The 57671-nt window shown below is 58.4% G+C and carries 43 protein-coding genes and 1 pseudogene (2 of these 44 only partly in view); 14 read left to right on the top strand and 30 right to left on the bottom strand.

The features are described from left to right. Positions 1-41: the final stretch of a hypothetical protein gene (locus tag ABD837_RS08410; RefSeq protein ID WP_345052832.1), read on the top strand. The gene continues 418 nt to the left of window position 1, outside the view; only the last 41 of its 459 coding nucleotides appear in the window; its start codon lies beyond the left edge, outside the window; the stop codon is at positions 39-41. Positions 42-118: 77 nt separating this feature from the next. Here the strand turns inward: ABD837_RS08410 and ABD837_RS08405 are convergent. Next, positions 119-400 (bottom strand): annotated as a pseudogene (locus ABD837_RS08405) (type VI secretion system ATPase TssH); the annotation flags it as partial. 430 nt (positions 401-830) lie between these two features. On the opposite strand from ABD837_RS08405, the gene ABD837_RS08400 reads away from it, so the two are divergent. Then, positions 831-1244 carry a hypothetical protein gene (locus ABD837_RS08400; protein ID WP_345052830.1) on the top strand — a complete coding sequence of 138 codons (414 nt, stop codon included), beginning with the start codon at positions 831-833 and terminating at the stop codon, positions 1242-1244. Between the two features lie 76 nt (positions 1245-1320). Here the strand turns inward: ABD837_RS08400 and clpB are convergent, their stop codons facing one another. The 12 genes from clpB to ABD837_RS08340 all read right to left on the bottom strand — a co-directional run bounded on the left by clpB (position 1321) and on the right by ABD837_RS08340 (position 14408). Next, positions 1321-3930 (bottom strand): ATP-dependent chaperone ClpB, encoded by a 2610-nt coding sequence (gene clpB, locus ABD837_RS08395; protein WP_345052827.1) that lies wholly within the window; start codon positions 3928-3930, stop codon positions 1321-1323. Positions 3931-4102: 172 nt separating this feature from the next. Then, positions 4103-5512 (bottom strand): hypothetical protein, encoded by a 1410-nt coding sequence (locus ABD837_RS08390; protein ID WP_345052825.1) that lies wholly within the window; start codon positions 5510-5512, stop codon positions 4103-4105. Positions 5513-5770: 258 nt separating this feature from the next. Beyond that, positions 5771-6034 (bottom strand): Txe/YoeB family addiction module toxin, encoded by a 264-nt coding sequence (locus ABD837_RS08385; protein WP_345052822.1) that lies wholly within the window; start codon positions 6032-6034, stop codon positions 5771-5773. Next, entirely contained in the window at positions 6031-6252 is a 222-nt protein-coding gene (locus ABD837_RS08380; RefSeq protein ID WP_345052819.1) for a type II toxin-antitoxin system Phd/YefM family antitoxin, read from the bottom strand. Before ABD837_RS08380 ends, ABD837_RS08385 begins: the two co-directional genes overlap by 4 nt. A 177-nt stretch (positions 6253-6429) precedes the next feature. Beyond that, a complete protein-coding gene (locus ABD837_RS08375; RefSeq protein ID WP_345052817.1) occupies positions 6430-6873 on the bottom strand; it encodes a PIN domain-containing protein in 444 nt (147 codons plus the stop codon). After that, a complete protein-coding gene (locus tag ABD837_RS08370; protein ID WP_345052814.1) occupies positions 6870-7151 on the bottom strand; it encodes a hypothetical protein in 282 nt (93 codons plus the stop codon). Before ABD837_RS08370 ends, ABD837_RS08375 begins: the two co-directional genes overlap by 4 nt. Before the next feature lie 119 nt (positions 7152-7270). Next, complete coding sequence (locus ABD837_RS08365) at positions 7271-8218, bottom strand: alpha/beta fold hydrolase (RefSeq protein ID WP_345052812.1); 948 nt, start codon at positions 8216-8218, stop codon at positions 7271-7273. Between the two features lie 454 nt (positions 8219-8672). Next, the gene (locus tag ABD837_RS08360; protein ID WP_345052810.1) at positions 8673-9392 is read right to left on the bottom strand and encodes a DoxX family protein; all 720 of its coding nucleotides are present in this window, start codon (positions 9390-9392) and stop codon (positions 8673-8675) included. A gap of 253 nt (positions 9393-9645) precedes the next feature. Further along, the gene (locus tag ABD837_RS08355) at positions 9646-10098 is read right to left on the bottom strand and encodes a hypothetical protein (protein ID WP_345052807.1); all 453 of its coding nucleotides are present in this window, start codon (positions 10096-10098) and stop codon (positions 9646-9648) included. A 287-nt stretch (positions 10099-10385) separates the two neighbouring features. Beyond that, positions 10386-11315, bottom strand: coding sequence for an isoaspartyl peptidase/L-asparaginase family protein (locus ABD837_RS08350; protein ID WP_345052805.1), 930 nt, complete (start codon positions 11313-11315; stop codon positions 10386-10388). A gap of 204 nt (positions 11316-11519) precedes the next feature. Continuing rightward, positions 11520-12680 (bottom strand): serine hydrolase domain-containing protein, encoded by a 1161-nt coding sequence (locus tag ABD837_RS08345; protein ID WP_345052803.1) that lies wholly within the window; start codon positions 12678-12680, stop codon positions 11520-11522. Between the two features lie 216 nt (positions 12681-12896). Next, positions 12897-14408, bottom strand: a complete 1512-nt coding sequence (locus ABD837_RS08340) for a TonB family protein (protein WP_345052800.1) — start codon at positions 14406-14408, stop codon at positions 12897-12899. Between the two features lie 117 nt (positions 14409-14525). On the opposite strand from ABD837_RS08340, the gene ABD837_RS08335 reads away from it, so the two are divergent. After that, a complete protein-coding gene (locus tag ABD837_RS08335; protein ID WP_345052798.1) occupies positions 14526-15596 on the top strand; it encodes a hypothetical protein in 1071 nt (356 codons plus the stop codon). Positions 15597-15899: 303 nt separating this feature from the next. Here ABD837_RS08335 and ABD837_RS08330 read toward each other — a convergent pair whose 3' ends face one another. From ABD837_RS08330 to ABD837_RS08285, 10 genes are all read right to left on the bottom strand, one after another. Then, positions 15900-16625, bottom strand: coding sequence for an NADPH-dependent F420 reductase (locus tag ABD837_RS08330; RefSeq protein WP_345052796.1), 726 nt, complete (start codon positions 16623-16625; stop codon positions 15900-15902). Positions 16626-16801: 176 nt separating this feature from the next. Further along, entirely contained in the window at positions 16802-17359 is a 558-nt protein-coding gene (locus ABD837_RS08325; RefSeq protein WP_345052794.1) for a hypothetical protein, read from the bottom strand. A gap of 130 nt (positions 17360-17489) precedes the next feature. Then, complete coding sequence (locus tag ABD837_RS08320) at positions 17490-18683, bottom strand: T9SS type A sorting domain-containing protein (RefSeq protein ID WP_345052791.1); 1194 nt, start codon at positions 18681-18683, stop codon at positions 17490-17492. A gap of 553 nt (positions 18684-19236) precedes the next feature. Continuing rightward, entirely contained in the window at positions 19237-20184 is a 948-nt protein-coding gene (locus tag ABD837_RS08315; protein WP_345052789.1) for an NmrA family NAD(P)-binding protein, read from the bottom strand. 240 nt (positions 20185-20424) lie between these two features. After that, complete coding sequence (locus tag ABD837_RS08310; RefSeq protein ID WP_345052863.1) at positions 20425-21762, bottom strand: PQQ-dependent sugar dehydrogenase; 1338 nt, start codon at positions 21760-21762, stop codon at positions 20425-20427. Positions 21763-21869: 107 nt separating this feature from the next. Then, entirely contained in the window at positions 21870-22274 is a 405-nt protein-coding gene (locus ABD837_RS08305) for an NUDIX hydrolase (protein ID WP_345052787.1), read from the bottom strand. 24 nt (positions 22275-22298) lie between these two features. After that, positions 22299-22601, bottom strand: coding sequence for a hypothetical protein (locus ABD837_RS08300; protein WP_345052783.1), 303 nt, complete (start codon positions 22599-22601; stop codon positions 22299-22301). A 153-nt stretch (positions 22602-22754) separates the two neighbouring features. Beyond that, complete coding sequence (locus tag ABD837_RS08295) at positions 22755-24182, bottom strand: hypothetical protein (RefSeq protein ID WP_345052780.1); 1428 nt, start codon at positions 24180-24182, stop codon at positions 22755-22757. 109 nt (positions 24183-24291) lie between these two features. Continuing rightward, on the bottom strand, positions 24292-25812 hold the full coding sequence (locus ABD837_RS08290) for a T9SS type A sorting domain-containing protein (RefSeq protein ID WP_345052778.1): 1521 nt from the start codon (positions 25810-25812) through the stop codon (positions 24292-24294). Between the two features lie 110 nt (positions 25813-25922). Next, on the bottom strand, positions 25923-26468 hold the full coding sequence (locus ABD837_RS08285) for a hypothetical protein (RefSeq protein WP_345052775.1): 546 nt from the start codon (positions 26466-26468) through the stop codon (positions 25923-25925). A gap of 313 nt (positions 26469-26781) precedes the next feature. Here ABD837_RS08285 and ABD837_RS08280 point away from each other — a divergent pair, with 313 nt between their 5' ends. Next, complete coding sequence (locus ABD837_RS08280) at positions 26782-27096, top strand: hypothetical protein (RefSeq protein WP_345052772.1); 315 nt, start codon at positions 26782-26784, stop codon at positions 27094-27096. A gap of 88 nt (positions 27097-27184) precedes the next feature. Here ABD837_RS08280 and ABD837_RS08275 read toward each other — a convergent pair whose 3' ends face one another. Continuing rightward, complete coding sequence (locus tag ABD837_RS08275; protein ID WP_345052769.1) at positions 27185-29650, bottom strand: prolyl oligopeptidase family serine peptidase; 2466 nt, start codon at positions 29648-29650, stop codon at positions 27185-27187. A 227-nt stretch (positions 29651-29877) separates the two neighbouring features. Between ABD837_RS08275 and ABD837_RS08270 the strand changes: the two genes are divergently transcribed. From ABD837_RS08270 to ABD837_RS08250, 5 genes are all read left to right on the top strand, one after another. Further along, positions 29878-31065: an extracellular catalytic domain type 1 short-chain-length polyhydroxyalkanoate depolymerase gene (locus ABD837_RS08270; RefSeq protein ID WP_345052766.1), complete on the top strand. Its 1188-nt coding sequence runs from the start codon at positions 29878-29880 to the stop codon at positions 31063-31065. Between the two features lie 63 nt (positions 31066-31128). Further along, complete coding sequence (locus tag ABD837_RS08265; protein ID WP_345052761.1) at positions 31129-31875, top strand: DUF72 domain-containing protein; 747 nt, start codon at positions 31129-31131, stop codon at positions 31873-31875. Positions 31876-31907: 32 nt separating this feature from the next. Then, a complete protein-coding gene (locus ABD837_RS08260) occupies positions 31908-32165 on the top strand; it encodes a DUF72 domain-containing protein (RefSeq protein WP_345052755.1) in 258 nt (85 codons plus the stop codon). Positions 32166-32175: 10 nt separating this feature from the next. Then, on the top strand, positions 32176-32535 hold the full coding sequence (locus tag ABD837_RS08255) for a winged helix-turn-helix domain-containing protein (protein ID WP_345052751.1): 360 nt from the start codon (positions 32176-32178) through the stop codon (positions 32533-32535). A 52-nt stretch (positions 32536-32587) separates the two neighbouring features. Continuing rightward, complete coding sequence (locus ABD837_RS08250; protein WP_345052745.1) at positions 32588-35230, top strand: TonB-dependent receptor; 2643 nt, start codon at positions 32588-32590, stop codon at positions 35228-35230. Positions 35231-35308: 78 nt separating this feature from the next. On the opposite strand, the gene ABD837_RS08245 is transcribed toward ABD837_RS08250, so the two are convergent. The 3 genes from ABD837_RS08245 to nuoK form a co-directional block, all read right to left on the bottom strand. Next, on the bottom strand, positions 35309-36856 hold the full coding sequence (locus ABD837_RS08245) for an OmpA family protein (RefSeq protein WP_345052739.1): 1548 nt from the start codon (positions 36854-36856) through the stop codon (positions 35309-35311). Between the two features lie 281 nt (positions 36857-37137). Continuing rightward, entirely contained in the window at positions 37138-39132 is a 1995-nt protein-coding gene (gene nuoL, locus ABD837_RS08240; RefSeq protein WP_345052736.1) for an NADH-quinone oxidoreductase subunit L, read from the bottom strand. Positions 39133-39240: 108 nt separating this feature from the next. Beyond that, positions 39241-39588, bottom strand: a complete 348-nt coding sequence (nuoK, locus tag ABD837_RS08235) for an NADH-quinone oxidoreductase subunit NuoK (protein ID WP_345052733.1) — start codon at positions 39586-39588, stop codon at positions 39241-39243. Positions 39589-39983: 395 nt separating this feature from the next. Here nuoK and ABD837_RS08230 point away from each other — a divergent pair, with 395 nt between their 5' ends. Beyond that, positions 39984-47942: a T9SS type A sorting domain-containing protein gene (locus tag ABD837_RS08230; RefSeq protein WP_345052731.1), complete on the top strand. Its 7959-nt coding sequence runs from the start codon at positions 39984-39986 to the stop codon at positions 47940-47942. Between the two features lie 1393 nt (positions 47943-49335). On the opposite strand, the gene ABD837_RS08225 is transcribed toward ABD837_RS08230, so the two are convergent. Continuing rightward, positions 49336-53229 (bottom strand): IPT/TIG domain-containing protein, encoded by a 3894-nt coding sequence (locus ABD837_RS08225; RefSeq protein ID WP_345052728.1) that lies wholly within the window; start codon positions 53227-53229, stop codon positions 49336-49338. A gap of 203 nt (positions 53230-53432) precedes the next feature. Between ABD837_RS08225 and ABD837_RS08220 the strand changes: the two genes are divergently transcribed. The 4 genes from ABD837_RS08220 to ABD837_RS08205 all read left to right on the top strand — a co-directional run bounded on the left by ABD837_RS08220 (position 53433) and on the right by ABD837_RS08205 (position 56118). Next, positions 53433-54035: an RNA polymerase sigma factor gene (locus ABD837_RS08220; protein ID WP_345052725.1), complete on the top strand. Its 603-nt coding sequence runs from the start codon at positions 53433-53435 to the stop codon at positions 54033-54035. A gap of 113 nt (positions 54036-54148) precedes the next feature. Continuing rightward, a complete protein-coding gene (locus tag ABD837_RS08215) occupies positions 54149-54523 on the top strand; it encodes a hypothetical protein (RefSeq protein ID WP_345052722.1) in 375 nt (124 codons plus the stop codon). A gap of 408 nt (positions 54524-54931) precedes the next feature. Then, the gene (locus tag ABD837_RS08210; RefSeq protein ID WP_345052719.1) at positions 54932-55333 is read left to right on the top strand and encodes a peptidase associated/transthyretin-like domain-containing protein; all 402 of its coding nucleotides are present in this window, start codon (positions 54932-54934) and stop codon (positions 55331-55333) included. A gap of 314 nt (positions 55334-55647) precedes the next feature. Beyond that, positions 55648-56118, top strand: a complete 471-nt coding sequence (locus ABD837_RS08205) for a carboxypeptidase regulatory-like domain-containing protein (RefSeq protein ID WP_345052716.1) — start codon at positions 55648-55650, stop codon at positions 56116-56118. A gap of 126 nt (positions 56119-56244) precedes the next feature. Here the strand turns inward: ABD837_RS08205 and ABD837_RS08200 are convergent, their stop codons facing one another. Together ABD837_RS08200 and ABD837_RS08195 are read right to left on the bottom strand one after the other, a co-directional pair. After that, positions 56245-56385, bottom strand: a complete 141-nt coding sequence (locus ABD837_RS08200; protein ID WP_345052714.1) for a hypothetical protein — start codon at positions 56383-56385, stop codon at positions 56245-56247. A gap of 497 nt (positions 56386-56882) precedes the next feature. Beyond that, on the bottom strand, positions 56883-57671 hold the 3' end of the coding sequence (locus tag ABD837_RS08195) for an ABC transporter permease/M1 family aminopeptidase (protein WP_345052712.1). The gene runs 2886 nt beyond the window's last position; only the last 789 of its 3675 coding nucleotides appear in the window; the start codon falls outside the window, past its right edge; it ends in the stop codon at positions 56883-56885.

Raw genomic sequence — 57671 nt, 5'->3', positions numbered from 1 at the left:
AACGAAGATTAGCAGGAAGGTTTTTCAATACGAACTATTGATTGAAGAAGAAAAATTAACGAAAAGCCCCACCAGCACAACACTGACGGGGCTTTTCCATTTAAACCAACCTTGCGAATTACACCGCCGGCATCTCCACGTTCTCGAACTTCACTGCACCGTCTTCCAGCACGGCCTCTACCACGGTATCCTTAGATACACGGCCGGAGAGAATATCTTTCGACAGCTCGTTCAAAATCACGCGCTGCAATACACGCTTGAGTGGCCGCGCGCCGAACTGCGGGTCGAACCCGGCTTCTTCCAGGAAGTCGAGTACCTCGTCGGTGGCTTTGAGACTGATACCGGCTTCGTGCAGGCGCTGCCGAATCTGGCGCAACTGGATATTAACGATGTGGCGGATTTATTTACTTGCCCCGCCTCGCCGCCGTGGCTACCGCGGCCAGGGCAACGGGCGTTTCTAATGATATCCAGCTAGCTTCTGAAACAAGTTTAGTACATAGCAATTTGGTCGTTTTGAAAAGTCCCGTTCCCCTTCCGATACCCCTACCCAACGCCAATGCTACGCTTCCTCTGCCTCCTGCTGTTTCTTTAGCTTCGTGTCTGCGGACAAACCGTCTCCACTGCTGCAGTCCCTACATCTCTCCCCGAAACTAATGCTACCAAGTACACCGCCGCTAAAACGGTTGCGTTGCTGCACAGCATGTCCCGCACCCGTCGCTACCGCGAGGGCATGGAGCGGGGCGCACGGCGGCGGGCAGCGCAGCTAGGCCGCACTACCTTAGCAATTTGTAGCTTGCAGAAACTGGTCCTTCCTTTTATTAAAACTTGAAATGCACAAACATCTACTCGTTTCAGCACTACTTTTTGGCACTTCTACTTCCGCTTTTGCGCAGGCTCAGAATACGCAGCCTTCTACTTCTACACCAATTGTAACAACTTCGCCTGCTGTTTCATCCGACACGGTACAAGCCATTCATCGGTTGTTTAAAAGCCGTCGCACAGGCGGCTATATTTTAACTGGAAGCTCCGTGATTTTCACGCGCATTGCTGTTGGAGCGGCTGGCACCGTACCAGCAGGTGTTTTTGTATTAATTATTGGTGGAACACCGGGCTTAATTGGTTTTGGAAAGATTGTGCGATTTAGTGTACGCAACGAAGCTAAAATTGTAAGTGATTTTGAAAAGAACAAGACATTACCAAATGCCATTCGCCGCAGACTTGACCGGAAGTATTTTAACAATTAAAGTCGCCAGTAGAATATAGAAAGCCCCGCCAGCACGACGCTGACGGGGCTTTCCCATTCTACAATTCGCCTAACAACTACACCGTCGGCATCTCCACGTTCTCGAACTTCACCGCACCGTCTTCCAGCACGGCTTCTACCACGGCGTCTTTCGAGACGCGGCCGGAGAGGATGTCTTTCGACAGCTCGTTCAGGATTACGCGCTGGAGCACGCGCTTCAGCGGGCGGGCACCGAACTGCGGGTCGAAACCGGCTTCGCCTAGGTAATCTAGGACTTCGGGGGTGGCTTCGAGCTGGATGCCGGCTTCGGCCAGGCGCTGTTGGATTTGCCGGAACTGGATGTCGACAATCTTGCGGATTTCCTTGCGCTTGAGGGGCTGGAACATCACGATTTCGTCGATGCGGTTCAGGAACTCGGGGCGCATGTGCTGCTTGAGGCGCTCCAGCACTTCGTCGCGGGTGCGGTCCACCACTTCCTCGTGGTTGTACTCGTTCAGCTCTTTGAAATTCTTCTGGATGATGTCGGCCCCGGTGTTTGAGGTCATGATGATGATGGTGTTCTTGAAGTTCGCCACCCGGCCTTTGTTGTCGGTGAGGCGGCCATCGTCGAGCACTTGCAGCAGGATGTTGAACACGTCGGGGTGGGCCTTTTCGATTTCATCGAGCAGCACCACCGAGTAGGGCTTGCGGCGCACGGCCTCCGTGAGCTGCCCGCCTTCGTCGTAGCCCACGTAGCCGGGAGGTGCCCCGATGAGGCGCGACACCGAGTGGCGCTCCTGAAACTCGCTCATGTCGATGCGCACCATCGCATTCTCGTCGTTGAACAAATACTCGGCTAGGGCCTTGGCCAGCTCGGTTTTGCCCACGCCGGTGGTGCCGAGGAAAATGAACGAGCCGATGGGCCGCTTGGGGTCCTGCAGGCCGGCGCGGGAGCGGCGCACGGCATCCGAAATGGCCGCGATGGCCTCGGCCTGGCCCGCCACGCGCTTGCCCAGCTCGGCTTCGAGCTGGAGCAGCTTCTCGCGGTCCGATTGCAGCATTTTGCTCACCGGGATGCCGGTCCACTTGGCCACCACTTCGGCAATGCTTTCGCTGGTCACCACTTCCTGGAGCATGGTGCCGCCGTCTTTGTTGGCCGCGGCCTCGTCCTGGAGGGCTTTCAGCTTGGCTTCGGCTTCCTGAATCTTGCCGTAGCGCAGCTCGGCCACGCGGGCGTAATCGCCCTGGCGCTCGGCCTGCTCGGCTTCCAGCTTGAATTGCTCGATGGCCTCCTTTTGGGTTTGAATGCCGGTGAGGACGGCTTTTTCGCTTTCCCAGCGGGCTTTGAGGGTGTCGCGCTTGTCGTTCAGCTCGGCCAGTTCCTTGCTGAGGACGGCTTCGCGGTCGCGGTTGTCTTCGCGGCGGATGGCTTCGCGCTCAATTTCGAGCTGCATGATGCGGCGCTGGATTTCATCGAGCTCCACGGGCATGGAATTCAGCTCGATGCGGAGCTTGGCGGCGGCTTCGTCCATGAGGTCGATGGCCTTGTCGGGCAAAAACCGGTCGGTGATGTAGCGCGCGCTGAGCTCCACGGCGGCAATCACGGCGTCGTCGGTGATGCGCACGCCGTGGTGCAGCTCGTACTTTTCCTTGATGCCGCGCAGGATGCTGATGGCGTCGTCCTGGGTGGGCTCGTCCACCATCACGGCCTGAAAACGGCGTTCCAGGGCCTTGTCCTTCTCGATGTACTTCTGGTATTCCTTGAGCGTGGTGGCCCCGATGGCGTGCAGCTCGCCGCGCGCCAGGGCGGGCTTGAGCAGGTTGGCGGCGTCCATGGCGCCTTCGCCCCCGCCGCCGGCCCCGATGAGGGTGTGCATCTCGTCGATGAAGAGCACAATCTGCCCATCCGAGTCGGTCACTTCCTTGATGACGGCCTTGAGGCGCTCCTCAAACTCGCCCTTGTACTTGGCCCCGGCCACGAGCAGGCCCATGTCGAGGCTCATGATGACTTTATCGCGCAGGTTTTCGGGCACGTCGCCGGCCACGATGCGCTGGGCCAGGCCCTCCACGATGGCGGTTTTGCCCACGCCGGGCTCGCCGAGCAGCACAGGGTTGTTTTTGGTGCGGCGCGAGAGGATTTGCAGCACGCGGCGGATTTCCTCGTCGCGGCCAATCACGGGGTCCATCTTGCCGCGCCGCACCTGCTCGTTGAGGTTCACGGCGTAGCGGTTCAGGCTCTGGTACTGGTCTTCGGCGCTCGGGCTGGTGACTTTGCGCCCGCCGCGCAGCTCCTGAATGGCGGCCTTCAAGTCCTTATCGTTGAAGCCCGTGTCTTTGAGCAGCGTGGCCACGGCATCGCGGCCGGAGAGGATGCCCAGCAACAGGTGCTCGATGGACACGAACTCGTCGCCCATGTCCTTCATGGCGGCGTTGGCGCGCTGCACGGCGGCGGCCGCGTCGTTGGCGAAGTAGGGCGAGCCGCCGCTCACCTTGGGGTAGGCGGCCACAATGGCATCGAGCCGCGGCATGAGAATGTTGCCATTGGCCCCCAGCTTGTTGGCCAGAAACGAGAAGACGCTCTCGTCGCTCTGGAAGATGCCCTTCAGCAAATGGCCCGTTTCGATGGCTTGCTGCTGGTTTCCGCCGGCAATTTCGGTGGCCTTCTGCACGGCCTCCTGCGCCTTGATGGTGAAGTTTTTAAAGTCCATTTCCGTTCGTCTCTAAGTGGGTGCTTCGGGTTAGGAAGTCGGTACCAAGGGACTAGCAAATGGGGTGCGAGAGGTGGAAAGCGGACTTTTTGGCGGCAAAATCAAAAATGACACTTTGGATTTTGCGTCAAAAAGTCAATAAAAAGCCAGGTGATGCCTTTCTTATAGGCTTTTATTTACCAGCACTTTTCCTGTTTGGTATTTTGTTTGGTGGTATCCTGCGGGCGCGCATTTTTGTTTCACCCTGTTCAAAATACATTCTTTTTAGAATTGAATATACTTCTTCCATTCTTGCTTGCTCCCTAGCTTGTTGAAGCTGAATAGGCTTATTATGCTTTTCATCTTCTGAGAATTGCATACTTGCATACGCCTTAAGAAACGGATTTGAAAAGAAATACATCCCAGAATTTTCATCGAACCTGATAATTTCTCCATAATCTACGGTAGTAAGGAGATTCAAGTATTGTATAACCTTTTTTCCATATAGATTTTTATTATTCTTGTAATTAAGAATATCATCTTTGCTCAACTCTTGCTTTGAAGAAATGCAGAAAGCAGAAAGAATTGGTTTTGTCTTGTCAAAATTACCATCTCTAGATTTCAACGCCCTATCTAGTGTCTCCTTAAATGAGTCAGAATTTTGCTTTAGATAATCTAAAATCGCACCACGCAAATCTTCAGGCTTAAAAACACGCTTCACCAATTGAGTATCTGTTACCCCATTACTGTAGCACATACTAAAGCATAAATGATGACAAATAGATGCTAAAGAACTTGAAAACTGAATTATGTCCTTATGAACTTTAGGTTCAAAATCTACATTGAGTAAATTTTCCCCTTTAATCATAATATCCTCAAGTTCGCCGTTGCTCATCAAAGGCACATGAATTTCAGCAATCCTGTTATTCAATTCGCTATCGTAGTTTACAATCTCACGTGCTGTCCCAACTGCTCCTATTGCTATTGTTTTAGAGCCAGGATATCGATTAGATACGTCAACAAATATTTTCAATATCTGTGACAATTTCTGCCTTTCAGCAATTGCTACTTTATGAAAATCCTCAATTATCCATGTAACCTCAGCAGCACCAAGAAACTCTGCTAATCTTTGAGGTGTCAATTGAGTAGGCAAAAGCCGTTGTTTTTTCTCCGCATACTCATAAGTTAGTTCAGATTTTATTGTTGACTCTAGAGTCAAATAACTTGACTTGAGGTCTAGCCCTATTTTAGCTGTATCCTTTTCAGTCTTTTCAGAAGTGTAATAAGGGTTCAGTTTATCAAAAGCATCTAAAATTATTTCACCAATTGACGTGTCTAAAATACAATTCGTAACAATGTAACGTTTTGTTTTTGAGGACAAAATATTTTGAATGATTGTAGTCTTCCCACTGCCCGAGTGGCCATAAACGACCAGTTGCATACCAGGAATCAATAAAGCTTTATTGATTTGAGAGTCTATATCCTTACGTTCCACAAAAGTTAACTTGGCAGAAGTAGACGGAGTGAAGACCTCCTTTATATTAAACTGCTTTATTTTCTTTTTAAATACTTTATTAAGTAAACTCTCTAAAAATTTCATCATCAGAATTTGCTTGTGTATGGGTTTGCTATGGACTTGCATTTAGCAGAAAGATACACTAATATCATTAGTATCCCAAGTGTCGGCTGCAATTGACAATGGGCAAAAGGCCTGTTGAAGAGAAGCTCCTGTTTCTTTCAGCGGCGCGGGCAGCGGGCGGGGGTGGAGCGTGAGCGGAAGCTACTTCGAAGCGGTGGTTTCGCTCAGGCGGGACCGGCGGGGCGTGTGGGGGCGTCAGGCGGGGCGGGCGTGCCGGGGAGTTTATTTATCGCCGTAGTGGAAACGGCAGGCGGCAATGCGCAATCCGTCGTCGGTGGCTTTGTAGACTAAGCGGTGTTCATGGTTGATGCGCCGCGACCAGTAGCCGCGCAGGTCGCCTTTCAGGGCTTCGGGCTTGCCGGTGCCAACAAATGGTGTGCGCTGGCACTCCTTCAGCAGCGTGTTGATTTTGCGGAGAATGGCACGGTCAGTTTCCTGCCAGTAGACATACTGTTCCCAAGCCGCTTCATCCCAAATAAGCCTCATGCGTCGATGAGGTCGTGCTGCACGCCCTTGCCGCTCTCCAGGCGCTCAATGGCATCCTTCAGGGCTTTTGCGTTGGCAGGGCTGCTCAACAGATACTCCGTTTCGTCCTGCGGCTTGGATTTAACGCGGGCCGGTGTGGCTTTCACAAACGGCAGGCTTTGCAGCAGCTCCATCATGAAGGCCGCTTTGTTATCAGGGATTTCCAGCGTGATTTTCATACTATTCAAAACTACGAAAATTCCGCATAGTTCCTGCCGCCTGCTTGCCGCTACACATGAAGCTTCAGTTTCTTCAGCGGCGGGCGCAGCGGGCGGGGGTGGGGCGTGAGCGGAAGCTGCTCCGGAGCGGTGGGTTCGCTCAGCGGCACCCGCGGGGTGTGGGGCGGTGGCGGGCGGCTACTTGCTTAGGCTTGTTTGTCCTGCCAGGTATTCGGTCACCCAATCCTCCAGCATAATGCCTTGCATTTCGGCAAAATGACGGGTGTTGCGCGTGACAAGCGTGAGGTCGTGCGTGAGTGCAGTGCTCCCAATAAGCATGTCAAAATCTCCTTGCAGCCGGCCTATCGTCTTCAGGTGCGCTTTCTGTACGGCATAGGTTTCCAGGGCACTTTCGAAGGTCAGGATACGCCCGCTGAATAGTTGTTGTAGCTCGGCCCGATTCTGCCGGTTTCTGGGCTGGCGCGTTGGAGCACTATTGGCAATGCCGTAGAGCAGTTCCGCGATGGTGATGCTGCTGAGAAAGCAGTTAGGCAGCCCCTCTTTATCAATTTTGGCTGCTAGGTCGAACTGCCCATTGATGAAGTGAATACAGATGTTCGTGTCAAGTAGAAATCGGCTCATAGATTCACTTCGCGCGGCTCGTCGCGGCGGTCAGCGTAAATCTGGCGCACCATCTCATCCCCACTCACATCTGATTTCCAACTGCCAAACACCTTATACAGCAACGCTTTTTGCTCGGCTTCGGTGAGTTCGCCGGATGCTTCAGCTACGACAGCGCTTGCCTGCACTTCAGGCCGTAGGCGTAGGAAGCGGGCAGTAAGCCCCGGCAAGCTTTGCAGCCGTTGCATAAATGCGGCCGCTTGCTCATCGGGAAACTCTAATTCGAGGGCAATTTTCATAGGTCTAAGTTACGCAGAAGCTCCCGTTTCTTTCAGCGGCGGGGACACCGAGCGGAGGTGGCGGGCAGAGGCGAGAAGAAAGTCACTTCCTTGCTCATGATACTAACGGCACCTTCAAGCTACTTGGCAGTCGCAACGCCGGGTTGTTCTTTCAGAAATGAAACAATGCGTTGGTTAACAATCGTAGGTTGCTCCATTGTGGGGAGATGAGCGGCATCGTCAATAGGCAAGAACTGGACGTTTAAAATGGCCCGCAACGAATCACTGAAGGAAAATGGCACCACTTTATCATCCTTTCCCCAAATCAATAGCACGTCTTTCTGCTGCGCATTGAGTTTGCGGTAGTTGCTTTTAATAACAGCAGCGGGGTAGTTATACTTGGTTGAAATAAGCGCGTGCCGGAACCCTTTGTAGGTGGTTTGCGGTCGGTATTTCTCTACCCAACCGGGAAACCGATTTGGATATTTAAAATCATCGGCTTGCCCGGCCGCTTGTTTTTCAAGCAGCAACGTCAACAAGTAATTATCAATAGATTCCGTAACGCCCGGAGATTTGAAATTATAAACTGGGTCTACTAAAATTACCTTGTCGACCAAATCCGGGTGATGCACCGCAAAATCGGTTACAACCGCCCCGCCGAATGAAACGCCAGCCAGGGCCACTGGCGCGTTTACATGCAGGCTCTTAATCAAGTCGAATAGCTGCCGGCGGTACAACTCCGGGGTATAGGCGACATCCGGCCTATCCGAAAATCCCCGGCCGAACTCGTCGTATTTTATTACCCGAAATCCTTGCTGCACGAGGCTGCTATAGGTATTGTCCCAGATGTAATATGGCACACTGGAGCCGTGAATGAGCACAATCGTCTTCGCGGCCGCAAGACCGGCTTCGTCGTAATGCGTGACACCATCGGTGAGGGCAACAAACTTGCCGGGCACCCCTTTTCGGGCCGCTTCGTCCATGTTGTGGACTTCGGTGTTATTTACTTTGAAAACAATCCACAAACCGACAACTAGCACGAGAAGAACGATAGCCGACTTCATGAGCAGGCTTTTTCTGTTTTTCATAAGGGAATGATTGGTAAACTGCTTTCGTGCCTGATGGTGGAGCTCTTCCGGCTCAGGCCGCCGAAGGTAAAACAAATGGCAGCATGGCCATAGGGCTAAAAGAGAGGCGTCCAATTTCCAGGCGGCAGCGTTGCGGGTGGGAGCACTCAAAACGGCCCAGGCACTGGCAAGGCCCTTTAGCGAGCAAGTGCCAGCGAAAGAGAAGCGCCCGTTTCTCTCGACAGCTGGCACGCGGGGCGGATGTAAATGGGTTAAGAGCGTTTCATCTGCTACTGACGCTACTAGCAGAAGCTCCAGCTTCCCTCAGGCAGCGCTCGAAACGGCCCGGGCACTTGGCAAAACCCCTTTATCGAGCAAGCGCCAGCCCAGGAGAAACCCCGTTTCTTCAGTAACTGGTGTGGGTGGGACGGAGGGAAAGCCGAAGCGCTTCAAGTTCCCGCCAGTGGCGGCCATTTCAGCGCCCGTCATCGGGAGCCTGGTTATACGCTTTCAGGGCTTGGTTAAGCGGCTGGCCTTTTTTATGAATACAATCGCAAAATTTGTAGCCGGCGGTGGTCCGGTTGCCACCTTTAAACTGGACCTGGCAATCAGCTAATGTGTTGCGGGGCGTTATGTCGTAGCCGGTGGTTACCGCCAGCACCACTAGACCAATCGTGGCGGCGGCTCCGGCAAAAAATGCTTTGGGAAATTTGTTGCTGATGCTGGTTTGCGGGGACAGCGCGATAGCGGCGGGCACGTTGAATGGCAGAACAAACTTCAGCCGGTCGTAGTACCAACACAGCAGAAACACATTTGCGACCACCATCAACGGCGAGGTAAGCAGCGAGCCTTCGAAGCGCACCGATAACGATAAAATGCAGATGTTTAAAATGATGGGGAAGTACAGCACCGCTCCCAGCACGGCGGTGGATGGTATCAGCAATAGCATGGCCGCCGTTACCTGGAATATGCCGATGCAGGTGTAGTAATAGCCGGTGTGAAACAGGGCTTCCAAGTAGTTGCCCATCGGATGGTTGTTGGACAAGACTGTGAACCGTTCCCCCATAATCTTCATAGCTCCCGATGGGAGGAACCCCGCCGCCAGGGCCACCCGGTTGAACACCGCGAAATATCGCATCCAGCGGTTGTGTTTGGCCTGGGCGTGCAGGCGGTCAAGCGTAGTTGAAAGGCTCATGGGCTTTCGGAATCAAGAAAACTAAAAAACACTAATTGCTACTCACTTGCATAGGGGCTTATGGCTGCAAGGAAAGAGACATGAGGGGAAAGACCCGAAGATAATGAAAGAGCTTTGTATTTCAAAGTAAACAAAAAACAGGTTACCCATTATGCCCTTTGTTTGTAAGCTGGCAACTCGTGCCCTTACAATTGAGGCTTCTGCTTCTTCCGCAGCTGGCACGCAGGGCAGGGCCAGAAGACGCAACGCCTAGCTATTGCCCTCGCTTAAAAGCAAATTCGCCATTCGTAATTAAACGGGGTTGGCCGAACATATTGCGTACGCTTCCGGTGAAGGTGCCTTGGACAAACCGCTCGTTGATGGTGTTAATGGTAACGCGACCGGTATCGGAACCAACCGTAAAACCACCCCAGGACGAATAAATATCGTCGTAGTAGATGGTTATCCAATTAGCTGAATTGAGAAGCTGAACTCCGGTCTGTTCCTGCAGATTGAGCAGTTTAACGTCGACCGACCCATCTGCCCAACCACCGTAAAAGCTGAAGGATTGCCCGTTACTGGGCAAGCCTCTCATGTTCCGGTCGCATACTATGGGTTGGCCGTCAATGACCAGACGTAGATATGTGGGGGGCGGCGTGGGCTGCTCTTTCTTGCAGCTACATAGCAGCAAGGCAACAAGCGTGAGGATGGATGCGAGCAGGCGCATAGTGCAGTTAGCTTATCAGCGCGTTAACCGTATTAAATATAGTTGAGATAGGTTATTATGCAATCATCCTGTCAGGGCATATCTCAATATGTAATCGAGATTCAGTCTGTTGCGGGACTCAGAATCTTGGAGGTCTCATTTTGCGCGGCAGCTATCGTAGGAGCCGGAGCCGAGAGGGGCGCTGGTGGCGGGCCCCTGCCCTAGCACCTGTCCACATTCAGCACGTGTGAAGCTAATCCCATTGCCAAGCGCCCCCACGGCCATAGAATCCTCACCGCCTCACCCCGCTACTCCACAATCATGTTGCACACGTTGGTGTCGCTTCGGCCGTCGGCGCTCACGTAGGCCCAGAACAGGCCTTCGGTACTGTAGGGCATGGCCACGTGGCCGCGCCCGTCGAGGGCGATGACGCCGCCCTTGCCGCCGGCCGGGGCCACTTTCTCGTGGATGACCAAGTGCGCGGCGGCCTCCACGCTCAGGCCCCGGTACTCCATCAGGGCGGCAATGTCGTGGGCCACCGTGTGGCGAATGAAAAACTCGCCGTGCCCGGTGCCCGACACGGCGCACACGTGGTTGGCGTAGGTGCCGGCCCCGATTATCGGCGAGTCGCCCACCCGGCCGTATTGCTTGTTCAGCATGCCGCCGGTGGACGTGCCGGCCGCCAGGTGCCCGGCCTGATCGAGGGCCACGGCACCCACGGTGCCGTATTTGGTAGTTGGGGCAGTGGCGTTGGCGGCGGCTTGCAGGGCCAGAAACTGCTGCCAACGCTCTTCCGTCCGGAACCACTCTGGCGGGACCGTTTCCAGGCCCATTTCGGCAGCAAACTGGTCGGCGCCGGCACCCGTGAGCAGCACGTGGCCTGAGCGTTCCAGCACGGCCCGGGCCGCCGAAATGGGGTTGCGCACGGTGCGCACGCCCGCCACCGCGCCAGCCCGCAGCGTGGCGCCGTCCATTAGGGCCGCGTCCATCTCGTTCAGCCCGGCGTGCGAAAACACCGAGCCCCGCCCGGCATTGAAAAGGGGCGAGTCTTCCAGCAGGCGCAGGCTGGTTTCTATTGCCGTCAGGCTGTTGCCGCCCCCGGCCAACACCGCGAAGCCGGCCTGCGCGGCGGCCGCCAGCGTGCGGTTGTATTCGGCTTCCTGCGGAAATGGGGTGCCGGCTGGGTGCAGGCGGCCCGAGCCCCCGTGCAGCAGCAGCGTAAAATTGGCGGGAGGCATGGGATACATGTGGTTACGGGGTAAGTAAATGTGCAGAATTAACCGCCTTCAAAAACAGAACGTCATGCTGAGCGCAGCCGAAGCATCTCTACTTCGAGAGTAATTCTATTTACTGCTGCGGTAGAGATGCTTCGGCTGCGCTCAACATGGCGTTCTCTTGTCTTTGGGCTGACTTCTGTATTCAATAGGCTGGCTTCTGCCCTACTACTTAAGGGCGGCTAGCACGCGTTTTATGAGCTCGTTGGGGCTGCCGTTGTGCCAACGCCACACGATGACTAGGTCGTGCTCCGGGTCGACCCAGATGGTGTTGGAGCCCGCGCCCAGGGCGGCGTAGCTGGTGGCCGGGGCATCGGGCCATGCTTTCTTTTCAGTATTGAGCCACCAGAGGTAGCCGTAGTCGGGGCCGACGGAGCCGCGCGTGGTGGCCTGCCGCACCCAGTCGGACGACACCACCTGGCGGGAGCCCCACCGGCCTTGGCGCAGCATGAGGTAGCCAAAGCGGGCCTCGTCGCGGGCGCTGATGCGCAGCCCACCGCCCCAGCGCGTGCCGCCGCTCACCGAGGGCAGGGCCTGGCCGTTCACCGTGGCCACGCCGTTGGGGTAAGGCACCCACTGCCAGGAGCTAGATGCACCGATGGGGTCCATGACCTCCTGCTTGAATACGGCGGGCAACGGCTTTTGCCACAGGCGCAGCAGCGAGAGGGCGAAGCGGTTGATGCGCACGTCGTTGTATTCGAAGTACGTACCCGGTGCCTGCAGCTCGCGGGGCTTGCGCTCGCCCTTGCCAAAGGCTTCGGAACCGATAAAATCAGCGTTTTTGCCCCACAGCTCGCCTTCCCACTCGCTGGTTTGGCGGGCGTGGTGCTCCCAGGTAATGAGGCGGTTGTGCGGAGAATCGTAGCCGCCGTCGTGCACGTACTGGGCCACGGGGTCGTGAATGTCCTTGATGAGGCCACGGTCGAGGGTGATGCCCAGCAGGGTTGACAGCACGCTTTTGGCCACGCTGTAGGTGGGGTCGGCCCGCTCGGTGTCGCCCCACTCGGCTACGATGTAGCCGTGCCGGAGCACCAGGCCGTTGGTGGCGGCGCGGCTGGTGGGCATGGGCCCGAGCAGCTTGCCGAAAATCTCCTCCTGAGTGGAGAAGTTGGGCGTCATCTGGGTGGTTTCCTGGGTTTGGGCGAAGGCCACGGCCTCGGCCAGGCGGGCCTCATCGAAGCCGGCAGTAGCCGGAACCTGGCGCTGCCAGGATTTGCCAGCCGCCGGGAAATAGGTGGTAGTAGAAGTGCCATCAGTGCCAGGCGCGGCCAGGCGGGTACAGGCTACCATTGCTGGCAAAGCCAGCCAGAAAAGTAAATTTCGAAGCATATGAAGCAAAAGAAACCGGAGTTAGTAGTTAAATCAACTACCCAGTGCGGGCTTGAGAGGACGGCCAAGTTAGTGCAGATGGCGGGCTGCGCTGCTACCTCCCCTACCACATAGAAGCATGGTAATGGGCGTTATAACGGGCCAGAAGAAGCACCCGTTTCGCTTGGCACCTTTTGCGTGGGCCGGGGGCTGGTGCCAAGCCGGCACTACCAGCGCCTATTTCTTCTTGGCGGGGCTGCTGGCGGGCTTCTTGACGGGAACCGGCGCGGCCGAAACCGAGCTGGGGGTAAAGGGCACTTCGACGCGCATTTGCATGGGCACAGGCCGGCCGTTCTGATGGGCCGGCGTGCAGGGACAAATCTGCGCAATGGCATCGAGCACGGCCTGGTCGCAGCTGGTGCAGAGGCCCCGCGTGATGCGCGGCTTGCGCACCAGCCCGTCGGCGTCGACGATGTACTCGGCGTACACAATGCCGTTGATGTTTTCGCGCTTCACCGCTTCGGGGTAGCGCACGGCCTGCTGAATGACGGGCCCGAAGGCCGTGCCGCCGTCCAGCAGCGTGGGCATTATCTCGGCGTAGGAGTACACTTTGTCGGCGTCCAGGAAAGGCTTGTTGGGGTCGGGCAGCGGCATGGGAATGTCGACGTACTGCCGGGTGGCCACGGGCTGGTCGGCCTTGTCGCGGGCGGGCTGCCAGGCAGGGAAGGAGTTAACGAGGCGCACCGCTTCGGCGTCGCAGCTGGTGCAGAGGTGGGTTTTCGCTTCGGCGGCCTCCGCTTTCCCGGTGGGTCGCACAACGAATTCTACGCGAATGCGGCCCTGCAGCTTTTCGGTGGCTACCACGGCCGGCACCCGCAGGTTGCGCTTGATGTAGTCGTACAGGCCCGGCGCGGGAAAGGTGGCGTGCAGGCCCCGCGGGTCGGCGGGGTACACGTGGTTGGGCGAGATGAGTTCGAGGGGCAGCGCCATATTCACGGCCACGGGCTGGCCGCCCTGCCGGCCGGGCACGAAACGCGGCAGTTTACGCACGGCCGCCAGCACGGCCTCATCGCAGGCGGGGCAAAGGCCCCGCACCATTTTGGGGTCGCGCACGTCGCCTTTGGCATCCACCACGAAGGTGACTTGCACCGGCCCTTTCGACTTGCCGTCGCGCACTTCGGCCGGCAGCACCAGGGTTTTCATTACGGCAGCCAGCACGGTGGCTTTCTCGTTGGGCGCGGCCAGGGTGGGCATCTGCTCCACGTAAGTGTACACGCGGGCGCCGTCGAGGGTGGCAGGGGCGGTGGCACCCGAGGCGGGCGGGAACGTGACGGGGACGGTAAAGCTCACGGACACGGTGCGGCCGTTTTGCTTGCCGGGGATGAAGCGCGGCAGCTGGCTCACGGCCGCCACGGTGGCTTCGTCGAGGCCGGAGCCCAGGCCTTTGACGATTTTAACGCTTTTCACACTGCCCTCTTCCGTCACCGTGAACGAGACAAACACGCGGCCGGTCACGTTGTCGCGGCGGGCCTGCTCGGGGTACACCAGCCGCTCCTGAATGGCGGCCACGATGGCCTGGTTGCCGCCACTACCAGGCAGCTGGGGCATCTGCTCCACGTAGGTGTACACCTTTTCTTCGTCCGAACTACTCTGCGCTGCTGCGGGCTGGGCCAGTGCCAGCAACACCAGCAGCGAACCGAAAAAAGGGGCCGCAACGGCCGATAGCGAATAAGGCAGGGTCAGGTTCATGCCACAAGGTACGGGGCAAACCGAGGGCTGAACCCTGGCGCAACGGCGCAGGCTACTGGCTGGGCCGGCCGGCCGGTATCTTTGCCGGAGCCCCTGCCCCACTCCCGCCGCCCCGCCATGAAAGCCACCCGATTTACCCTGCTGCTAACCGGGGTGCTCATGGGGGCCGGGGTGCCCGGCCCGGCTTGGGAAGACATCGTTGACAACGACATGGTGTATGGCATGCGGCGCGAGGAAGTGTTTCGCAAGCACCGCGTCAAGGAAATGTTTGTGGAAAATGAGGCGTTCAGCGAGGGCCGCATCACCACTGCCCGCCACCTCAACGAATACCAGCTTTTCGACCGCAACGGCCGGATAGTGCAGCAGGAACGGGCCCACGACCGCGTGCTCTCTGTCCGCACCGATTGGGAATACAACGCCAAAGGCCAGGCCGTGACGGGCACCTCGTACCACGCCATTGGCGCGCGCCAAGATACTGGCCGCACCGGCCTGGCCTGGCTGCCCACCGAGCACACCCGCTTTGTGGCCGAGGGCACCGAACCCGCCGGCCGCACCCGCTGGAACACCGAATCCGGCTTGTGGGACCCCATCACCCGCATCCACACCTGGACCAGCCACGACACTACCTACACCGAAACGCGCGATGCCAAGGGCACCGTCACGGAGCTGGAGCGGCAGTTTGCCATTGGGTCAGGCAAGAACACGCAGCGCATCGACAACCTGACCTTCTCGAACGGCCGGCCCCAGGAGCCCAGGTTCACCTACTACCGCCTGCAGAAAAACCGCCTGATGGAATCGGGGCAGGTGACTTTCGAAAAGGAAATCGAGACCTATGTGGAGAAACACCCCGAGGCCTTGCGCTACGTGCTGGGCAGCTCCAAATACGGGTTTCATGCCCTCACCTACTACGTGGCCGGGCTCAGGCCGGGCACCCTCAAGCCCCAAGTCAAGCTTCTTTACAGCGGCAAAGGCCAGCTGCTGGTAGCCACCGGCTACGGGGCCCGTACCGCGTACCAGCGCGATGCCGCGGGCAGGCTCAGCAGCAGTTCCCTCACCCAGGAAGAAGGCCGCGGCGGCAGCCTCACGGCCTATTTCTACCGCCAAGACGGCCTGCTGGAACGCGAAACCATAACCCGAACCGACGGTACCAACGACGAAACCCGCTACTACCGCTACCGTTTCTACTAAGCAGCGGTTTCGTGGTCAGTGTACAGGCGGAACGATGTAGGGGCGGGGCTTGTCCCCGCCCATCGTTGAACGGAATCGGTCAACGATGGGCGGGGACAAGCCCCGCCCCTACATCCACTGACTCCGAAACGGCTCTAAGCAGCGGATTTTGCCCAACATCGCTCGAAGCCGCCTAGTCTTTTGACCAGGCCTTTTATCGAAAACGCCCCAACAAAAGAGCCCCGGCAATTGCCGGGGCTCTTTTATTTCAGTTACTAAGCAACCAGCTAGCTACTAAGCAACCGGCTTGCGGTTAGGAGGGAGTTACTTCAGCTTGATGCCTTGCGCTTCCATTTGTTTTTCGGCCGCGTTTTGGTTGGCTAGGAACTCGGCGTGCTGCTCGGGCGTGCGCTGGGTGCCCAGACTGGCCAAGTGCTGCTGAAGCTCGGCGGCAGGCAAATCGGCGCCGTACGAGGGGGTACCCGGTTGCTGCCGCCACGACTCGTACAGGCTGCCAGCGTCTACGGCGTCGAAGCCCAACTCGTCGACCAAGGCCATTACCTTTTGCTTAGCGGCGGCATCGTCGCCGGCTACGGGCAGCGCGATGCGGCCGGGCGTGCCGGCGGGTACGCCCTTGTTTTGGAGGTGGTCGGCGTAGATGTTGTTGAACACCTTCACCACGGGCCGCTCCAGGTGCTGCTGCACCCATCCGCTCTCGGTGAGGTCGCCGGTTTCCAGCTCAGTCATATGGCCATCGCGCAGCAGGGGGTAGTAGTTGCTCGTGTCGATGACGGGCACATCGGCGGGCACGCCCTCGAACAAGTCCTTGGGCAGGTCGGGGATATTTTTCAGCGGAATGGTTACCACAATTAGTTCACCGTGGCGGGCAGCTTCCGCGGCCGTGACGGGAGTAGCGCCGGTTTTCTGGGCCACGTCGGTTAGCGTTTCGGGGCCGCGGGAGTTGGCAATTTTAACAGAATGGCCGAGGCTGGTAAGCCGCACGGCCAGGGCGCTGCCGATGTGGCCGGCGCCAATGATTCCAATGTTCATAAACAGAAAGATTAGCAAGTGGTAGGTACGCCGCTGTTTCATGTAGCGACATGTATTAAGACCACCCGGCAGGCCGGATTGTTTTGCTGGGTGCTTTGGCCGCATGGCGCAAACTGCGCGGGCGGCATAGCTCCCCGAAGCTGGCTCGGGTCGGCGGGCAGCTGAGGCTAAATCAATTACCGCTTCGCCGAAGCCGTAATCGTAGTGGGTGAAAACTGCATGGCACGAGCCATCGTCAGCAGGAGCGTTTGCACGGTTTTCAGGCTTTTCCCTTTGAATTGCGCAGAGCCAAGACCGATGATAAAGTCGCCGTGCACAAAATTTAAGAACACCTGCTGCTCCACTTCATCGCTCATGCCGGCAGGGAGTGCGTAGCTCCACAGCTTGCCGAGCTGGCCGGACTTAAGTTGGACGGCAGAAACCAGTGGTTTCGGTGGGGCCGATATGGCCTGACTGGTATACGCAATTTCGGATGAGATATAGGCCGTAAGCGTGGCTTGTGCCGTAGCTTTCTGATGCGATGCGGCCCGCACGACTATTACCTGCACCGGTAAGGCGTTTACATCAAATAGCGTGGGGCTCTCGGTGGCGGTTGCTGCAGCCTTCCCAAAGTTGAGCTGAAAGTTCAAGCCCAAGCCTTTGTAATTGTTAAATACCGCGGCGCTCCCGGAAGCAGTTTTAATAATTCCTGCACTCGTTTTGTAAGTAGTGCGCAGCTGCTGAGCCGAGCCCAACACCGTTTGCACAAGGAGAAGCACCAGAAATAGCCTGCGCATTCGTTTAGAGCGTTGGTTTACAAAGCAAAATTAAATAAAAAAGCCCCGACGCTAAGCGTCGGGGCTTTTTTATTCAGCGTCAGCGATACTACAACAGTACCACCTTACGGGTCGAAATTTTATCGCCTACCTGCACGCGCACTAAGTAAGTACCGGCAGCAACGTTGGCGGTGCTTACTGAAGTCGACTGCTTGCCAGCCGGCTGCAGACCGTCAACGAGCGACTTGATATTGCGGCCCATCAGGTCGGTGAGCATGATGTTCACGTTATCGGCGCGGCTGCCAACGTTATAATCGAGAGTGGCAATGCTGGTAGCGGGGTTGGGGTACACCTGCAGGGCCAAAGCGTTGGCATCGGCAGCTTTGGTACCGAGTACGGTCACGCCCGTGCCTGCGCCAATATTTACGGTAGCGGCCTGCGTGCCTGCGATGGTGCGGAAATCGGGATTAGTGCCTAAGTTGGTCGTATTCGACCCGCTTTGTGGGATAAAATCGGTCGACACGAAACCTCCATCCGCGTTGTTTTGCAAAGCAAATACCCGCAGTGCGCCGCCAGCGGCAGGGATGTTGGCAGAAGCCCGGCTGATTGCTACCTCTAGCCCGTTAGCAGGAGGTACCTGGCCATTAGAGGCAAAGCCTGGGTTAGTGTTGAGGCTGGTTGAGGTACGGTAAGCTACCTGGGTGCCATTGAATACGACGAATGCGCCCGTTTGTGCTGTTACGGCAGCTACGGCCCCGGTTGCAGCCACGCCGGTTGCACCGCTGAGCACAGTGGCGCTAGCAGCTGGGGTAGTACCCCCGGTGTACACAACACCATCTACTTGGTATTGCGCGGCTACGCCATTGCCCTTTATCCCGATGCCAATATCACCGGGCAATTCCAAGTAGGGGGCGAAGTTCTGGAAGGACGTGTTCACAGCCGGTGCAGTAGCTGCAACAGGCTTTGGCAGTTGCACGCCTACGGGCACGCCCGCTACGCCCGGCCGACCAATCAGGATTTGAAAAGAGTTGGAGATAGTAGCCGGGGTGGCATCGTTTTGCAGCGTGCCCGCCAAGAAAAAGTAGATGTTGTTTGCATCGGCAGCCGCGTAAAGCGCCAGAAGACCCGCTTGGTTGGTGGCCGAAGGCGAGAAGCCCCGGGGCCCGGTGTAGGTGCCTACCAGTGTGTAACCGCCGGCTACAATTTCAGCCGGAGTAATTTGACCATCAATGGCGATGGGAGCCTGCGCCTGCGCGTTGACCGCCAATGTGGAGAGGGCAGCCAGAGTAATTAGTTTTTTCATGGTGGGAATCAGAAAAATGTGGTGGTGAAATAAGAAAATATTCAAGAATGCGATGTGCTGGTGAAGTAGGTAAACCGGCCATCAACTTGCGTAAAAGTAGCGAACCCGGTTACAATAAGCATCTACATTTCAACAGATTTGCCGCAAAAAAATCAATTATTTTGCGGCAAACGTTTGCTCTGCAGCAACGGATAAAATCGAATTTGGCAAATTCTTTCTATTCTTGGAGCCGGCCGTAGCTGCCTAAGCAGTACACCGCCGGGCCGCGTGCCAGATTGGCTTCAAATCAAGATTGCGTACGCGTGCAAACGAACTTATGCGGTCGTTGTTGGCCAATACGCCCCACGCGCCCCGGCAACCACACTGATTTTGGGCGTAACCGGCGTACCGCTGCTAAACAGTGTTGCCGGTAGCGAGCACGCAGTACCGCCGAATACGGATATGTAGGGCCCACCTAGCCTGCTGGCAAAAGAATGAACGCGCCAAAAGCTTCGCTGGCAGTTGCCCAAAGCAGGGTGCCACCCAGCCTTCGTACCCAGGCACCAACGCTACACTAAGCAGTATGCTCCAAACGACGTGTGGCCAGCACTTCGTGCACCGGCGTCCACCGGATTTCGGGGTAGCGCCCGTTGTCGAGCGAGGTAAGCTTGGGCAGGCCCGTGAACATGTTGTGCAGGTACTGCATGCCCTGCCAGGGCGGAAAGACGTCGTCGCTGGCCGGCATCAGGGTTTTGGTTACTTTAATAAGCGTGCCCAGCACCCACAGCCCCCCTACGCGCAACAGCCCGAACGGCTCGCCGGTGGCTTCGCTGGCTGCTTTTTGCAGGCCGCGCACGGTGGCTACTTCGCCGGCCACGCGCAGGTAGCGGGGCGTGGTGGGGTCGAGGGCAACGGCAGCGGTGTACTCGGCCGTGTTGGCGGTGGTGGTGAAGTCGAGGGGTTGGTCGGCGCTGCCGTAGTACAGCACGCGTTTCAGCCCAAAGAGCACCACCGGTGCCTGCCCCGTGAGCAGGTCGGTAAACATGCCGTTGAGGATGGAGGTGGCCTGGATGGGAGCCTGGTCGAGCCGCTGGTTGAACTCGCGGCGCAGGTCGAGGTTGCGGTTGCTGCCACTGGGTAGCCGGGTGTAGTCGATGCTGTAGTCGGAGGGAATAAAGCGGGGTACTTCGGCTGCTACAGCGGCATCGAGCAGGCGCTTTTGGGTGTCCACAATCACGTCGCGCAGGCCCGACAGCGCCGACACCACGCAGGTAGCCCCCGCGCAGGCCTTCGTGAGGGCCGCCACGCTGTTGAAATCGACTTCAATAATTTCGGCACCCAGGTCCCGCAGGGCCGTTACCGCAGGCTTGGTGTTGCCGGGGCGTACCAGGGCACGCACCGTGGCCCCGCGCGTGAGCAGAGCCTGCGCAATGCGGTAACCAAGGTCGCCGGTGGCGCCGGCCAGCACAATAGTGGCCGGCGTATTACCGGAGCGGCCGGTGGTGAGGGGAGCTGTCAACATCAGTAAGGTTAGCCGTTAACGGGAAATACCAGCGTCCCTTCCTCAATTGATTTCCAAAAGATTTCACCGGACACAGCTGCGCTGGCATGCGCACTACCCATACCTCGTAGCAACCTGCAAGGTTATTGCCAGTCCTTGCGAAAACCAGGAATGCCGTGTTGGATAACAGTCGAGAGCACGTTACTGCGGCAGGGAATGAACCGGTGCTATTGTCCTCATCGCCGCAACCCAGCGGCTGCTCTAGCGTGCACTCACGCGCCAGAGCTTGTCGCCGGCGTCGTCGGCCACCAGCAGCGAGCCATCGGGCAGCGTAGCCACGCCCACGGGGCGGCCGTAGGCATCGTTCGAACCACCACCGGCCAGAAACCCGGTGAGAAAATCCTCCGGCTTGCCGGGCTTGCCGTTGGCGAAGGGCACAAACACCACCTTGTAGCCCGCATACTGTGTCCGGTTCCAGGAGCCGTGCTCGCCGATGAACGCCCCGTTGTGGTACCTGGGCGGAAAAGCGGTTTTATCGTAGAACGTGAGGCCCAGCGCCGCCGCGTGGGCGCCAAGGGGCACGTCGGGCACCAGGGCTTTCTTAACCAGGTCGGGCCGCTCGTTTTTGCGGCGGGGCTCTTCGTTCTGGCCAAAGTACGAGTAAGGCCAGCCGTAGAAACCACCTTCCTGCACGCTGGTGAAGTAATCGGGCACCAGCTCATCGCCCAACTCGTCGCGCTCGTTCACCACGGCCCAGAGCTTGCCAGTGCCGGGCTGCCACTGCAAGCCGATAGGGTTACGCAAGCCGCTGGCATACACCTTCTCGCCGGTGCCATCGGGGTTGATTTCGAGAATATTGGCGCGGCGCACTTCGTTTTCGGCCCCGTGTTCCTGCACGTTCGAGCCCGAGCCTACCGTGACGTAGAGTTTGGTGCCGGCGGCGTTGGCCAGCAGGTTGCGCGTCCAGTGGTTGTTGTAGCCGCCCTTGGGCAAGTCGAGGATGCGCTGGCCCTCGCCCGTGATTTTGGTAGCGCCGGGCTGGTAAGGGAAGCGCAGCACACCATCGGTGTTGGCCACGTAAAAATTGTTGCCCAGCACCAGCATGCCAAACGGCTGGCTGAGGCTTTTGGCAAGAAAGGTGGTGCGCAGGTCGGGCTGGCCGTCGTGGTTGGTGTCGCGCAGCAGCGTGATGCGGTTGGCGCTGTGGTCGCGCAACGAGTGGGATTTGTCGAGCTTGAGTTCGGCAGCCACTTTAAGCAGGAGGCCCGTCGGGATGGTGCTGGCTTCGGCCACCAGCACGTCGCCATTGGGCAGCACGTACAGCCAGCGGGGGCTGTCGAAGTTGCCTGCGTACTCCGTTACGCTGAAACCGGCGGGCGCTACCGGCGTTTTGCCCGCGGGCCAGGGCTCGATGCTGACGCGGTTGGTGACGGACTTGGTGGCGTAAGGTGCGGGCAGGTGCACCGAGTCAGCAGTGGGGGTTTCCACGGTGCGAGCCGGCGTGCTGGCAGCAGCTTCCTGCTTTTCTTGGTTGCTAGGGCCACCGCAGGCAGCCAGCAGGCCCAGGCCCGCCAGCAGCAGGCCGTATGTATTCGTCATCATATTGAAGCGGGGGATTGGGCCAGCCGAAGACGCCTGATGGCAAGGCAGCTGCTGTTCTTACTTCTGCTCCCTGATTAAGTTGCGGCCTGGCATACTCCCCTGCCCTACTCGGCCAGCATTCCCTGCTCCTGCAACCAATCAAAAATCAGCTGGTCGACGGCCGACACCTGCGCCCGGTGGCGGTACGTTAGCCACAGCACTTCTGCTATTTCGGCGGCCGGTTGTAGCGTGCCGGTGTAGCGGGCGTAGTAGCACGTCATGCGCACCAGCACGCCGGCCGGGTGGCCGTGGGCCGGCGCTTCGAAGGTGCCGACATACTGCAGGCTGGCTGGGTCGAGGGCTACGGTCAACTCTTCCTCAATTTCGCGCAGTAAGGTTTCGGCATCAGTCTCGCCGGCCTCGCGCTTGCCGCCGGGGAAGTAGTAGCGGTCCTTGCCGTGGCTGCGGGTACTCAGGACTTGGCCGTCGTGCAGGTGCAGCCAGGCAATTTTATCAATTATGGGGTTCATAAATAGCTATTGCGTCTTCGCCAACTACGTAGAGTAGCGCCGTTCACAACACTTGCCGTCCGAAAAGGAGTAGATTTTCCCCGAAATCAGGATAATTGCGTTGCCCGACGGCACGGGCAGGTCCGCCAGCGAATTTACGTTCACGACCGAATTGTTGGGGCTGCTGAGCCCCGTAGCTCCGCAGCTGACGCCGCGAAAGACGTCCACGGTATTCGTGGTGATGTTGAAGACCTGCAGGCCGATTGTGGAAACGGTAATGGCATCGCGCTGGGCCGTGGTCATGCGCGGAATAAGCAGGCCGCTGGCAGTCGACGAGACGTCGAGCATCGCCTTCGGGTAAAAAAGCGGATAAACGGACTGTGATGAAGGCTATAAAACGACGGGAAATAGAAGCATGCCTGCACCACCGGCGGGCTGAACGATGCGGCCCCTATGCCGGTAGCTGCTGGGGTAGTAGGGCATGTGCCACGCGCAGCGGTGCTAATCGGTAACCCGAAATTGCAGCTCCTCCACCACCAGCGATGAGGAGGAGATGTTGTTGGTCCGCACAAATGCTTCCAGGTAGTCGCCAGTCGCCAAGTCTAGTTCGGTGGTCAGCGTCACCTGAAAGCTCTGGTTGTTGGAAGCCGCCGCCATCGAGCCGTTCGGGAAGGGAATCACCACGCCGTTTTTGGCAATGGCAATGGAAAAGTCGCCGTTGATTATTGGTGATTTTGCGCCCATCACGATTAATACTTTGGCCGTAATGCCTTCCTTGCCGGTGTAAGTGAGCCGGTTGGCGCTTGCTGCAAAGCGCTGCTCCTTTGCTGTGGTGGTGGCGCCGGCTATTTTGTAGAAAGTATTCGGCACGGGTAGCGCCGTGGGGGCCGTGTTGCTGTTCAGGTACACCGAGCCCAGTGCCCGGGTGTTGGGGATGTACGTATTCTGACGCATTTCCCAGGCCGGGGTATAGGAATCGAACCCGCTGATGTAGGTGCCCACGCCCCGAAACATATTGGTGGTCATGCGGCCCCGGTCGATGGTCGCGCCGACGTTTACCTTCACCCCGGTCTGACCTGGGTAGATGAAGTAGTTGTTCGACAAATCGATGTCGTTGATGACCAGGCTGGGCATGAACTCGATGCCCGCCCCCCCGCCGGCGATGCCGACAACGAAGTTGGTGGCAGAGCAGAACTTGCCCACGTTGCCCGCCACCTTGAGGCCGTCCTGGCAGTTCCAGTAGTTTAAGGTAATGGTGATGGCCTGGAACCCGCTAATAGTTCCCACGCCCAGGCTCGGCACCCCAATCTCCACCACCGAGCAGCCCGAAAACAGGTTGCAGAATTTGGTACCTGTGGCGTCGGCAAAGTCGTAGGCTTTGGTGCTACCGCTGGCCGGCAGCACCACCAGGTTTTCCATAAATACCGACACGCCGGTGCTGCGCAGCACTGCCCCGCTCACCATCGACAGCACCCCGTCTTTGCTTGGGTCGGTGCCCCGTAGGTTGGCGCCGTTCAGGTTCAGGTAGTTCGGGGAAATATTGACGATGCCCGAAAACACGTACATTTTGCTGGCATCCAGCGTGATGGCATTGCCTGCCGGAGCGGGCAAATCGGCCATCGAATACACGTGGACGAGGTTGGTGGTAGGCGCGGTCAGCGCAACCGCTTCCCACTGGCCCGCCTTGTACAAATTCAGCATGTTGGTGGTGGTATTGAACACCTGCAAGCCGACTGGCGGCGATGGAATAGCATCGCGCTGGGCGGTGGTCATGCGCGGAATGAGCAGGCCGCTGGAAGTCGACGAGACGTCGAGCATCGCCTTCGGGTCGGGCAAGGCACCCGTGGCGTTGATGCCCACGCTTTGGGCCATCAACAGGCCTGCGCTGGTGTTAATAGTCAGCAGGAATAGCAGGAACAGCTTTTTCATGATAGTGCAGAAAGAAGTAATGAGCAAGCCGTGATGGACCTCCGAAGATAACCGAAAAAAGCAATGAGAGCCTGCCTGGGGTAGCCGGGCCACGCGAAGCAGAAGGCAGCTATTGGCGCGTGAGGGTAAGGCGCTGCTGTTGTGCGCCCTGCGCCACGGTGAGCAGGTACACGCCCGCGGGCAGTGGGGCCGCGGGAACCAGCGCAAACGTGTTGGCCCCGCGGGCCAGCACTGCGGTTTGCTGCCACACGGTTCGGCCCAGGCCATCGCGCAGCATCAGGTTGGCTGTGCCGGCTTCCGGAGCATCGAGGGCCAGCATCACCGCTTCGGCGAACGGATTTGGGTACGCCTGCAGGCGCAGGGCTGCGAACAGGGTTGCCGTTATGACGCGAACGGGGGAGAAGGATTCGGTGCCGTTGCGGTCTACCTGGCGCAGCCGGTAATACACCAGGCTGGCCCCGTAGCGGGCGATGTTGGGGTCAGTGGCTTCGTATGCCGCGCCCTGGCCGCTGGTGCCGCGCGCAGCCACCGTGGCAATTCGCTGGAACCCGCTTCCGTCGGTGCTGCTTTCCACTTCAAACCGGTCGTTGTTTTTTTCCATGGCCGTGCTCCAGCGCAGCCGGGCCGCGGAGCCCTGCCGCTCGGCCGCAAAATAGCTTAGCTCGACGGGCAGGGGGTTGGCGCGGTTGCTCACGGTAAAGCGCGAGAACGAATTGACGGCGGTGGTGATGCTGCGGGTGACAGCCGATACCGGTGCCGCAGTGGCCAGCCAGGCCGTTCCCGGCTGCTGCTGCCACACTTGCGTCTGGGTGAAATCGGTCAGGCCGTTATTGTCGTCGGCCAGCCACGACAAGGTCAGGAGAGTGCCTGCTGCGGGGGCCTGGGTGGCAGCAATGGTCCAGATGCGGTCAATGCTCTTGGCTGTCCCTCCGTTTGGGCTGGCAACGTAGCTGAGGCCGGCCGTGTTCAGGCCAGCAGTCCGGGTGGCGGTTACCTCGCCCAGCGGCGTGCTCATGGCATCGAGCGTTACCCCGTTGCCGAAGTCTATTACCCCACTTACCGGGTTGCGGACCACGCGCAGGTTGCCTTGCACGTACCGGCCCGTAGTTTCGCCCAGAATAGTGGCTCCCATAGGCAGCAGCAGAAAAGCGGTGGACCCGGTGCGCACCCCGCCCTGGGTAAGCAGCAGCTGGCCGGTGATGGTAACGTCAATGGGCATCAGCACACGGTTGTTGCCGGCGCTGCCCGTGTTGCGCACCTCCAGCTGGGTCAGGCTGTACCCGCCGGGAACCAGGGTTTGGTCGACGGCGCCGCCAAACACCATCCATCCGGACGAGGTAAGTGCCCCCGCGTTAATAAAATCCCCGGTCAGCAGCATGGTGCCGGCATTGCTAAGCGTGCTGCCTCCCGCATTGGACATCGAGCCTTTTACCACCAGGTTTGCGCCCGACTGCACCAGCATGTATGCGCCGCTGTTTCTTAGAACCTGGGCCGCGGCAGGCATACTGGCGCCAGCACCCAGCACTCCCAGAAAAGTAGCCATCCCGATGCCGCGGCAGGCCATTCCGTGCAAGGGCGATTGGCTGGCAATGGCAATGTCTCCAAGTAGTTGCGCAATAAATCGATTCATATAAAACAATTTAAATAGGGTGACTACTTAAAATGTATACTGGCCTAAGCCCGTAGAAATCGACAAATCACGACCCGCATTGAAGCCGCAATCCACAGCATCAGTGGCCGCTAAGCAGCGGCTTTATACGCGGTGTTTGCCACTGCTTGGTCCAGCACCTGCTGCAGGGTAGAGAGCGAAGCCTGGGGCTCACTCAGTGCTCCAGGGTGCTGCGTCAGGGCGAACGTCTGGTGGTAGACCTGAACCATAAAGTCGTCGCCGTACGTGAACAGGAATCCGGTGTGGACTTTATGAAAGGAGATTTTTTTGGCCAGCGACATGCAGTGCATGAAGGTCAGCCACTCTTTGGCATTATTGGCCAGGCTCAGGCTGAGCGAGAAATCGGCTAGGTCGAGGGTTGTAAAGTGTGCGTCGATGGCATCGCTCATAACCCGGCGAAAAACATTGCATAGCTCCAGACGCTGCAGGTCATAGGCGTTTTCCAGCAATTGCTCTATGGTTGCCTGGTACACGCGGGCCATGAATTCAGTCCCGTGCTGGGCAAGGTGGCGCTCGTGCAACTGCCTCAGGCTTCCAGCTTCGACCAAAGCAACGGATTCGTGTAGGGCCAGCCACTGCGTAGCGTTGTTGACGGTGGTTTGGGAGAGTTGCAGCATGGCGGCAAAAGGAGAATAATGTGGATAAAAGGCTGGGGTTTAGGGCCCCTATCACTGCATAAGAACCGTAGCGGGCAGAGCGAGGTCACTCATTCTACATGGTGACGCAAGAGCCTATACCATTGCTGTGCCGAGAGCAAAATTTCAATTAAACAATTGACTATCAGCAATGTGTCAAACCATAATTTGCGGAGACTCTCCGGTTTACGGACCATCGTCCAGAAAATGGAGTGTTTTCGCAGCATTGGCTATAGGACACGAGACCTGGCTTTTGCGATGCCATCGTGCCCACCGGTTACATAATCAATGAAGCATGCCCTACCAGCAACTGTCCTGCTTGCGCAACCAGGAGGTACACGCAGCGCTTCAGCGAACGGCGTTGCACTTGGATATTGCCAACAGTCGCCAAGGGTTAGCCGCTCGCTACGAGGTAATGGTCAATGCTATTTTGGCGGAAGTCGACCTGCAAGGCCAGCCCGTGGTGGCGATTGCCAGTGCTGCACCGGGCGAAGCCGTACCGGCCCAGAGTACCCCGGTATTGGCCAGGTTGGCGAACAGTGGCGCCACTTACGACCAGAAATACAGCAGCCATGCCAAAACGCGAGCATGCATAAACAAGCCACGTTAACAACTAACCGGCTTGCCAATAAAAAAAGCCCGGGCTACCATAAGGCAGTGCTGGGCTTTTTTATTGGTCGAATTCGAAGAAAACCGCTTTAGTTTGCCTGCTGCGGTGCCGGAGCCTTCACGTACTTATTCAGCCACGAATCCATCTCCCAGAGCATATGGAGCAGGTTTTCGCGGGCAGCATAGCCGTGGGATTCGGCGGGCAGCACCACGTAGCGGGCGGTAGCGCCCTGGCCTTTGAGAGCGGAAAAGTAGCGCTCGGTCTGGATGGGGAAGGTGCCGGAATTATTGTCGGCCTCGCCGTGAATGAGCAGTAGGGGCGTCTTCATTTTATCGGCGTAGTTGAAGGGCGACATGGCGTTGTACACCTCCGGCGCCTGCCAGAACGTGCGCTCCTCGCCCTGGAAGCCGAAGGGCGTGAGGGTGCGGTTGTAGGCGCCGCTGCGCGCAATGCCAGCCTTGAACAGGTTGGAGTGCGAGAGCAGGTTGGCCGTCATGAACGCGCCGTAGCTGTGGCCCATCACGCCCACGCGGGCGGGGTCGACCACGCCCAGGCGGGCGCCCTCGTCAATAGCCGCTTTGGCGCTGCTTACCAACTGCTCGGTGTAGGTGTCGTTGGGCTCCTTGTTGCCCTCACCTACAATCGGAATGCTGGCGTTGGCCAGCACGGCGTAGCCCTGCGTCACCCAATACACGGGCGAAGCCCAGCTCAGGCGGGTGAACGTAAAGGGCGAGCCGCTCACCTGCCCCGCGTTGTTTTTATCCTTGAACTCGACGGGGTACGCCTCCATCAGCGTGGGCAGCGGGCCATCGGTCTTCTTGTAGTTGACGGGCAGGTAGAGGTCGGCGCTCAGGTCGACGCCATCGGCGCGCTTGTAGTGCAGCACCTGCTTCTTGAAGCTGCCGCCGAAGGCCGCGTAGGGGTTGCCAAAGTGCGTTATAGCTACCGGCTTGGCCTTTTTGCTGGCATCGCGCAGGTAGTAGTTAGGGTTCTCCGTCAGCGACTCGCGGCGGGTAAGCAGCTCGCGGTGCTTGCCGCTGGCGTCGATAATGGCCACCGGGATTTCGTAGGCCGGAGCTTCGGAACGCCACCAGCGGGTGGTTTTCTTGGTGCTCAGGTCGGTTTCGTCCACAAACGGGCGGTCGCCTTCAGGCGAAGCGCCCTGGCCCAGCAGGTAGATGCTGTGGCCGGTAGGGCCGCCCGTCAGGAGCACGTATTTGCCCTGGGCGTTGCGGTGCTCGTAGGGCGTGCCGGGGTTCTTGTAGGTATCCTGCGAGGAACCATCGAACAGCACGCTCAGCGGCTGGGTGGGCGCGCTGGGGTTCAGCTGCCAGGTGGTTTCGTGGCGGTCGGCCCAACGGTAGCCGCCGGCCAGTGCCAGCTTATCGTTGCCCCAGGTGATACCGCCGAAGCGCATGGGCAGGGCAGCCAGCTCCTGCGGCGCGCTGGCGAAGGGCGCGGCCAGCAGGTACACTTTGTCCCGAATGTCGGCTTTGGTTTTGGGGTCGCCGCCGTCCTGCGCCTCCGCGTAGTAAATCGTGGCCGGCACGTCGGAGCGCCAGGAGTGGCCGCGCGGGCCGGTGGCCACCGCATCAAAGTTGGTGGGCACGTTGTCGGCCAGCGGCAGGTCGGCTACGGTTTTCACCGGCGCGCCGGTAGCCAAATCGACCACGTCGATGCGCTGCGGGAAGCTGCTGATGGGCAGCAGGTAGGAATACGGCCGGTGACGGGTGCGCAGCAGCACGTACTTGCCATCGGGCGAGGGCGAGGCCGTCTGGATGATGCCGGGCTGCCCCATGGGCTGGGCGCTGCCATCGGCCAGCTTCACTTTCATCAATTGTGAAGTCGCGTAATAGTCGAATTGCCGCTCATCGGCAGGGTTTTTAAGCAAATCCTGGTAGGTGCGGGCACCCGATTTTTTGCCGCCGCCACTCTCCTGCAAGGTGGGACCAGTGGGGGCCGCATCGGCGGCCGGCGCTGCACCACGGCCGGCCGGCACTACCCGGGCCAGCAGCGTCTGGCTGTCCGATACCCACTCGAAGGAGTTGCCGAAGGCGTCGTTCAGCGGTTGGGCCAGCAGGCGGCGGGCAGTGGCGGTGGCCACGTCGGCCACCCACAGCTCCACGCGGCCGTCGGTACCCGAGCCGGGCGTGGTGAGGGCGAAGGCCATGGTTTTATTGTCGGGCGACCAGCTCACGCCGCTGATGCGGGCGGCGGTCGGAAGGCCCTTTACTTCGGTTTCGGGGCCGTTGGGCAGCTTTTTCAGCTTAATGCCGACGGCGTAGCTCACACGGCTGGGGCCGTTGGTGCGCGGGTTGAAGCGCAGGCCGGCCAGGCGCAGCTCAGGCTGCGCAAGCTCGGCCACAGTGGGAAAATCCTGCACGGCCAGCAGCGCCATGGTGCGGCCATCCGAAGCTAGGCTGACGCGCGGCGTGGGCGGGGCCAGCAGCAGGTCCTGAATGGCCTGGGGCGGGGCCTGGTACTTAAAATCCTGGGCTTGGGCCATGGCGGCGGTGCTCAGCATGAAGGTGGCGGAAAGCAAAAGTTTTTTCATACGCGACAAGCGAGAAGAAATAGACGAAGCGGCACAGCACGCCAAACCAGCGTGCCTGCAAGGTAGCAACGACGCCGCTACTGGCCTACGGCTGCATGCAACACTGCTGTTGTAGCTTTTCGGGAACCTTCCCGGTGCCATCTTTGTGCGGCACTACCGTTAGCCTAAGTGACCTCACTGGTCTGCAGGTGGCCTTTAATGCTCGTTCTTTCCTTCCTTTCTTCACTATGAAAAACACTCTTACCCGCCTGTTCGGCCTACTGGCGTTGCTGCTAGTAGTCGCGCCAGCCACACTGCGCGCTCAAACCACCATCATCCGCACAATGCAGGCCGGCGGCCTTGTTCGCGAGTACCGCTTGTATGTACCGGCCATCTACACGCGCACCACTGGCGCGGTGCCGCTGCTGCTCAACCTGCACGGCTACACCTCCAATAATCAGGAGCAGGAAAACTACGGCGACTTCCGCCCAATTGCCGACACGGCTAACTTCCTGGTGGTGCACCCCAACGGCACCGTCGACGGCAACGGCTACCGCTTCTGGAACACCTTCGGGCCGCGCGGCACGGGCGTCGACGACGTGGCGTTTATTTCGACCCTCCTCGACACGCTGGCCCGCCGCTACCGCGTCGACTTGAACCGCGTGTACAGCACTGGCATGAGCAATGGCGGCTTCATGAGCTACGAGCTGGCCTGCCAGCTGGGCAACCGCGTAGCAGCCATTGCGTCGGTCACGGGCAGCATGACGGCCAGCCGCCTGGCGGGCTGCACCAGCGGCCGGCCGGTGCCAGTGCTTGAAATTCATGGCACTGCCGATTTTACCGTGCCCTACACCGGGGGCTCGGTGGTGCAGTTTGTGGCTATTCCGACGCTGCTCGACAGCTGGGTGCAGCGCAACGGCTGCAACCCCACGCCCACCATTACGCCCGTGCCCAACATCAACACCGCCGACGGCAGCACAGCCGAACGTAGCGTGTGGGCCGGCGGCCGCAACGGCAGCGTGGTCGAGCATTTCCGCATCATCGGCGGAGGGCACACCTGGCCGGGCACGGCCTACCCCAATGGCGTCACAAACCAGGACATCAGCGCCAGCCGCGAGGCCTGGCGCTTCCTGCGCCGCTACCGGCTGGCCACGCTGCTGCCTACGCGCGGTGCCGTGCAGCCACCAGCCGCGCCGCAGCTGCTCGTGCTGCCCAACCCCGCCACCGACCTGCTGCAGCTCGATGCCGGCCAACGCCTGGCGCCCGACGCGCTGACGGTGCGCGACGCCCTGGGCCGCCGCCTGGCTGCCCCCGCACAGGCCACCCCCGATGGCCGCCTGCAGCTAGCCACCGCTGGCTGGCCGGCCGGCTTGTACCAGCTGGCCGTAGCGCTGCCCAGCGGCCAGGTGCTGCGCCAGAAACTACTGAAGCAGTAGCCATCCTTTGGCCGCCGATATAGCCCATACGTAGTATCAGGTAGTAATTACCCGCAATTCCGTATGGCTTCCTCCTACTACATCGGCTGTTCCGGCTTCTCCTTCCGCGACTGGAAGGGCTTGTTTTACCCCGAAGGCCTACCACAACGCAAGTGGTTCGCATACTACTGCACGCAGTTCAACACCCTCGAGCTGAACGTGACCTTCTACCGAATGCCGACTTTGAAGGCCTTCGAAACCTGGTATGCGCAGAGCCCCGTCGATTTTTGGTTTGCCGTGAAAGCGCCCCGGCAGGTGACGCACTACAAGAAATTTAATGCGGAGGCGCAGCCCATTCTGGCCGACTTCTACGGCACCGTGGCCGAGGGCTTGAAGGAAAAGGTTGGCCCCGTGCTTTTCCAACTCCCGCCCAAGGCGGCGTATACCGATGAGCTGCTGCAGCGCCTGCTCGACAGCCTTGACACGGCTTTCCAGAACGTAGTCGAATTCCGCCACCCTAGTTGGTGGGACGGCGAGGTGCAGCGCACGCTGGCCCGCCAGCACGTTGCCTTTGTGGGCCAGAGCTACCCGCCGCCCCTGGAGCTGCCCGATGAAGTAGTGGCCAATACCGACGTGGTCTACTACCGCTTCCACGGCGTGCCGGAGCTGTATAAATCTTCGTACAGCCCCGAGTTTCTGGCCCGGGTGGCCGCCGAGATTGAAGCCGCCAAGAATGTGCGGGAGGTGTACCTGTACTTCAACAATGGCATTGGGGCGGTAGGGGTTGAAAATGCCCGCCAGATGCAGGAACTCCTGAAAGCCCGGCCTTAACCCGGGCACAGGGAGTGGCGTTAATTCGGGGTATGACTGATTTTCACGTTGGCTGCTCCGGTTACCACTACCGCCACTGGCGCGGGCGTTTCTACCCCGAGAAGAGGCCCATGTGGCTGTGGTTCGAATACTACAGTCAGCACTTCCGCACCCTGGAGCTGAACGTCACGTTTTACCGCTTCCCCCAGCTTTCCTTCCTCGAAAACTGGTACCGGCTGAGCCCGCCCGTTGTGCAACCGGAGTGTGCAAGTCGTGCGATGATGAAACGCAAATATGCGTCTCTACGCTAACATCAATTCCATGAAATCCCTGCTCCAACCTGCCAAAACCTACCGCCTCAACGGCCGCCTGTGGCTCGAAACCGACGAGGGCCGCTTCCTGGGCATTGGCCGGCTGGAATTGTTGGAACGCATTGCCGAGCTGGGCTCTATCTCGAAGGCAGCGCAGGCCATGGGCATGTCGTACAAACGCGCCTGGGACCTGGTTAGCTCGATGAATGCGCAGGCCGCTGCGCCTTTGGTAAGCACCCAAACCGGCGGCACCAAGGGCGGTGGAGCCGTTGTAACCGAGGCGGGGCAGGAAGCCATTATCGCGTTTCAGGCTTTACAGGCTCGTTTTCAGGCATTCATGGCCAGCGAGACCAAGCAGCTACAGGAATAACACTGGCCGGTGGACATCGTTATATCTTTGCAAATATAACGATGCCATCTGTATGCCTTTACGCTTACCCAATTTTGCCCGGCAAGTAGTGTTTGCTGCCTCAGGGCTGCCGGCCTACGTCGCCCAGGCCCAAACACTCGCCCCAGCCGATACCACCCGTAGAAAAATCGGCTTGGAAGAAGTCGTGGTATCGGCTTCACGCGTCGAGGAAAGCTTTTTGCAGTCGCCGGTGACGGTGGAAAAGCTTAACGCCCGGGCCATTCGGCTTTCGCCCGCACCGTCGTTTTTCGATGCCATTGAGCACCTCAAAGGGGTGCAGGTAATTACGCCCAGTCTGTCGTTCAAGGTCATTAACGCGCGAGGCTTTGCCAATACCACCAACGTGCGCTTCGCCCAGCTCGTGGATGGCGTAGACAACCAGGCTCCGCACATTGGCGGGCCCATTGGCAACATCCTGGGGCCAACAGACCTAGATATCATGTCGGTGGAAATTGTGCCAGGCACGGCCGCCGCCCTCTACGGGTTGAACGCCATCAACGGGCTAGCCAGTTTCCGCACCCGCAACCCGTTCGATTCGCAGGGGCTGAGCGGGCAGCAGAAAACCGGCATCAACCACGTAGCCGACCCGTTCAGCAGCGCTAAAGTCTTCTCCGAAACCACCCTGCGCTACGCCAGGGCGCTGAGCCCGAAGTTTGCTTTCAAGGTAAACGGCAGCTACCTGCGCGGCTACGATTGGGTGGCGAACGACCAAACTGACATTAACCCCAATGGCAACGCCAGCACCGGCCTGTACGGGGTCGATAACCCCGCCCGCGACGCGGTGAACAGCTACGGTAACGAATCGCCGGACCGCCGCAACCTCACGCTGGGGGCCAAAAGCTACTCGGTGGCCCGCACCGGTTACGACGAGCGCGACTTGGTCGACTACAACCTGCGCACCCTGAAGGGCGACGTGGCCCTGCACTACCGCTTCCGGCCCGCCACTGAGCTGGCCTACACGTACCGCGTGGCCACTTTCGACAACGTGTACCAGCGCTCGAACCGCTTCCAGCTGCAAAAATACCTGTTGCAGCAGCACGCCCTCACCCTGACGACGCCCGTGGTGCAGGCCCGCGCTTACTTCACGCAGGAGAATACGGGCCAGAGTTATAACCTGCGCTCGATGGGCGAAAACCTAGATCGCAGCTACAAGCCTGATACACAGTGGTACAACAATTTCACGATGGCTTGGAACACTGCCACTGCTGGTGGCCAGAATGTGCCACAGGCGCTGGCTGCTGCCCGCGCAGCCGCCGACGGGGGCCGTTTGCAGCCCGGCACCGATGCTTTCCGCCAACGCCTGGGCCAGTTGCAGGACATCAACAACTGGGACGTGGGTGCGGCCCTGCGGGTGCGAGCCAGCTTGGCCCACGCCGAGGCCCAGGTGAACCTGGCCGAAGCCCTCCGGCGCAATGGCAGCGCCCTGCCGGCTAACCTCGACCTGCTGGCCGGCACCGATTCCCGCACCTATATCGTGACGCCCGATGGCAACTATTTCATCAACCCCAACCCCGGCCAGGACCCGCTGCACGATAACTTGACGTATTCCAAAACGGGCGGTTTCGTGCAAATTGGCGGGCGGTTTTTCGGTGAAAAGCTACGCCTCACCACCACGCTCCGGGCCGATAAAAATGACTATTTCGACCTGAAGTTCAATCCGCGCTTTACGGCGGTGCTGTCGCCCACCCCGCGCCACAACTTCCGCCTCAGCTACCAAAGCGGCTACCGCTTCCCGAGTTTGTTTGAGGGGTTTTCGAACGTAAACAGCGGGCAGGTGAAGCGCATTGGTGGGCTGCGGGTGATGTCGGATGGCGTGTTTGAGAACAGCTACCTACGCAGCAGCATCGACCGCTTCAACGCAGCCGTCACGGCCGGCATCAACGGCGCGCTCAGCCAGACCCGCACCCAAGCCATTGCCGCCAACCAGCAGCTGCTGGTGAAGAATCCCTACACGTACCTGCAGCCCGAGCACATCCGCTCACTGGAGGCCGGCTATAAGGCCTCTTTGGGTTCTGGTGGCCGCCTGCTGCTCGACTTTGACCTTTACTATAATTCCTACCGCGACTTCATTGCGCAGGTGGAAGCCTACGTGCCTGTGCAAAGCGGTGGCGGCGCGCCCCTGCCGCCCGATGCCAGCCTCAATGCCGTGGCTACGGCCCTCAACAATACCACCCTCAGCAGCCCCAACCCTACTCAGGCCCGCTACCGCCTCTGGACCAACTCGCAGAGCCAGGTGCAGAACTACGGCGGCTCGGCCGGAATACGCTATGAGCTGGCTCACGGCTACCTCGCCGGAGCCAACACTACTTACACGCGCCTGGCCCGCACCGACAACGGCGACGGCTTAGAAGACGGCTTCAACACCCCGCGCTGGGCTTACAACCTGAGTCTGAGCAACGAAAACGCCTGCCACAACTTCGGGTTCGGCCTCAACTACCGCTGGCAGCAGGGCTACTATTCCCAGACCTTCCTGGTGAATGGCACCGTGCCCGCCTACCACCCCCTCGATGCCCAACTCAGCTACACCGCGCCCGCGTCCAACCTGCGCTTTAAGCTGGGAGCCAGCAACGTGCTGAACAGATACTACGCGAGCTACCTCGGCGGACCGAGCGTAGGCGGGCTGTATTACTTGGCCCTTACGTACGCGGTGAAGTAACCGATGCCGCCAGCCTGGCGCACAAAAAAAGGCCCGCTCTAATCGAGCAGGCCTTTTTTCAATCATTCAGCCTTCGGCTTACTTCTTCCGACGCTTCGGGGCCTTCTTGGCAGGAGCCTTTTTCACGGGTGCCTTACCGGCGGTGGGCCGGCCTGCAGGAGTCTTCTGCAGTTCCGTGATGGTCGGAGCCGGGCCATACTTCACTTCAGCCGAGTTGGGCTCACCGGTGAGGTAAAGGTCGAATTCGACGCGACGGTTCATGGCTTGGCCAGTAGTCTTAGTGTTGTCGGCAATCGGCTTAGTTTCGCCGTAACCACGCGACTCAATGCGGTCGGCAGGCACGCTCTGGCTCAGCATATAGGTGCGGGCCGAAGCAGCACGGTCATAAGACAGCCGCAGGTTGTAATCGTCGGCGCCTTTGCTATCGGTGTGGCCGGCAATACTCATCGTGTAGTCGGGATACTCGGCCATGATGGCAGCCAGGTCCTTCAGGGTTGGGTACGAGCTAGGCAGCAACACGGCCTTGTTGAATTCAAAGTTGATGAACTTCGTAGCCTCCTGTAGGCGCTTCTTGGTTTCGGCCTTAATCTCGGGGCAGCCTTTGTTGCTGGCGGGGCCGGCACGGTCGGGGCAGCGGTCCTGGTAGTCGGGCACACCGTCGCCGTCGCGGTCGAGCGGGCAACCATTGGCGTCAACCTTCACACCAGCCGGGGTGCCGGGGCACTTGTCGCTCAGGTCGGTTACACCGTCGCCGTCAGCGTCGGGGCAGCCTTGCAGGGCAGCAATACCGGCCACGTCGGGGCACTTGTCTTCAGCATCGGTGATGCCGTCGCCGTCTTTGTCGGGGCAACCTTGCAGGGCAGCTACGCCTTTCACGTCGGGGCACTTATCCTGGTAGTCGGGTACGCCGTCGCCGTCTTTGTCGAGCGGGCAGCCGTTCGGGTCAACTGCTACGCCGGCCGGGGTGCCGGGGCACTTATCCTTTTTGTCCGACACGCCGTCCTTGTCCTCGTCCTTCATCTTGCCCAAAGCCACCGTAATGCCGGCCTGACTCAGCAGGAAACGGTCGTACAGCTTATCGGCAGGGTTGGTTGGGCCGTAGAGGTTATCCACGCGCTCGGTGAAGGGATAGTGCTGGCTGATGGTCAGGTCCAGGGCTACGGCTTCGCTGAGGCGGAAGCGCAGGCCAGCCAGGCCGAACACTTCGGGCCGACGAATCTGATTGACGCCGAAATTCTGGCCATTGGCTCGGCCGGACGTGTTCGACAGGAACATGCCGCCGCCGCCCATCAGGTAGGGCTGCAGGAAGCCGTCCTCCTTCATAATCTTGCCGTTATTGAGCTTCAGCTTTAAGCCCAAATCGACCATGCCAACACGGGCTTCAAAATTGTCGCCGGCGCGCTTCTGGCTGCTGAATTTATACGTCTCGTAATACCCGAGCAAGGCCACATCGAAGGAGGGCGAGAGGTAACGGGTAATGGCCCCGCCGCCGCCTACTTCCAGGTCAACGCCGGAGCGATTCCAGAAGTCGGTGCCCATGTTGCCATTGTATTGCAACAGACCAATGTTGGCGCTTAACGCAGTTTTGCGGTCAGCCGTTTGGGCCTTAGCGTGGGGAGCAGCCATGCTTAGCACAACGGTTCCCAGCGCAAGACCGCGAAGGAGTTTTGGTTTTAATTCCATACAGAAAAGGAGTAAAGTGAGCCGCTATACCAGCGGCGGGTGCACCACAAGGTGCAAGCCTGCTGGCCTGACCATTTGCGTTCCTATACCATTCCCAGCCAAAAAAGTTGTGCCCGTACGGTTCGGCTTACCTTAAATTCGTTCCACCTATGCCTAGATTTAGCACAAAAAGAAAAGCCCCTCGCAAACACGAGGGGCTTTTCTTTTTGTGCTAAATCAGTCAGTTAAAAACGATTAAAGTTGAGGCCCAAAATCAAGACAATGCCGACTACCATCAGAATCAGATAAGTTTCTACGGCCCCGGTTTGTACGTAGCGCAGCAGCGTGCCCCCTCCGTTCACAGCCCGGCCAAACAAGCCGGTAACGGGGTTGATAACGCCATTCTCCACAAATTTGAACAGCCCCGACGACAGCCACATCACCGGCCGCGTGAACAGTGCATTGTACAGTTCATCAACGTAGTATTTGTGGTACACCAGGCTTTCGGGGGCCGAGCGCTGGGCTTCATCTTCGGCCGGACGCTGAGCGCGGGCCACGTACTGCACATAGGCCAGTATAATACCCAGCACGCCCGCTGTCACCGACAGGCCCATGAGCATCAGCTCGGTATTATGGTCGAGTTCGGCCGAGAAAGCCGCCGGCATCAGCCGCTGCGAATAAGTGAAAATCGGGGCCAGGTACTCGGCCAGGTAGTGATGGCCGCCGGTGAACATTGGGGCACCCATGAAGCCACCCACGGCCGCCAGAATGGCCAAAATAATGAGCGGAAACGTCATCGACGCTGGCGACTCGTGCAGGTGGTGCTTCTGCTCCTCGGTGCCGCGGAACTCGCCAAAGAAAGCCAGGAACAACAGGCGGAACATGTAGAACGCCGTCAGGAATGCCGTGAGCAAGCCCATGGCCCAGAGCACCTTGTTGTGTTCGTAGGCGTGCGCCAGAATTTCATCTTTCGAGAAGAAGCCCGAGAAAGGCGGAATGCCCGAAATAGCCAAACAGCCAATGAGGAAAGTTATGAACGTAATTGGCAGCGCCTTGCGTAGGCCACCCATGCGGCGCAGGTCCTGCTCGTTGCTCATGGCATGAATGACGGAGCCGGCTCCGAGGAACATGAGCGCCTTGAAGAAGGCGTGGGTGAGCACATGAAACAGCGAAGTAGAGTAGCCCATCACGCCCAGCGCCAGAAACATGTAGCCCAGCTGCGAAACCGTGGAATAAGCCAGTACCTTTTTAATGTCGTTTTGTGCCAGACCGATGGTAGCCGCAAATAGCGCCGTTGCAGCACCTACAATGGCTACAACTTCCAGCGTATCGGGTGAGAGCGTGAACAGCACGTTGGCCCGGAGCACCATGTAAATGCCCGCCGTTACCATGGTGGCAGCGTGAATGAGGGCCGAAACCGGCGTGGGGCCGGCCATGGCATCGGGCAGCCAGGTGTAGAGCGGCAGCTGGGCCGACTTGCCCATGGCGCCCACAAACAGCAACAAGGTGATGTAGGTGCAGATGCCCGCGCCAAACATCCCAAACTGCCCCAGCGAGGCCTTCTGAAACACTTCGGCATACTGCACCGAGTTGAACGTGAGGTAAATCAGGAAGATGCCCAACAGGAAGCCTAAGTCACCGATGCGGTTGATGATGAAGGCTTTTTTAGCGGCGTTGTTGTAGCTGGTGTTCTTGTTCCAGAAGCCAATGAGCAGGTAAGAACACAAGCCCACCCCTTCCCAACCAATGAACAGGATGACGAAGTTGCTGCCCATTACCAGCAACAGCATGCTGAAAATGAACAGGTTCAGGAAGCTGAAGAACTTGCCCACGTTTTCGTCGTGGTGCATGTAGCCGATGCTGTACACGTGGATGAGAAAGCCTATACCCGTCACCAGCAGCAGCATAATCAGGCTCAGCTGGTCAATCTGGTACTGGAAGGGAATCTGCAGCGAGCCCACCGAAATCCAGTCGAAGAGTTGCACGGTGTACGCCACGTGGGTCGCCGTGCCCGGAATGGCCCAGTTGGTCGCCGGGTGCAGAAACTCCCAGAACAACACCACGGAAATCAGGAACGAGCTCAGTACGGTAGCGCTGCCAATGAGGCCGGCAACGGTACCGGAAAGCTTGCGGTTCAGCAGGCCATTCAGCAAAAAGCCCAGAAAGGGCAGCAGCGGAATCAGCACGTAGAGCAACGTCGCATAGGGCGCGTTGGCAACAGGGAGAACGGTTTCTTGCATAATTGGGACCTAGAGGCTTGGGAATCTGGGGGCTTGGAACGGGAACAACTCAGGCAGCTTCAGCACAAGGCCAAACAGTCCGGTGCTCAAGTACTCCAAAGCCTTCCACTACCACTTCAAGCGGCTCAATAAGTTGACGTCAGTTGTCTGGAAGTTACGATATATCATGACGATAATGCCAAGCCCCACTGAAACTTCGGCGGCCGCGACGGCCATGATAAAGAACACGAAAACCTGCCCGTTAGGGTCGGCGCGGTAAGCTGAAAAGGCCGTCAGCAAGATGTTCACGGCGTTGAGCATCAACTCGACACACATGAAGATGATGATGGCGTTGCGCCGCACCAACACGCCCGTAACCCCGATGGCAAACAGGGCCGAGGCAAAAAAGACGTAATACTGCAGCGGCACGGTCCGAATGACATCGGGGATGGTTGGGGAAACAACAGAAGGGTCCATAGTAGGAAGCGCAGGCCAATGAGCAACGTGCAGCCGGCCGGCAAAGGTACCCGAAAACCCCTAGCTGCAAAAGCTGCGAGGCAGTACCACTCATTGTCGCATTCAGTCAAGGCAGTATTCCCTCACAAGCCAAAGCAGTGAGGGAATTCCAGGGGTGTAAGAAATTCTTTATTTAATTCAATATCATGCAAACGTTAAATTTGGCCTATTGTTGAATTAATTCATGATGACACTAACTTGAATAAAGATAATACGTGCTTTCTCGAATCTGAAAGCAGAATATGTTTTTATAACGAACTAATTTCGCAAACTTCGTCTTTCGTAGAACTATAACAACATTGGCGCAGCGAAAACACTTCATTTTTAAATCTATTTTTCATTAACATTTCTTTTACATGAAAGCATTCCTACTTGGACTATTAGCCATTTTCTGGAGTACGTTGGCAATGGGTGGCACCTTGTATACGTTCAATGGTGGTGGTACCAACGGCTTGTGGACAGATGCGAGCATCTGGACAACCGACCCAACGGGCTCAACGAGCATTAACTCGCGGGTTCCTGCCAACGGCGATGCCGTAGTGATAACCAACAGCTTTGTTGTTTACGTCAACAGCGCAATCAGCACCACCGGCCTCGACCTGACCATTCAGCGCGGCGGGGTACTCGACTTGCAGTCGGCTGCTGCCACGTTTGCGACACTCAATAGCCTCTCGGGCCAGGGCACGCTACGCATTGCTGCGCCATTCTTCCCGGCGGTAACCACCAACAACTTCGACGATGCCAATACCGGCACCGTCGAGTTCTATAACTGGGCAACCGGGCCATCTGCCCTCCCGATTCCGGTATCAGGCATGTACAACAACCTGCGATTGTTGAATACTTCAACGGCGGCTTATGGCGTGTTGCTTGATGCCAACCTGACCGTGAATGGCAGCATGGCGCTTTCGCGGACCAATACGACCTCATTTCCAAACGGCTCAACCTATGCTACTGCGGCGGCAGCAGCAGCGGGAGCCGGTATTTCGTTCAAAATAGGACTCGCAGCAGCCAACCGCACCCTGAACGTTTATGGCCTGCTCACAGTAGGCAATGGCACGTTTTTCGGCGTCAACAACGCCAACAACGGCGTTCATGTCCTAAATATCTACAACGATTTCATCAATAATGGCACAATAAACCTGCGAAACGCCTCTGATGCACAAGTGGTACAGGTCGCTTTTCGGGGCACAACCGATACAAACTTTGCTTGCAATGGCGACACCGACCTCGACATCATGGTTGTCAACAAAGGCTTCGATAGCCAGGTGTTGCTGAACGTGACGTCGGCGGTAGGCTTGCACGGCAGCGCCCAAGGAAACCTGCGCCTGAACCACACGGGCGCCATTGATATGCTACAGCTGTTTAACGGCGTTGCGAAGCTCGGCAACAACGTTTATTTGGCTAAAGTCAGCAACGACGCAGCCAACGGGTTTTCGCTCGGCGAAGATGTTGGCGGGGGCGTTCGCAATGCACCTACTCTCTGGATTGCAGGGGCTACGGTCCTCAATGATAATATGCCCCTTATCGCGGTTTATGGCATCTACCGCATTAGCGCGGGCTCGTTCACAAGTAAGAACGATGCCGGTATGGTGGTGCGCGAAGATGGTCAGGTACTGATTGAAGGCGGCACAACGCTGGTAAACAAATTCCGCCCCTCCCGGACTTCGGCCAACCACCGGGGCTCGTTTATTATCTCAAACGGCCTGTTTGAATGCACCGGCACAACGGCTACTTCAGTCGACGACAAGTTTGCCCGCTTCTGTGTGCCTTACCTCACGCAGGCTTTCCGCATGACCGGCGGTACCATCCGCACCCAAGTCCCTAATCCGAACGGTATCGATGGCATTTTCCACATCGGAGTAGCAGCCAACAATGCTATTGTGACGGGTGGCACAATCGAAATCATTCTGCCAGCCACCAACATCAACGGCAAATTTTTGAGCACGGCCCCGTTGTGGAATTTGACCGTCATAAAAAGCGGTGCCGCCGGCACCAGTAAGGTTATTAATCAGACCATGCCGTTTGATGCCACTTTTGCTCCCAACGCTACTACTGCAGGTCAGCCCCTGGTAGTGCAGAACGACTTCATCCTTGACGCAACGAACCCTACAACTTTCGATGCCGGCAACCTCAACCTGACCATTCAGGGCGGCCTGAACATCGGCACGGGTTGCACGTACCTGCCAGGCACTAACACAACGATATTTAGTGGCACCCAAAATCAGCTACTGACTACCAACGGCACGATTGGCACGACTGCCGGCGTGGGTACCTTCAACAACTGGACGGTAGACAAAGCCGCCGGCATTCTGACGCTGGCTGGTTCGGTGGGTACCTATTCTACGCTAGCTGGCACTACCCTGTCTATTTTGCGCGGGGTACTCAACGATGCAGGCAAAACCATCAACGTGCAAGGCAACCTTGTCAACTCGGCCTTCCACCAGAGCGTGGGCACGGGTAGCATCACCATGAACGGTGCAGCGGCGCAGACGATTGGCGGCGACGGCACGGGTGTGTTTGGCAACTTGAAGGTTCTGAACACCGGCCTGGCAACCGGCAGTGTAGCCGTTACCCTGGCTAACAGCATTATGGTTACCAACCAGTTGACACTGCAGAGCACGCACGTGATGGCCATTGGTTCGTACCGCTTATCCCTGACCAACGTGAATACCAATGCGCTGTTGCCGACCAACGGCTTCAGCAGCCAGCGCATGATTCAGACTGCCGGCAACGCCAGTGACTTGGGCTTGCAGAAAACCTACGGCGGGGCGCAGGCCTTTACGTTTCCGGTAGGTACCGGCACGAAGTATACTCCAGCTGTGGTCGACCTCCAGCTGGCTACGGCCTTATCGCAGTACGGGCAGATAAGCGTTAGCCCAGCCAACGTTCGCAACCCGTTTGTGGCCAGCACGACCAACTCGCTGGCTTACTACTGGAAAGTGCGCAGCACTGGCTTCGGCGCTATTCCGAGTGGAGCTATCTACGAAACGTTCACCATGACCAACGCCGATGCGGCGGGTTATATTACTTCTCCAAACAATTACGTTGGAGGCCGTTACCTGCCTACTTCTTGGAATACAAGCTTCTCCACAGCGGGAAGTGTATCCAACTTCGGTACGACTTCCGACATTGCGTTTAGTGGCATGCAGCAGTTTGACGGCGAATTTACGGCGGGCTTACCGGCTACGTTCGGCCCGATTACTTCTTATTACTCCATGCGGAACGGAAACTGGACCGACACTAACCTAGCGACGACTCCGTGGAGTACCACCGGTCCGTCTGGCCCGGCCGTTTCAACCACTCCAGGCCCGGGCAATCCAGTATTTATTGGCTCGGCCGGCACCGGTGTCTTCCACACGGTAACGGTGATAGCCAACACGGCTAAATCAGGCTCGCTGGTGATTGACCGCGGCTCTGTACTGGATGTGGGCACTTTCACGGGTCACAATTTTGGTGCATTGCCAGACTCAAAAATAGGCGGTTCGGGTCGCCTACGCATCAGCTCAGGCGGGGCCACGGCTGCTTTTCCAAGCGGCGACTTTGGTTCCTTCATTCAGTATGGTGGCGGTACTGTAGAGTATTATACGACTGGCACCCAGAACTTCACCCTGCCTACCACCAACGGGGGTTCGCTCACGCTGAACCAATACCGCAACCTGTGGTTGAACGCTGCCACGGGCCGTACTATTACGCTGCCCAACCAGGACTTGCGCGTGCATGCCCAATTGAAAAGTGGCTCTAACGGTGGTGTGGGCACAGTGTTAATTAGTTCCGCAGCGGCTGGTAACATTCGGGTCGATTCGCTGCTGAATGTTCAGAACGGAATTTTTCAGCTTCAGGGTACTAATGCTCGCACCCTGGCCCTTGATACCGATGTGAAAGTGGATGCCGGAGCGGCGTTTAACGTGCTTAATAATGCTGCGACCACTCACAACGTAACTGTAGGAGGCTCGTTTACCAACAACGGCAGCCTAGACTTCTTGGTAGGCACTGGCCGGGCAAACCTGACTTTCACGGGTGGCTCAAACAATGGCTTCACCGGCCCCACCGGTACGCTGACCAACCTAAACACCCTCACGGTGAACAAAGGGCTCGGGCGCACCGCTACCCTAACCCTGGACGTTGCCGGTACGCTGACGACACCGACTAGCAACTGGCTCACCCTAACCAACGGCACGCTGCGCTATGCCAAGGGCACGGGCACCCTTACCATCCACGACGCGGCTAGCCCCTATCTCATCACTGATAACGCAGGCCTGACCGTTGATGCACCCAACGCAGTGGTAACGGTAGCTACCAACACTGGCACAGCTGCTGACCTGAAGCTGGCCGGTGAAGTACGCGTGCTGCAAGGCACCCTGAACGTAGGCACCACCAGCGGTGCTGGCAACGACCTGGAGTACGCCAGCGCTGGGGCTCCTACCTTGAAGGTAACCGCGGGTACGCTCTACGTAAACGGGCAGATTCGCCGCTCGGTCAATAACCTTGACGGTTCGCTGCGCTTCGACCAAAGCGGTGGCGCCATTACCATCGATGGCCAGGGCGCTACGGCTGCTCAGAATAACGAGCGCGGCCTGTTTGAAGTACAGGGACTCAAGAGTATCTTCCGCATGAGTGGAGGCACTATTAACCTGCGTCGCTCGAACGGCCGCCCTACCATTGCAGCCGACTTTTACCTGGCTCCTGACTCGACGGTTGTAACCGGCGGCACGGTAGTTCTGGGCAACGCAGCAGCAGGTGTAGGCAACGTGACTATTAGCGTGAACTCGGCAGTGCCTATTTTTAACCTGCTGGTAGAATCTGGGGCTACTGCGGCCAACTCCAATACCGGCCTGTTGACGGGCGTATCGCCACTGACATTGAACGGTTCGCTTACCATTGGCAATGGCAACTCCTTCTTCAATGCCAACAGCTTGGGTCTGAACGTCAAACAGAACCTTAACAATAACAACACGCTGACAGTTGACCAGAGCTCGGTTGCTACTGCGTTGACAACAGGCGGGTTCCTTCCCGGTTCGACGGCACAGACGACGACTTTCCTGGGCGCAATTCCTACACAGTTCATTAATGGTGCAGGTGGAAACGTGACCGTATTTGGCAAGCTGGTACTCAACCATGCGCAAACCACCGGCACGCTGCGCCTCAATGGCACAGTACTAACGGCGGGGAATCTGACCCTGACCAAGGGTACGCTCGACGACAATGGCAACACCATCACCGTGTGGGGCGATGTCTCGAACTCGACTGTCCATACTGGTAGCGGCAGCCTTGTGCTGGGCGGTACAACCAATCAGAGCATTGGTGGTAACGGCGCCGGACAGTTCGGCAACCTGACGCTGAACAATGCTGCTGGTGCTACGACTACTGCCAACCAGGAAGTCACGCAGGTGTTGAGCCTGAGCAACGGCATACTGAGCATCGGCTCGAACCTGTTGTGGATGAGCAGCACAGCAGCAAACAACATTACTGGAGGCACTGCTACGCGATTTATCCGTACCAACGGCATCGTTGCCGACCTAGGCCTGCGCAAGTCGTATCCTGCGGGGTCATCGGGCTTTGGCTTTCCATTAGGCGTGGGCAGTAAGTATACTCCTGTGCAGCTCAACCTGTCGAATAACACAGTGGCGGGTACCGTTACTGTACAGGCGATTGACTTGGCTCATCCGTCGACTACCGACCCAGCTAATAAAGAGCTGAAGTTCTTCTGGAAAATCAGCACGACTGGCTTGAGTGCTTCTGCTACGGCTGACCAGCAGTTCACTTACAGTGGGGCTGATGTACAAGGCAACGAAGCAAACTATCTGTTGGGCCGCTTTTTGAACGGCGCATGGACTCCGGCTAATGGTATCACGACCAGCTCGGTAAATACAACCTTCCATACGCTGCTCAACCTCAACACAAACATTATCGCAGGCGACTACACCGGCGGTGAGCCCAGTGAGTTTGGCTCGGTTCCGGTTTTTTACAGCCGTAATGCCACCGCTGGTTTGCCAGCTGGCGCAATCTGGACCACCGCTGCGGCGTGGACGTTTAACGCCAACGGCACCGATTCGTCGCCCCTGCCCACGACCTTCCCCGCTGCCGCTAACCCCGTAGTTATTCTGCCAACGCACCTCATCACCACTACGGCAAACGGCATGGCATCCGCTACCCTGAAGCTGGACGGCACCCTGGACTTGGGTGTGAATGTGGCGAACAACTTCAACACAGTGTCCGGCACGGGCACGCTGAAAATTGGCTCGGCACTGTTCCCAGCTGGTAACTACGCTGGCTTCGTGGCGGCCAATACGGGCACCGTGGAGTTCACTGGCAAAGTGCAGTTGCCTGCCCGCGACACCTACAACAACCTGATTCTATCGGGGGGTAGTGGTGCGGCCAAGCAGCTCACCAACCTCGACCTGACCCTCAACGGTGCATTGAACATCACCGCCAACACAGCAGTGGATAACCCCACCAGCCAGAACGTTACGCTGAACTCGGCTACGAGCGGTGCCACGGTGAGCGGCACGTTCACCCTGAATGACGGTAAGCTGACTACGGCATCTTTCCTGAATACGACCTCGACGGGTTCGTTCAGCTTCGGCGCAGGGGCAGTAAGCGTAGGCACTTCTCTTACGAACGATGGCATGCTGGTGAATGGCTCGGCTCCGCTGACAGTGGCTACCACCTTCACCAACAATGGCACCGTTGACGCTTCGGCAGCCACGAGCACCGGCTTGATAGGTGTGGATGGCAACTTCATCAACGCCAGCACTTACACGGCCGGCATTGGTAACCTGAACGTAACCGGCACCATCACCAACACCACTACCGGCATTTTCACGGCAGGCACGGGTGAGGTAAATGCTGGAATGAACTTCATCAACGGCGGTGCTTACACTGCGGCGAAGAACATCATGCACGTGAACGGCGAATACACCAACCAGTCGACCGGCTTCTTCGACGCGGCTAACTCGAACATCGTGTTCCGCGGTAACTTTACCAACACAACAGGTGCGACGTTTGCCGCTGGCACTAGCCTGGTGCAGTTCATCACCGACGTGAACCGCTTTATCAACGGCAACACCACGTTCTACGACCTGCAGAAGCTGAGCTCCAGCGCCCTCACGTTTGGCCCAAACACCACGGTGCACGTCGCCAACCTGATGACAATTCAAAACAGCGTTATCTTCACCGGCATCAATACCGGCAACACGCTGTACCTGGATAACCCCAACTTCCAGCCCATCGTGGGCAACACCCTCACTTCGTACGTGGCCGGCCGCCTGGCTATGGCACTGCCCAACGAGGCCGCCGCTATCCGGGTATTCCCCGTAGGTGCTGGCCAGCGCTACCGTCCGGTTACGATTAAGCCCCTGGGCATTTCGACGGGCAACCCGGTTGTATTGGTGGAAATCATCAATGGTGCTGCCCCCAATGCCAACGCTGCTGGCAACGTTGCTGCCACGTTGCAGAACATTGCTACAACTCGCTACTATCGCATCCAGCTGCTGTCGGGTACGCTCAACCAGCCTACTGTCCAGCTGAGCTTTAATACCGACGTGGAAGACGAGAAAGTGAACGTGCCCGGCAACTTGCGCGTAGCTCGCTCCAACGGCCCCAACGGCCAGTGGGACACGGCGGGTGGCTCGGGTGTATTCTCGCCCGATGCGCCAAAAGGCTACACGACCTCGGCTGGTACCGTAATTGATGGTAACTCGTACTTCGTGCTGGCTTCGACCAACAAAGTTGACAATCCCCTCAGCGGCAGTGCTCCCCTGCCCGTTACGCTGGTTAATTTCTCGGCTACCCGCCAGGGCTCGGCTGTGCAAGTAGCCTGGGCGACGGCTTCGGAGAAGAACAGCGACTACTTCGTTGTAGAACGTTCGGCTAATGGCCGCACCTTCGATGCACTCACCCGCATCGAAGCACAGGGCAGCAGCACCGCTCGCTTCGACTACAGCACGCTTGACCGCGCTCCTCTGGGCGGCACCAGCTACTACCGCCTGCGTCAAGTGGACAAGGACGGCGCAACTGCTTACTCGAACATCGCTACGGTGCGCTTCGAAGGCAAAGTTGGTGTACCGAGCTTGGTGGCTTTCCCCAACCCTGCCACGGGCAACGGTTTCCAGTTGGCTACCGCAAACCTGGCTCCGGCCAATGGCACGGTACGGGTGTTCGACAATGTCGGCCGCTTGGTATTCACTCAAACTGTAGCTGCTGGTACGGCCGAAGCCACTGTGCAGCCGGCTCGTCCCCTGGCAAGTGGCATGTACTTCGCTACCTGGACTACCGCTGACGGTGTGAAGCTGACGACCAAGGTATCGGTGGAATAACCCCCCTGCTACCTCACAAAAAAGCCCTGGCTGCGTTCGCAGTCGGGGCTTTTTTGTGGGGGCAAGTGACCGGCAAAAGGTTGTAGCAACAGCCGGCAATAACAAAGTCCGAGGCAGCACGGCGTTCAATTACCCTCTCCTTCGTTCGCAGTGCGCTCTTTACATCGGTCACCCATTGCCCCGGAGCAAGTATAGTAGCATTCTTTCGAACTTGCCGATTTACGCCTTGTCTTACTTAATGTTAACTCGGAATAACATGGGCGATTCCAGCTGAGGCTTCTAGCCACCATATCCTTGTAAGGCTCTACATTTCATAATTATGAGGTGGCTTAGCTAAGCCGGACACAACTGGGGCGTGGTTTGAAGATGGGTTTCGAAGTGTTTGAGCGAGTGGTGGCCGAGGGCCGAGTAGCGGCATTCGGCGTTGTGGTAGGCGACGTGGGCTGATTTCGAGCTTGGCTTCGGCCAAGCCGGTTAAGCTTCCGCCGTCGAGCAACCCGGCCTTGACGCAACTCAAAAAGGATTCGACGTGGGCGTTATCGTAGCAGTTGCCCTACCGGACCGGGTACGACCGCGCCGCATGGTGCTTTGCAAGGACTTGTTTTGCGCGAGCAGATACTTGAAGTGGGTGGCTGTGTACTGACTGCCTTGGTCGGAGTGCACGATGAGCCCGGCCGGGACCGACGTATGGATAGGCGCCAGTGGCCCGCCGCATGGCCTTGGGCCTGCAGCTCGGCGCGCAATTGCTGCGTGCCACAGCGCTGACTGTGGTGCGCAAACGCTTCGCGCACTGGCGCTTGCCAGGCCGGCTCAACAGGCGGACCCTGTCGGCGCTGCTACGCATAGTAGGCGGCCCGGGCCATGCGCAGCTCCTGGCAGCGCTGGTTCACCGGTACATGGTTGGCCTGCTGGGCGATGTGGCGGGATGTGCTCATGGGGGCGGCTGGCCGAAGATGATAAATCCTTTTTTTAAATATCGAGCTCATAGGCCAGCCCCTTGTCGGCGGCACGCAACGCTCGTACTTCGGGTCGCGGGTCACTTCCGCGCTGCCCACCTCGGCCACCAGCTGCGCTTGCTACCAGCGGGAGAGCAGCTTAAAGCTGATGCCCTACCGGGTACAACCCAAATGCCGGGCCGCGGCCTACGTGCTGCGGCTCTCATGGGCCAAGCGTAGCGCCTCGGCCTTGAGCGCCTCGTCGTATTTACGCCGTTTGTCGGGCGACGTCCCGCTTGATTTTGTTGCCAATACAGAAGAAATGTACGTCTTGCTTCTGTCCGGCTTGCCTAGACTACCTCATCTTCCCACTGGCCCAATAAAAAAGCCCCACCCGGATTTCCGGGTGGGGCTTTTTAAGCAGCATCGGCCCACGCTTCGTGCGCGGGCCGGGTTTGCTAGTTCTTCTCGATGCGGCGGATAGCCACTGCAGTGCCTTGACGCACTTCGAGCAGATAAACACCGCTCGCCAGCGAGGCCGGCAGCAGGAGCTGCTGGTCGGCACCGAGAGCAGCCGGAGCCAGCACCAGGCGGCCGGCCAGGTCGCGCAGGGCCACCGTGGCGGGGGCCGAGGTAGGCAGCGTTATGGTCAGGCGGTCGGTAGCCGGGTTGGGGTACACCGTCAGGCCGGGCAGGGCATTAGCCGCCAGGGTAGCCGAAACCAGGTTGAAGGTGGCCGTGCTAACTGCTGTACCGCCGGGGGTCGTCACCGAAACCAGGCCGTTCACGCTGCCTGTGCCGCTGGGCACCGTCAGGGTGATGGTCGTCGCATTCACCACCGTGAACACGGGCACGTTGAACGTGCCAATGCGGACGGCCGTAGCCCCCGTCAGGTTGGTACCTGTGATGGTAACGATGGTGCCGGGGCCGCCCGTGGTGGGCGTGAAGCTCGTGATGGTGGGCGCAGCAGTAAAGTTGCTAATCGAGATATCATCGATGTTGATGCGCGGAGTTGTGACCGTTGTTGACGTTACGGTATTGCTGATGCGGAGGCGCACGTTGCCAGCCGTATTCACCGTGAAGGTGTAGGCCGTGAGCGTGCTGGTGAGCGCAGCCGGTGCACCGGCCACTGCGGTATAGGTCAGGCCACCATCGGTTGACTGCTCCAGCAGGAACGAAGCACCAGTGTCGGTAGTGCCGTACAGGGCGGCATTGATGACCACCGTGCCCGCGCCGTTGGGCTTGTCGAAATTCATGGCGATAAAGCCACCGGGGCGGATGCGGGCCGATTTCAGGCCATTGAATTTATCAGCAAACGAATCACCAATAAGGGCGTTGGAGAAGTTCCACACGCCGCTGGTCAGCGTGACAGTACCAGCAGCGTAGCTCGTCTTGGTGCCGGCTTCGAAGTTCTCGTAAGCGCCAGCCGTGCTGGGGTTCGATACTGTGAAGGTGAACACGTTCGACGTGCCACCCGCGGTGGTCACACTTACCGGGTAGGCACCCAGCGTATTCAGCACGCTGGCCGGAATGGTTACCACGATGGTGGTAGCGGTGGCGCTGGTTGAGGTGTAGCTCACGTTGTTGAAGTTCACAGTCGAAGCCGGTGTGAAGTTCGTGCCCGTGATGGTCAAAGTGAGAGCCGAGCCACCTACTACCTGGGCATTGGGGCTAAGGGCTGTAATGGTCGGCGTCACGATAAACGAAGCCGTGCTGGTGGCGGTGCCGGCGGGCGTAGTTACGGCAATAGTGCCGCTGGTAGCGCCGGCAGGTACCGTGAAGGTGATGGTGGTGGCATTAACCACCGTGAAGCCCGTGATGGCCACGCCGTTGAGCGTTACCGCAGTGGCACCCGTAAAGTCGGTACCCATTACGGTTACCGTTACCGTGCCATTGGCCAGGCCGCTGGTGGGCGTGAAGCTGGCGATGGTCGGAGCCGGTGTCGTTACCGTGAAGGTAGCCGCTGCCGAAGTGCCACCCTGGTTAGCCGAAGGGTTGGCCACCGTTACATTGTAGGTACCAACTGTAGCCACCGCCGAAGCCGGAACGGCAGCCGTAAGCTGCGTTGCCGACACAAACGTCGTGGTCAGTGCGGTACCATTGAAGTTTACCACCGAGCCGCTGAGGAAACCCGTACCGTTCACCGTGAGGGTGAAGGCTGCGCTGCCGGCTGCAGTAGTATTCGGTGCAAGGCTGGTGATGTTCGGAGCTGGCAGCGTTACTGTGAAGGTAGCGGTGCTGGTGGCGGTGCCGGCGGGCGTAGTTACGGCAATAGTGCCGCTGGTAGCGCCGGTGGGCACCGTGAAGGTGATGGTGGTGCTGTTCACCACCGTGAAGCCCGTGATGGCCACGCCGTTGAGCGTCACCGCAGTGGCACCCGTGAAGTCGGTGCCCGTTACGGTCACCGTTACCGTGCCATTGGCCAGGCCGCTGGTGGGCGTGAAGCTGACAATGGTCGGAGCCGGTGTCGTTACCGTGAAGTTCACGCCAGCCGAGGTGCCGCCGCCCGGAGCAGGGTTAGTAGCCGTTACCGAGTAAGTACCTACCGTGGCCACCGCCGAAGCCGGTACCAGCGCAGCTACCTGCGTAGCCGACACAAACGTGGTAGCCAGAGCGGTGCCGTTGAAGTTAATCACCGTGCCGCTGATAAAACCAGTGCCGTTCACCGTGAGCGTGAAGCCTGCGCTACCAGCCGTAGCCGTGCTGGGCGTGAGGCTGGTAATAGTCGGAGCAGAGTTGGGCACAATCACCGTGAAGGTGCCGGGGCTGGTGGCCGTGCCACCCGGCGTAGTTACGGCAATAGTACCCGACGAGGCACTGGCTGGTACGGTAAAGGTGATGGTGGTGGCATTAACCACCGTGAAACCGGCGATGGCCACGCCATTCAGCGTAACGGCGGTAGCACCAGTGAAGTTGGTACCCGTAATCGTAATCAAATCGCCGGCTTGGCCGCTGGTGGGCGAGAAGCTGGCGATGGTGGGAGCCGGCGTGGTCACCGTGAAGGTGCCGGTGCTGGTGGCCGTACCGCCGCCAGTCGTCACGGCAATGGTACCGCTGGTAGCGCCGGTGGGCACCGTGAAGGTGATGGTGGTGCTGTTCACCACCGTGAAGCCGGTGATGGCCACGCCGTTGAGCGTCACCGCAGTGGCACCCGTGAAGTCGGTGCCCGTTACGGTTACCGTTACCGTGCCATCAGCCAGGCCACTGGTGGGCGTGAAGCTGACAATGGTCGGAGCCGGCAACGACGGAGCGAAAGCGATGCCACGAATTGCCTTGTTCGTGCTGGCCAGCAGTGTAGCTACCGCAGCAGGAATAGTAGTAAGTGTAGGGGCTACGTTGTAGCCTGTGTTATCAGACAAGATGTAAATGCTGGTAGGACCAGTGGACGAGCCGCCAGTAGCCACCAGTGAAACAGTTGTGCCACTAGTGTTGCCGTCGAGGCCTCGCACCGTGTTACCGGTTGAACTAGCAATGGTGCCGTTCAATACCCAAGTACCCGAAACCAGGCTCCACTTCTGAATGCCGCCGCCAGCAGTGGCGCGGTCATCAGCTACATACACCACGTCGATGCCCGGCACTGAGGAGCTCAGGTCGGCGAAATAAAAGCCGTACGGGCTGGAACCAGTGGTAGCCCCCGGAAAGCCAGGCAGCAAAGTTGCAGTTTGCCCGGCAGTGGTGGGCAGGCCCGTCCCTACCATGCTGATGCCGTAGTAAGGGGAAGAACCAGAAGACACGTACAGGTTGCCTCCGGCAATGTTAATTACCCGTTGGTTGGCTGGCGCGGTGGTGAGCTGCGTCGGGTTGAAGCCCCCAAACGTAACGTACTGCACGCCCGAATTGCTGCCTACCACATAAAAGCTGCTACCGTCCTGGGAAGCGGCAGCCCGTATGTTCCCAGCACTGAAAGCACTGCCCAAGCTTGTGGTGGTATTTACGGTGCCATCGGCACCAACGAGGCCCACGACCCGAACAACATCGGCAGCCGCTGTCGCTGCTACAGCAGTTGTACCGGTGCTGTTGGGCGAGGTTCCGTAACCTGTCAGAATCAGGTTACGCCCATCAAGTGTGCGCGTGAGGGCCAATTCCGAAGTAGTGGTGCCGCCGGCTGTCAACGCGCGGTTGTTGCCAGTTACGGACGTGGGCAGTGCGATGGACTGCACCAGGACGCCCGCAGGGGTGTATTCGTCAAGGAATACCGCCGTCGCCAAATTAGTAAGGGCAGCCGAACCGTCGCCCACGCGGGTGACGACGATGTTGCCTGGGGTAAAGGGTGCCGCGACCGCCGTGGCAGGCCGCAGCAGCACTTGAACCAGCAGGCCCAGTAACAATCCCAATCGATAAAAATATTTCATTTGTTGGTTGTGGAAATTGGTGAGAGGAAAAACCTAATTTACGGGTCCAGCCCGCGTTTCAAAGGTACGGGTTGGGCGCTTCACGCGAGTTACAAATAATTCGGGTTTTATATGCGTGGGGCGTATTTGACTTGCTCAACTTTCTTCCCAATCGAATAAAGTAATTTCAGTGTGCCGGCGTCTGTTTAGACAGAATGAATGCCATGACTCTCTCGCTCCCCTCCTCCTTAGCGCCGATGACGGCTTCGCAGCAAGACCAGCAAATTGCCGAAGCGGTACGCCAGCAGCGGCCCCGACTGCTGCAGTTTATCCGGCGCCGCATTCCCGACGAAGCCGAGGCCGAAGACCTGCTTCAGGACGTCTTCGCCGAGCTCGTCGAAAGCTACCGGTTGCTCAAGCCGGTGGAGCAGGCGGCGGCTTGGCTTTTCCGGGTGGCCCGCAACCGCATCACCGACCTCTACCGGCGCAAGCGCCCCGTGAGCCTCGAAGCTGCTTTTGGCGCGGCCGAGGCCAGCGACGATGGCGAAGGCCTGCTGCTGGCCGACCTGCTGCCGGCCCCCGACGACTCGCCCGAAAACCGCTTGCTGCGCGAAACGCTTATGGAAGCCCTCACCGATGCCCTCGCCGAACTGCCCGCCGCCCAGCGCCAGGTATTTGTGTGGCACGAGCTGGAAGATAAAACCTTTCGTGAAATGGAGGAGGAAACCGGCGTGCCCCTCAAAACGCTCATTTCGCGCAAGCACTACGCTGTGCTGCACCTGCGCAAGCGCCTGCAAACGCTCTATACTGAATTGTTCACCGATTAGCTTTTCGTCATTAGTTGCTGGCCGTCATTTGTCCGGGTTTTAGAACTTCTCTGACTGCCCCTGATAACCAGCAATTGCAAACGAGCAACCGACAACTACCTTTTATTCCTATCATGGACCGTAAATTTTGGCTGCTGCGCGGCCTACGCTTTTGCTTCTTCGCGGCGCTCTTTATTGCTGCTGCTGGCTTCGTCACTCAGGCCCTCTGGAACTGGCTCATGCCTTCGCTGTTCCGTTTGCCCTCTATCACGCTGGCCCAAACCTTCGGCCTGCTGCTGCTGAGCCGCATTCTCTTCGGTGGCTTCCGGGGCGGGGGGCGACCTGGAGGCTGGGCCCGCAAGCGCCGCGAGTGGCAGCAACGCATGGCTGGCCGTCTCGAGCACCTCAGCCCCGAAGCCCGCGAAAAATTTCGCCAGCAGATGCGCAGCCGTTGCAGCGCCGGCTGGAGCCGCCAGCCCGAAAGCCCTGCCGCGCAGCAACCGGCATAACCCCGCACCGCTTGAACTGACATGAGAAGCCAGGACATCAACGAGTGATTCTTTACATAAGGATGCGGTTACCCCCGTACACTGCATTGCTTGCTGTGAAATGCTGGACCATCGGCCGCTTACTACTCACGTTCAAACACCGGTGAAATTGAACATGACAGGCCAGCATTGCATTTATTTGCATTAAGCATATTTTTTTTATTCTCATTACAATATATTTTTATCCCATTTAGAAGCCTCCGTATTCAGAATACGGGGGCTTTTTCGTTTAGACATCCTGATTTTATTCCATTTTTTTGTTTTAATCCCAGATTAAAAATGAATTTATTTTGAAAAAAGTTTGCAGGGGCAAGCTAATGCTAGTATGTTTGCATCGTTCAATAAATAATTCAATTAGTGCAAGTAACCATGTTTGCCCACCGTACACCCACTGTTGCTGCAGCCATCATGCTGCTTTTTGCAGGGTTGCCCGGTCGGGCACAGTTTGCGCTAAACAGCCCTGCGCGGCCAGAATTGCCCGCCGCCAGCCACGACCCCGAGGAAAGCCCCAAAGCCAAGGCCTATAAAACGGTGCATGGCGTGGTGCAAGGCCGGCAAGGCGCGCTGCCAGGGGCTACGGTGTGGCTACACGGCTCGCGTACGGTGGTGGTCACCAACGCCGAAGGTGAGTTCGAACTGCGCGTGCCCGCTGACGCTCAGCTTATCGAATTGACTTGCGGCTACGGCGGCCTGCAGGACGAAATAGTGCGCATGGCCCCGGTTCAGGCCCTGGGCTCGCTGTACCTGCTGCGTCCCCACACTATCAAATAAACGGCTGCTACTTAGCTGCTTTTGCTCTTACTACACCTTTTTTCTGCAAACGTTCTACGCTCACCTTCTTTCTGCAAATACATCCTACACCCACCTTTATTTTCTGCAAACCCACACTCTGCCGAAAAAACCCCTGCCCATCAATGGGCAGGGGTTTTTCGCCCATTGCACCGGGCGGATTTCACTTCAGTTGAGGACTTCAATTGGCCCAATAGAATGTAAAATCAGTAGGATGGGCAAAATCAGTCGCATGTACCACTACGCTGTGAATTGACCTTTGCAGCGCTTCATACGCCACTTTCTTAGTTAGTATTATGATGCGCACCGCTCTGCTTTTCTTCGCTACGGCCTGCCTGGCCGCTGCCGCACCAGTTGCCAATGGCCAGGCCATGCTGGCCAGCAACGTTTCGCTTCCCACTACAAGCTACTCACCGCCCTCTGAACCCACGGTGGTGATATTGGGCCGCATCACCACCCCCGACGGGCCACTACCCGGCGCAGTAGTAACGCTGGTGAGCACCAAGCAAATGGCCGTAACCAACTCCGAAGGGGAATTCCAGTTTACCGTGCCAGCCGGTTCGCGCACGCTGCAGGCAGTGGTTTCGTTCGCTGGCTATGCCGACGAAAGACTGACTCTGAATGCCGATAACGCCGAATCGACAGCGACACTGGCCGACGAGCAGACCATTCCGTTGGCGCGCCGGCAACAACTCAAGTTCTACCTGAAAACGGCTCGCAAGGAAGCCAAACGCGACCTGCGCGAGGTGCACCGCAACATGCGCTAGCCACGCTCTTGCCGCCGACCACCATAGCCACAGCAGTGGCGCGAACGCAAAAATCCCCAGCCACCCGGGCTGGGGATTTTTGCGTTCGCGCCGTTCGCCTGTTTAGCAAGCTTATAGCTTCACTTCCTAGCTGTTGTCCTTCTGCACGCGGTCGATGAATGCGTGGCAAGGGTCGACCGAGACCTTGGCGGGCTGCTGGCTGGTGAGGAACTCAAACTTGTTGTCGCCGATGTGCAGGCGATGCTTGGTGAGCAGCAGCGGCGGCACGGGCTTTTTGTCTTTGCCTGGGGCCGGGAAGATGGCTAGCGATAGGTAGTCGTGTTTGCGGCGGGGCGCTCGCTACCGAGGCTGTCGGCTACCAGCTTCTTGCTGTTCAGTGTGAAAATGACCGGGAACCGCCCCCCTAAGCAGATTCTTTTCCGAGGCATTGGTGAGACGATTTTCGAAGAGCGTGATGTAATCGAACAGGTCGCCCGCAAAAAGCCCCGGCCTTTGTTGGCCTTGTCCTTACCCAAAACGGCGGTCGTTGCTCCGGTCCGACCGCCCTAGGCGGTCCGACCGGTTGTTGGCGGGGCAAAACCGGGGATTCTTCAACCGGTCGGACCGCCTAGGGCGGTCGGACCGGACCGGTCAAGTGCCGCCAGCAGGCAGGCAAAGCGTTTTGGGTAAGGACAAGGCCTTTGTTGGCCGGGGCTTTTTTTAACCTCTAAAACAGATTCATTTACAGCACAGTGCGTGCAAGCGCACTAAGGCCAGTGGCTTGCCTACAAGTCCTTGGTGTTGTCGCCGAGCCGGCGGTCGATAATCATGTTGTAGGGGTCGACGGCTACCGAGGCAGGCTTCTTGTTGACTACAAAGCTGAGCTTGTTGTCGCCGGCGTGCAGGCGGCGCTTCACCAGCAGCAGCGGCGGCACGGGCTTTTTGTCCTTGCCCAGTTCCGGGAAAATGGCCACCGGCAGCGCGTCGCGGCTCTGGTCGGCGGGGCTTTGGTTGCCGAGGCTGTCGGCGTAGAACTTGGCGCTCTTCACCGTGAAGTCGACTTGGTAGCGACCATCGGGCAGCTTTTTGCTAGTGGCATCCGTCACGCGGTTGTCGAACAGGGTGATGCGCTCAAACTGGTCGGTGATGAAGGGCTGGAGCGAGTCGGGCGCGGCGCGGCGCAGGTAGCCGATGAACTCCGGCGAGTTGGTATAGGGCGGCGGTTGGTAGGCGGTAGCGGCCACGTACTTTTTCAGCGCGCCGTTCAGCTTGTCCTCGCCCAGGTAATCCTGCAGGGCATACATCACCACCGAGCCTTTGCGGTAGTGGATGTACTGCTGGTTTTCGACCAGGGCCAGCGGCACCTCTTTTTTCTGCTCGAAGCCGCGGCCCTGCAAATAGCGGTTCATGTCGAACTTAAGGAAGCGCTGCATGGCCGTAGAGCCGTTGTGGTGGCTGAGCACCATCAGGGCGGTGTATTCGGCCAGAGCTTCCGACATGAGCGTGCTGCCCTGCACGGCGCCCCCCACTACCTGGTGCCCCCACCACTGGTGCGCTACCTCGTGGGCCGTCAC

It is taken from the genome of Hymenobacter glaciei, assembly GCF_039539585.1.
GTDB classification, from domain to species: domain Bacteria; phylum Bacteroidota; class Bacteroidia; order Cytophagales; family Hymenobacteraceae; genus Hymenobacter; species Hymenobacter glaciei.
The sequence above is the reverse complement of the archived record's forward strand: the minus strand, read 5'-3'. Positions and strand labels throughout refer to the sequence as shown.

Bases quoted from the DNA above. Each gene is read 5' to 3' on its own strand.
- ABD837_RS08400 (WP_345052830.1), top strand. From the start codon at position 831: ATGCACAAACATCTACTCGTTTCAGCACTACTTTTTGGCACTTCTACT.
- clpB (WP_345052827.1), bottom strand. From the start codon at position 3,930: ATGGACTTTAAAAACTTCACCATCAAGGCGCAGGAGGCCGTGCAGAAG.
- ABD837_RS08390 (WP_345052825.1), bottom strand. From the start codon at position 5,512: ATGATGAAATTTTTAGAGAGTTTACTTAATAAAGTATTTAAAAAGAAA.
- ABD837_RS08385 (WP_345052822.1), bottom strand. From the start codon at position 6,034: ATGAGGCTTATTTGGGATGAAGCGGCTTGGGAACAGTATGTCTACTGG.
- ABD837_RS08380 (WP_345052819.1), bottom strand. From the start codon at position 6,252: ATGAAAATCACGCTGGAAATCCCTGATAACAAAGCGGCCTTCATGATG.
- ABD837_RS08375 (WP_345052817.1), bottom strand. From the start codon at position 6,873: ATGAGCCGATTTCTACTTGACACGAACATCTGTATTCACTTCATCAAT.
- ABD837_RS08370 (WP_345052814.1), bottom strand. From the start codon at position 7,151: ATGAAAATTGCCCTCGAATTAGAGTTTCCCGATGAGCAAGCGGCCGCA.
- ABD837_RS08365 (WP_345052812.1), bottom strand. From the start codon at position 8,218: ATGAAAAACAGAAAAAGCCTGCTCATGAAGTCGGCTATCGTTCTTCTC.
- ABD837_RS08360 (WP_345052810.1), bottom strand. From the start codon at position 9,392: ATGAGCCTTTCAACTACGCTTGACCGCCTGCACGCCCAGGCCAAACAC.
- ABD837_RS08355 (WP_345052807.1), bottom strand. From the start codon at position 10,098: ATGCGCCTGCTCGCATCCATCCTCACGCTTGTTGCCTTGCTGCTATGT.
- ABD837_RS08350 (WP_345052805.1), bottom strand. From the start codon at position 11,315: ATGCCTCCCGCCAATTTTACGCTGCTGCTGCACGGGGGCTCGGGCCGC.
- ABD837_RS08345 (WP_345052803.1), bottom strand. From the start codon at position 12,680: ATGCTTCGAAATTTACTTTTCTGGCTGGCTTTGCCAGCAATGGTAGCC.
- ABD837_RS08340 (WP_345052800.1), bottom strand. From the start codon at position 14,408: ATGAACCTGACCCTGCCTTATTCGCTATCGGCCGTTGCGGCCCCTTTT.
- ABD837_RS08335 (WP_345052798.1), top strand. From the start codon at position 14,526: ATGAAAGCCACCCGATTTACCCTGCTGCTAACCGGGGTGCTCATGGGG.
- ABD837_RS08330 (WP_345052796.1), bottom strand. From the start codon at position 16,625: ATGAACATTGGAATCATTGGCGCCGGCCACATCGGCAGCGCCCTGGCC.
- ABD837_RS08320 (WP_345052791.1), bottom strand. From the start codon at position 18,683: ATGAAAAAACTAATTACTCTGGCTGCCCTCTCCACATTGGCGGTCAAC.
- ABD837_RS08315 (WP_345052789.1), bottom strand. From the start codon at position 20,184: ATGTTGACAGCTCCCCTCACCACCGGCCGCTCCGGTAATACGCCGGCC.
- ABD837_RS08310 (WP_345052863.1), bottom strand. From the start codon at position 21,762: ATGACGAATACATACGGCCTGCTGCTGGCGGGCCTGGGCCTGCTGGCT.
- ABD837_RS08305 (WP_345052787.1), bottom strand. From the start codon at position 22,274: ATGAACCCCATAATTGATAAAATTGCCTGGCTGCACCTGCACGACGGC.
- ABD837_RS08300 (WP_345052783.1), bottom strand. From the start codon at position 22,601: ATGCTCGACGTCTCGTCGACTGCCAGCGGCCTGCTTATTCCGCGCATG.
- ABD837_RS08295 (WP_345052780.1), bottom strand. From the start codon at position 24,182: ATGAAAAAGCTGTTCCTGCTATTCCTGCTGACTATTAACACCAGCGCA.
- ABD837_RS08290 (WP_345052778.1), bottom strand. From the start codon at position 25,812: ATGAATCGATTTATTGCGCAACTACTTGGAGACATTGCCATTGCCAGC.
- ABD837_RS08285 (WP_345052775.1), bottom strand. From the start codon at position 26,468: ATGCTGCAACTCTCCCAAACCACCGTCAACAACGCTACGCAGTGGCTG.
- ABD837_RS08280 (WP_345052772.1), top strand. From the start codon at position 26,782: ATGCCCTACCAGCAACTGTCCTGCTTGCGCAACCAGGAGGTACACGCA.
- ABD837_RS08275 (WP_345052769.1), bottom strand. From the start codon at position 29,650: ATGAAAAAACTTTTGCTTTCCGCCACCTTCATGCTGAGCACCGCCGCC.
- ABD837_RS08270 (WP_345052766.1), top strand. From the start codon at position 29,878: ATGAAAAACACTCTTACCCGCCTGTTCGGCCTACTGGCGTTGCTGCTA.
- ABD837_RS08265 (WP_345052761.1), top strand. From the start codon at position 31,129: ATGGCTTCCTCCTACTACATCGGCTGTTCCGGCTTCTCCTTCCGCGAC.
- ABD837_RS08260 (WP_345052755.1), top strand. From the start codon at position 31,908: ATGACTGATTTTCACGTTGGCTGCTCCGGTTACCACTACCGCCACTGG.
- ABD837_RS08255 (WP_345052751.1), top strand. From the start codon at position 32,176: ATGAAATCCCTGCTCCAACCTGCCAAAACCTACCGCCTCAACGGCCGC.
- ABD837_RS08250 (WP_345052745.1), top strand. From the start codon at position 32,588: ATGCCTTTACGCTTACCCAATTTTGCCCGGCAAGTAGTGTTTGCTGCC.
- ABD837_RS08245 (WP_345052739.1), bottom strand. From the start codon at position 36,856: ATGGCTGCTCCCCACGCTAAGGCCCAAACGGCTGACCGCAAAACTGCG.
- nuoL (WP_345052736.1), bottom strand. From the start codon at position 39,132: ATGCAAGAAACCGTTCTCCCTGTTGCCAACGCGCCCTATGCGACGTTG.
- nuoK (WP_345052733.1), bottom strand. From the start codon at position 39,588: ATGGACCCTTCTGTTGTTTCCCCAACCATCCCCGATGTCATTCGGACC.
- ABD837_RS08230 (WP_345052731.1), top strand. From the start codon at position 39,984: ATGAAAGCATTCCTACTTGGACTATTAGCCATTTTCTGGAGTACGTTG.
- ABD837_RS08225 (WP_345052728.1), bottom strand. From the start codon at position 53,229: ATGAAATATTTTTATCGATTGGGATTGTTACTGGGCCTGCTGGTTCAA.
- ABD837_RS08220 (WP_345052725.1), top strand. From the start codon at position 53,433: ATGACTCTCTCGCTCCCCTCCTCCTTAGCGCCGATGACGGCTTCGCAG.
- ABD837_RS08215 (WP_345052722.1), top strand. From the start codon at position 54,149: ATGGACCGTAAATTTTGGCTGCTGCGCGGCCTACGCTTTTGCTTCTTC.
- ABD837_RS08210 (WP_345052719.1), top strand. From the start codon at position 54,932: ATGTTTGCCCACCGTACACCCACTGTTGCTGCAGCCATCATGCTGCTT.
- ABD837_RS08205 (WP_345052716.1), top strand. From the start codon at position 55,648: ATGATGCGCACCGCTCTGCTTTTCTTCGCTACGGCCTGCCTGGCCGCT.